General features: G+C 64.8%; 41 protein-coding genes (2 of these 41 only partly in view). 16 read left to right on the top strand and 25 right to left on the bottom strand.

Features of this window, described 5'->3' with window-relative positions; all coding sequences use genetic code 11:
* On the top strand, window positions 1-539 hold the 3' end of the coding sequence (gene gltA / locus V3314_RS21745; protein WP_016711651.1) for a citrate synthase. It extends 751 nt beyond the left edge of the window; the window shows 539 of its 1,290 coding nt (coding positions 752-1,290); its start codon lies beyond the left edge, outside the window; it ends in the stop codon at window positions 537-539.
* A 65-nt stretch (window positions 540-604) separates the two neighbouring features.
* Here gltA and V3314_RS21750 read toward each other — a convergent pair whose 3' ends face one another.
* The 9 genes from V3314_RS21750 to V3314_RS21790 form a co-directional block, all read right to left on the bottom strand.
* The gene (locus tag V3314_RS21750) at window positions 605-1,210 is read right to left on the bottom strand and encodes an START domain-containing protein (RefSeq protein WP_046615098.1); all 606 of its coding nucleotides are present in this window, start codon (window positions 1,208-1,210) and stop codon (window positions 605-607) included.
* Window positions 1,211-1,243: 33 nt separating this feature from the next.
* On the bottom strand, window positions 1,244-1,498 hold the full coding sequence (locus tag V3314_RS21755) for a YkgJ family cysteine cluster protein (RefSeq protein ID WP_046615097.1): 255 nt from the start codon (window positions 1,496-1,498) through the stop codon (window positions 1,244-1,246).
* A gap of 130 nt (window positions 1,499-1,628) precedes the next feature.
* Complete coding sequence (locus tag V3314_RS21760; RefSeq protein WP_046615096.1) at window positions 1,629-2,120, bottom strand: hypothetical protein; 492 nt, start codon at window positions 2,118-2,120, stop codon at window positions 1,629-1,631.
* Between the two features lie 63 nt (window positions 2,121-2,183).
* Complete coding sequence (locus V3314_RS21765; protein ID WP_046615095.1) at window positions 2,184-3,623, bottom strand: PLP-dependent aminotransferase family protein; 1,440 nt, start codon at window positions 3,621-3,623, stop codon at window positions 2,184-2,186.
* Window positions 3,624-3,918: 295 nt separating this feature from the next.
* A complete protein-coding gene (locus tag V3314_RS21770; RefSeq protein WP_046615094.1) occupies window positions 3,919-4,731 on the bottom strand; it encodes an OmpA family protein in 813 nt (270 codons plus the stop codon).
* Window positions 4,728-5,081 carry a DUF4398 domain-containing protein gene (locus V3314_RS21775; RefSeq protein ID WP_046615093.1) on the bottom strand — a complete coding sequence of 118 codons (354 nt, stop codon included), beginning with the start codon at window positions 5,079-5,081 and terminating at the stop codon, window positions 4,728-4,730. The genes V3314_RS21770 and V3314_RS21775 overlap by 4 nt, the downstream gene beginning before the upstream one ends.
* 9 nt (window positions 5,082-5,090) lie before the next feature.
* Window positions 5,091-5,912, bottom strand: a complete 822-nt coding sequence (locus tag V3314_RS21780; protein WP_046615092.1) for a transporter substrate-binding domain-containing protein — start codon at window positions 5,910-5,912, stop codon at window positions 5,091-5,093.
* Between the two features lie 187 nt (window positions 5,913-6,099).
* Window positions 6,100-7,029, bottom strand: a complete 930-nt coding sequence (locus V3314_RS21785; RefSeq protein ID WP_046615091.1) for an FAD-binding protein — start codon at window positions 7,027-7,029, stop codon at window positions 6,100-6,102.
* The gene (locus tag V3314_RS21790; RefSeq protein ID WP_015271101.1) at window positions 7,030-7,779 is read right to left on the bottom strand and encodes an electron transfer flavoprotein subunit beta/FixA family protein; all 750 of its coding nucleotides are present in this window, start codon (window positions 7,777-7,779) and stop codon (window positions 7,030-7,032) included.
* 537 nt (window positions 7,780-8,316) lie between these two features.
* Here V3314_RS21790 and V3314_RS21795 point away from each other — a divergent pair.
* The gene (locus tag V3314_RS21795) at window positions 8,317-9,999 is read left to right on the top strand and encodes an electron transfer flavoprotein-ubiquinone oxidoreductase (protein ID WP_080958465.1); all 1,683 of its coding nucleotides are present in this window, start codon (window positions 8,317-8,319) and stop codon (window positions 9,997-9,999) included.
* 267 nt (window positions 10,000-10,266) lie between these two features.
* Here the strand turns inward: V3314_RS21795 and V3314_RS21800 are convergent, their stop codons facing one another.
* From V3314_RS21800 to V3314_RS21810, 3 genes are all read right to left on the bottom strand, one after another.
* The gene (locus tag V3314_RS21800) at window positions 10,267-11,592 is read right to left on the bottom strand and encodes an MFS transporter (RefSeq protein ID WP_046615088.1); all 1,326 of its coding nucleotides are present in this window, start codon (window positions 11,590-11,592) and stop codon (window positions 10,267-10,269) included.
* Window positions 11,593-11,664: 72 nt separating this feature from the next.
* Entirely contained in the window at window positions 11,665-12,144 is a 480-nt protein-coding gene (locus V3314_RS21805; protein WP_046615087.1) for a response regulator, read from the bottom strand.
* A gap of 168 nt (window positions 12,145-12,312) precedes the next feature.
* Complete coding sequence (locus tag V3314_RS21810) at window positions 12,313-12,789, bottom strand: sigma-70 family RNA polymerase sigma factor (protein ID WP_046615086.1); 477 nt, start codon at window positions 12,787-12,789, stop codon at window positions 12,313-12,315.
* A gap of 260 nt (window positions 12,790-13,049) precedes the next feature.
* Here V3314_RS21810 and V3314_RS21815 point away from each other — a divergent pair, with 260 nt between their 5' ends.
* Genes V3314_RS21815 through V3314_RS21825 form a run of 3 tightly spaced genes read left to right on the top strand, consistent with a single transcriptional unit; the run spans window position 13,050 to window position 17,609 of the window.
* Window positions 13,050-14,222, top strand: a complete 1,173-nt coding sequence (locus V3314_RS21815; RefSeq protein ID WP_046615085.1) for an efflux RND transporter periplasmic adaptor subunit — start codon at window positions 13,050-13,052, stop codon at window positions 14,220-14,222.
* Window positions 14,223-16,187, top strand: coding sequence for a MacB family efflux pump subunit (locus tag V3314_RS21820; RefSeq protein ID WP_322492573.1), 1,965 nt, complete (start codon window positions 14,223-14,225; stop codon window positions 16,185-16,187).
* 3 nt (window positions 16,188-16,190) lie between these two features.
* Window positions 16,191-17,609: an efflux transporter outer membrane subunit gene (locus tag V3314_RS21825; RefSeq protein ID WP_338459628.1), complete on the top strand. Its 1,419-nt coding sequence runs from the start codon at window positions 16,191-16,193 to the stop codon at window positions 17,607-17,609.
* Window positions 17,610-17,745: 136 nt separating this feature from the next.
* Here V3314_RS21825 and V3314_RS21830 read toward each other — a convergent pair whose 3' ends face one another.
* Window positions 17,746-19,365, bottom strand: coding sequence for a PvdJ/PvdD/PvdP-like protein (locus V3314_RS21830; RefSeq protein WP_338459629.1), 1,620 nt, complete (start codon window positions 19,363-19,365; stop codon window positions 17,746-17,748).
* Between the two features lie 345 nt (window positions 19,366-19,710).
* On the opposite strand from V3314_RS21830, the gene pvdM reads away from it, so the two are divergent.
* The gene (gene pvdM, locus V3314_RS21835; protein ID WP_338459630.1) at window positions 19,711-21,057 is read left to right on the top strand and encodes a pyoverdine-tailoring dipeptidase-like protein PvdM; all 1,347 of its coding nucleotides are present in this window, start codon (window positions 19,711-19,713) and stop codon (window positions 21,055-21,057) included.
* 17 nt (window positions 21,058-21,074) lie between these two features.
* Window positions 21,075-22,361: an aminotransferase class V-fold PLP-dependent enzyme gene (locus V3314_RS21840; protein WP_196188750.1), complete on the top strand. Its 1,287-nt coding sequence runs from the start codon at window positions 21,075-21,077 to the stop codon at window positions 22,359-22,361.
* A gap of 128 nt (window positions 22,362-22,489) precedes the next feature.
* Here V3314_RS21840 and V3314_RS21845 read toward each other — a convergent pair whose 3' ends face one another.
* A complete protein-coding gene (locus tag V3314_RS21845) occupies window positions 22,490-23,458 on the bottom strand; it encodes an alpha/beta hydrolase (RefSeq protein WP_338459631.1) in 969 nt (322 codons plus the stop codon).
* Window positions 23,459-23,600: 142 nt separating this feature from the next.
* Between V3314_RS21845 and V3314_RS21850 the strand changes: the two genes are divergently transcribed.
* The gene (locus V3314_RS21850; RefSeq protein ID WP_338459632.1) at window positions 23,601-24,722 is read left to right on the top strand and encodes a cupin-like domain-containing protein; all 1,122 of its coding nucleotides are present in this window, start codon (window positions 23,601-23,603) and stop codon (window positions 24,720-24,722) included.
* 141 nt (window positions 24,723-24,863) lie between these two features.
* On the opposite strand, the gene V3314_RS21855 is transcribed toward V3314_RS21850, so the two are convergent.
* The 8 genes from V3314_RS21855 to V3314_RS21890 form a co-directional block, all read right to left on the bottom strand.
* Window positions 24,864-26,255, bottom strand: coding sequence for an aspartate aminotransferase family protein (locus V3314_RS21855; RefSeq protein WP_135002645.1), 1,392 nt, complete (start codon window positions 26,253-26,255; stop codon window positions 24,864-24,866).
* A gap of 218 nt (window positions 26,256-26,473) precedes the next feature.
* Window positions 26,474-27,796, bottom strand: coding sequence for an ATP-binding protein (locus V3314_RS21860; RefSeq protein ID WP_046615076.1), 1,323 nt, complete (start codon window positions 27,794-27,796; stop codon window positions 26,474-26,476).
* Window positions 27,793-28,476 (bottom strand): response regulator transcription factor, encoded by a 684-nt coding sequence (locus V3314_RS21865; RefSeq protein ID WP_046615075.1) that lies wholly within the window; start codon window positions 28,474-28,476, stop codon window positions 27,793-27,795. Before V3314_RS21865 ends, V3314_RS21860 begins: the two co-directional genes overlap by 4 nt.
* 181 nt (window positions 28,477-28,657) lie before the next feature.
* A complete protein-coding gene (locus V3314_RS21870) occupies window positions 28,658-29,221 on the bottom strand; it encodes a nucleotidyltransferase family protein (protein WP_338459633.1) in 564 nt (187 codons plus the stop codon).
* Window positions 29,218-30,189: an XdhC family protein gene (locus V3314_RS21875; RefSeq protein WP_338459634.1), complete on the bottom strand. Its 972-nt coding sequence runs from the start codon at window positions 30,187-30,189 to the stop codon at window positions 29,218-29,220. The genes V3314_RS21870 and V3314_RS21875 overlap by 4 nt, the downstream gene beginning before the upstream one ends.
* A 3-nt stretch (window positions 30,190-30,192) precedes the next feature.
* Window positions 30,193-31,404, bottom strand: a complete 1,212-nt coding sequence (locus V3314_RS21880; protein ID WP_046615072.1) for a cytochrome c — start codon at window positions 31,402-31,404, stop codon at window positions 30,193-30,195.
* A gap of 2 nt (window positions 31,405-31,406) precedes the next feature.
* Complete coding sequence (locus V3314_RS21885) at window positions 31,407-31,943, bottom strand: (2Fe-2S)-binding protein (RefSeq protein ID WP_046615071.1); 537 nt, start codon at window positions 31,941-31,943, stop codon at window positions 31,407-31,409.
* Complete coding sequence (locus V3314_RS21890) at window positions 31,936-34,767, bottom strand: xanthine dehydrogenase family protein molybdopterin-binding subunit (protein WP_046615070.1); 2,832 nt, start codon at window positions 34,765-34,767, stop codon at window positions 31,936-31,938. Before V3314_RS21890 ends, V3314_RS21885 begins: the two co-directional genes overlap by 8 nt.
* Window positions 34,768-35,090: 323 nt before the next feature.
* On the opposite strand from V3314_RS21890, the gene dsbD reads away from it, so the two are divergent.
* The 5 genes from dsbD to V3314_RS21915 all read left to right on the top strand — a co-directional run bounded on the left by dsbD (window position 35,091) and on the right by V3314_RS21915 (window position 40,599).
* Window positions 35,091-36,806: a protein-disulfide reductase DsbD gene (gene dsbD, locus V3314_RS21895; protein WP_046615069.1), complete on the top strand. Its 1,716-nt coding sequence runs from the start codon at window positions 35,091-35,093 to the stop codon at window positions 36,804-36,806.
* Window positions 36,806-37,642 (top strand): TlpA disulfide reductase family protein, encoded by an 837-nt coding sequence (locus V3314_RS21900; protein WP_338459635.1) that lies wholly within the window; start codon window positions 36,806-36,808, stop codon window positions 37,640-37,642. Before dsbD ends, V3314_RS21900 begins: the two co-directional genes overlap by 1 nt.
* Before the next feature lies 1 nt (window position 37,643).
* Complete coding sequence (dsbG, locus tag V3314_RS21905) at window positions 37,644-38,402, top strand: thiol:disulfide interchange protein DsbG (RefSeq protein WP_338459636.1); 759 nt, start codon at window positions 37,644-37,646, stop codon at window positions 38,400-38,402.
* A 714-nt stretch (window positions 38,403-39,116) separates the two neighbouring features.
* Window positions 39,117-39,869, top strand: coding sequence for a hypothetical protein (locus V3314_RS21910; protein WP_338459637.1), 753 nt, complete (start codon window positions 39,117-39,119; stop codon window positions 39,867-39,869).
* A 1-nt stretch (window position 39,870) separates the two neighbouring features.
* Window positions 39,871-40,599 carry an ATP-binding cassette domain-containing protein gene (locus tag V3314_RS21915; protein WP_338459638.1) on the top strand — a complete coding sequence of 243 codons (729 nt, stop codon included), beginning with the start codon at window positions 39,871-39,873 and terminating at the stop codon, window positions 40,597-40,599.
* Between the two features lie 209 nt (window positions 40,600-40,808).
* Here V3314_RS21915 and V3314_RS21920 read toward each other — a convergent pair whose 3' ends face one another.
* Entirely contained in the window at window positions 40,809-53,762 is a 12,954-nt protein-coding gene (locus V3314_RS21920; protein WP_338459639.1) for a non-ribosomal peptide synthetase, read from the bottom strand.
* A gap of 399 nt (window positions 53,763-54,161) precedes the next feature.
* On the opposite strand from V3314_RS21920, the gene V3314_RS21925 reads away from it, so the two are divergent.
* Window positions 54,162-54,692, top strand: a complete 531-nt coding sequence (locus V3314_RS21925) for an RNA polymerase factor sigma-70 (RefSeq protein WP_046615064.1) — start codon at window positions 54,162-54,164, stop codon at window positions 54,690-54,692.
* A gap of 53 nt (window positions 54,693-54,745) precedes the next feature.
* On the opposite strand, the gene V3314_RS21930 is transcribed toward V3314_RS21925, so the two are convergent.
* Together V3314_RS21930 and V3314_RS21935 are read right to left on the bottom strand one after the other, a co-directional pair.
* Window positions 54,746-55,759: a GNAT family N-acetyltransferase gene (locus V3314_RS21930; RefSeq protein WP_108479804.1), complete on the bottom strand. Its 1,014-nt coding sequence runs from the start codon at window positions 55,757-55,759 to the stop codon at window positions 54,746-54,748.
* Window positions 55,760-55,822: 63 nt separating this feature from the next.
* Complete coding sequence (locus tag V3314_RS21935; protein WP_046615062.1) at window positions 55,823-56,623, bottom strand: transporter substrate-binding domain-containing protein; 801 nt, start codon at window positions 56,621-56,623, stop codon at window positions 55,823-55,825.
* Window positions 56,624-56,795: 172 nt separating this feature from the next.
* On the opposite strand from V3314_RS21935, the gene V3314_RS21940 reads away from it, so the two are divergent.
* Window positions 56,796-57,347 carry an exonuclease domain-containing protein gene (locus V3314_RS21940; RefSeq protein WP_046615061.1) on the top strand — a complete coding sequence of 184 codons (552 nt, stop codon included), beginning with the start codon at window positions 56,796-56,798 and terminating at the stop codon, window positions 57,345-57,347.
* A 74-nt stretch (window positions 57,348-57,421) separates the two neighbouring features.
* Window positions 57,422-57,671, top strand: the 5' portion of a protein-coding gene (locus tag V3314_RS21945; RefSeq protein ID WP_043203870.1) for a pyrimidine/purine nucleoside phosphorylase. 35 nt of this gene lie beyond the right edge of the window; 250 of the gene's 285 nt are visible here — the first part of the coding sequence; the start codon lies at window positions 57,422-57,424; its stop codon lies beyond the right edge, outside the window.

Consider the following 57,671-nt stretch of genomic DNA (forward strand, 5'->3'; position numbering starts at 1 on the left):
CCTGTATCGCCGCCGGTATCGCCGCACTGTGGGGCCCGGCCCACGGCGGTGCGAACGAAGCAGTACTGACCATGCTCGATGAAATCGGCGATGTTTCAAACATCGACAAGTTCATCGCCAAGGCCAAGGACAAGAACGACCCGTTCAAGCTCATGGGCTTCGGTCACCGCGTGTACAAGAACCGCGACCCGCGCGCCACCGTGATGAAGCAGACCTGCGACGAAGTCCTGCGCGAGCTGGGCATCAAGAACGACCCACAGCTGGAACTGGCCATGCGCCTGGAAGAGATCGCCCTGACCGATCCGTACTTCATCGAGCGCTCGCTGTACCCGAACGTCGACTTCTACTCGGGGATCATCCTCAAGGCGATCGGCATTCCAACCAGCATGTTCACCGTGATCTTCGCCCTGGCACGTACCGTGGGCTGGATCTCGCACTGGAAAGAAATGCTCTCCAGCCCGTACAAGATCGGCCGCCCGCGCCAGCTGTACACCGGCGAGCAGAAGCGCGACATCGTTGCGCTGCAGGACCGCAAGTAAGCCTCCATAGCCGAACGCAAAAAGGCTGCCTTCGGGCAGCCTTTTTTATTCATCCTGTGCCGGCCTCAGTTTTTCTCAGCCCGCTCCCGCAACCCTTTCAGGGTATTGAACGGTGCATCCACCACGAACTTGTTGGCCACCATCGCCGGCACGCTACCACCCGGCTCGGTGTGCACCTGATAAGTCACTTCCGTGCTGTCACCCTTGGGCACCAGCTTCCAGAAGCCTTCGACCTTCGCCACCCGTACAAAGCCCTTCTCTTCCGGGATGTAGGTCGGCTCTTCCTTCAGGTTGCGTACCAGGCTGCCATCAGCCTGCTTCATCGTGGTCACATGCAACACCGAGTCCCGCGGCGTCACCGGCCATGGCGTATTGAACTGGGTGTAGGTCCAGCTCTGGTCACCCTCGTGCTTGAGCAGCTTCTGCGACTTGCATTCGTGAATCCATGCACAAGCCCCGACCACGTCCTCCTGCAACGCCTGCACCTTGGCCAGCGGCGCCTTGATCACGGTGACGCCTTGATAGGCCTTGTACTTGGAACCGGCCACTTCACTGAGGGAAACCTTGATCCCCTCCTCGTCCTTTGCCACCTGCCAGTTTTCGGCCCAGGCCGCAGGCGACAGCAGAACACCCATGCCACACAGCAGAGCAATACGCTTGAACGATCTCATCATGTTTATCCTTGTTGTCGAAGATCCAGCCTGTCACGCCGCCGTCATCTGCTCCCACCAACCAAGAATCCTGATGGCCTCGTCACGGTCATTGCCGCACACCTCGACATCCGCCTTGAAACCGCCACACACTGCCGGCCGCTCGGGTTTACCGAACAGGTCGCAGAGGTTGTCGACAGTCAGGTGCAAGCAACGCTCGCCAGCCGGCTTGCCATTGGGCATGCGCGGCATCGCAGAGGTGATGGACGGGGCGATGCAGCAGGCACCACAACCCTCACGGCAATTCATGGCTATTCACCAAAATCAGGACTCCCTGGAACAAAACGGGACGAACGTCCCTGGATAGTAACCGCTCAAACAGGCGTTTGAAATTGCTGGCATGATGAAATCTGCCGTGACCCGGCAGTCAGTTCACCTGCTACTGGCGGTACTCGAAATCGATGGCCGCCCCTTCCACGTCGCGACGGCTGTCGTTACGCAGCTGCAGCTGCATTTCGTTGCTGATCAACCGGCCATTGAGCTGGAACGGGCTGTCGCTAGCCTCCGGCTTTTCAGTGAACATGGGAGGCAGCAAAGGTTTGCGTCGCTGTATCGGCGAGGGGCTGCCCACATTCGGCTCAAGGTTATCGACCATATCGGCCGGCAGGCTGAGGTCGAGCCTTGCCTTGGGTAGCGGCCGGGCAACCTCCTTGCTCACCGGCTTGCGTGCGGGCCTGGCGTTTCTCTTAACGGCTTTTTTTGCCGCCTGTTTGTGCGCAGGCCTGGCTGCAGCCTTCTGCACCGGCTTGGCTTTCTGCACCGGTTTGGCCGCCTGCGCCTGGCCTGCCGGTTGCGCAGCCTGGGCGACACCGGCCAGGCTGCAGAGCGATACAAGGCACAAGATCAAGGCAAAACGGCGCAAAGCATTCATGGCAAATGGACAGACTGGCAGGAAAAGTACCTATGCTCCCTGTTCCACGGGCGCGTGGCAAGCCTACAGAAGCGCCGCTGGCTCTCGACACAATTGCTGGGCCAGCAACCCGAGAGTGATCACCGCGCGCTCCGCTTCCTTGTTCCAGGGTATACCGCAATTGAGGCGTATGCAGTGGTTGAACTGCTCGGTGTTACTGAAGATCAGCCCCGGCGCAATACTTATGCCCTGCTCCAGCGCGCGGACATGCAGCTCCTGGGTATTGACCCGCCCCGGCAGGCTCACCCACAGGATGAAACCGCCCGTCGGCCGGGTCATCTGGGTACCCTCGGGGAAGTGCTGCTGCACCGCCAGCTGGTAGGCACTGAGGTTCTTGCGGTACTCCTGGCGGATGTAACGCAGGTGCCGGTCGTAGCCGCCATTCTCCAGGTAGGCTGCCACACCCATCTGCGTCACGCTGCAGGCCGAGTGAGTGGTGAAGGTTTGCAGGCGCTGGATTTCGTCCTGATAGCGCCCGGCGATCATCCAGCCAACGCGCACGCCGGGGGACAGGGTTTTAGAAAAGCTCGAACAATAGATCACCCGGTCCAGCCGGTCGAATGCCTTTAGCGCCTTGGTCTTGCCCTGCTCGAACATCAGCTCGCCATAGATGTCATCCTCGACGATCTGGATATCGAAATCCGACGCCAGGCGCAGCAACTGCTTCTGCCGCTCTTCCGGGACAGTGCCACCCAGCGGGTTGCTGAGGCGAGCGGTCAGGACCAGGGCCTTGATCGACCACTGGTTGGCCGCCAATTGCAGCGCCTCGAGGCTGATGCCGGTGGACGGGTCGCTGGGAATCTCGATCACCTTCAGGCCCAGCAGGTCGGCCAGTTGCAGCAACCCATAATAGGTGGGCGATTCGGCGGCGATCAGGTCGCCGGGGCGAGTCAGCACGCGCAGCGACATCTGCAGCGCATCGACACAACCATGGGTCACGATCACTTCACGCGGGTCGACCAGAACACCGGCATCACGCATGCGGATGGCGATCTGCCGGCGCAGCGGCTCGAAACCGGGGCTGAACATGTAGCTGAAGGCACGCGGGCTGTGGAAGCGCGTGACCTTCGCAATCTGCTGGTGCAATGCACGGACCGGCAGGTAGTCGACATGCGGCACAGCAGCGCCGAACGGGAACACGCCATCACGGCGAGCCTCGGTCAGTACCTGCTGGATGATACTGGCGCGGGTGACCAGCCCGGGGCGCTCCACCCGGGCGATGTCCGGGGTCTGCGCGGTCAGGGCCGGGGTCTGGTGCACATAGTAGCCGGACTGCGGCCGCGCACGGATCAGCCCCTGGTCCTCGAGATTGGCATAGGCTTGCAGCACCGTGGCGTGGCTGACATTGAGCTGGGCACTCATCTTGCGCACGGAGGGCACCCGCTCGCCTGGCTGGTAGACACCACGACGGATGTCATCGGCCAGTTGCTGGGCGATACGCTGGTACAACAGCAGGTTGGTCATGGCTGGCTCTCGACGCGCGTACGGGCTCGTTGTTCTTGTGTGGCTCACTGACGGTAGAGGATACCGTAACAGTTGCAAAGTGTACTGGGACAGATCGCAGGATAGTCAACAATACAGTTGCGTGACAGCCATAGAAACGATCAAGCCCGGGTAGCCCGACGAAAAGCGGGGCCGCTTTGCGGCCCATCGCAGGCAAGCCAGCTCCCACAGGTGATGCACAGGGCTTGAGGTCAATGCGTCAAGGTGGGGGCTGGCTTGCCGGCGATGGGCTGCGAAGCAGCCCCTTTCACATGATTCAGCGTGCTGGCGCCAGCTTGCCCTTGTCATCGGAGAACACGATTTCGACGCGGCGGTTCTGCGCCCTGCCCCGCTCCGAGGCGTTGGCCTCGATCGGGTACTGGTCGCCATAACCCTCGACCTGCAGGCGCTTCTCGTCGATGCCCAGGTCTACCAGCATGTCGGCTACGGCCTGCGCGCGATCACGAGACAGCTTCAAGTTGTCCTCGGCCGGGCCTGTGCTGTCGGTATAGCCTTCGATCCGCACCACCCGGCGCGGGTTGAGCTGGAGGAACTGCACCAGCTTGAGCACGGTACGGCTCGCCGAGTTCTTCAGGTCGGCGCGACCGGTGTCGAACAGCACGTCACCCAAGGTCATCACCAGACCACGGTCGGCCTGCTCCGAGGCCAGCGCGGCGATCTGCGACTCGACCCACTTGCCCTGCTGCTGAACACTGGCCAGTTTGGCCTCGCGCAATGCCAGCTGCAGGCGCTGGCGCTCCAGGTCGAGCTTGGCCTGACGCTCCTGATTCAGCGCCAGCTTGGCATGCTCGCTGGCAATTTCGCTGTAACGCTGGCTCAGGTAGGCGTAATGGCGAACGTCGGCACCCGTGCCGATGTAGCTGGACAGGCGCTCGGCGCGGGCCAGCGACTCGCCTGCGCGAATCACGTCACGCGGTGCGCTGCGCAACACATTGGAATCATCCTTGACCTTCTGGAAGGCTGCGGTGGCTTCATCCAGCGCTGCGCTGCTGCGCTGGCTGGCGCAACCTTGCAGACCTGCCGCCAGCGCCAGCACTGCCAGCGCGGCCAACGGCATGCGACGGATCATGGCTGCACCTCCAGCTGCTTGCGCAGGCGCTTGACCCGCGACTGCAGCAGCTGCAATTGCTCTTCGCTCTTCTGGTTCAGCACCTGGGCCTCGGCCAGGCGCGCATCCAGCTCGGCCTGCTCGGCACGCATACGAGCATCGCGGTAGTCTTCGGTGAGCATGTTGGTCTTGGCCCGGGCCAGCTTGTCTTCAGCCAGCTTGAGCGCATCGACCTGCTCGGTGGCACCGACGGCCCTGGCCTGCTCCAGTGCCTGTTCGGAAATGCGCATCTGCTCGTTAGGGGCCGGATCGTTGGCGCAGCCAGCCAGGCCGAGCACGGCCAGGGCAAGGATTAGTGGTTGGGTTCTCACGCAATCTTCCTAGTGTTTGGGGGCGTCCGTCGGCACCTGCAGCTGCGCTTTCCAGCGCTCGACATTACGTTGCAGCACGGCCTCGGACGCACCGGAGATCGGCAATTCTGTCAGTTTTTTCGCCAATTGCCCACGCAACCAGCTGTCATTGCAAGCCGAATTGTGCGACACGGCCAGGTACAGGCCCGGCCGATCCACCGGCAGGCCTCGGGCGATCAGGTCATTGCTCATGCCCAGGCTCTGCGCCATGGCCATGCCCGAATAGCGGCCTGCGAGCACATAATCCACCTGGCCGAGCACCAGCTTCTGGAACGCCTGGGTCAGGTTCTGTGCCGGCACCAGTTTCAGCTGTGCCTTGGCGAAGGCGGTAAAGGCCGGGGTCAGCCGCGCGCGCTCGGACAAACTGCCCTGGTACTGGGCCAGGTCAGCCGGGCCCTCGAAGGCCAGTGTCGCGTCGTGGCGCGTCCACACCAGGTATTCATTGAGCTGCAGGGGTGGGTGGATGTAGTCCAGAGCGGTCAGTTGCTCCACCTGCATGGGGGTATCGAGCAGCAGGTCCATCCGCCCGCTACGTACTTCTTCCAGCGCCTGGTCACGACGGCCGGCGCTCAGCACCTCCACCTTCACACCCAGCTCGCCAGCCACCTGGCGAAGCAGGTCGACATTGGCGCCGATCAGGTGTTTCGGGTCGTTCGGATCCTGCCACGAATAGGGCGGCGCATCAGGGCTACCGGTCGCCACCAGGCGTTCGCACTTGCCTGCCGCCAAGGCCAGCGGCGAAACCAGCACCGCCATGCATGCCAGCACCCTGCCTGCTTTGCGCAGCACCATTACTCACTCCTTGTATTGCTTTGCCCGGCCCAATCGCCGGCAAGCCAGCTCCCACAGGTACAGCACCGCCCTTGAGAACTGCGCTGTACCTGTGGGAGCTGGCTTGCCGGCGATTGGGCGGAAACTGACCAAAAAAAACCCGGCCCCCTGTACGAGGGCCGGGTTCTTTATAAGTGAAGCAGGCGGATCAGACCAGCTTTTCCAGCTCCGGAACCGCTTCGAACAGGTCAGCGACCAGGCCGTAGTCGGCTACCTGGAAGATCGGCGCTTCTTCGTCCTTGTTGATCGCCACGATCACCTTGGAGTCCTTCATGCCGGCCAGGTGCTGGATCGCGCCGGAGATACCGACGGCGATGTACAGCTGTGGCGCAACGATCTTGCCGGTCTGGCCGACCTGCATGTCGTTCGGCACGAAGCCGGCGTCGACCGCGGCGCGCGAGGCACCGACGGCAGCACCGAGCTTGTCGGCCAGGCTGTACAGGTGCTTGAAGTTGTCACCGTTGCCCATGCCACGGCCGCCGGAAACGACGATCTTGGCAGCGGTCAGCTCTGGGCGGTCGGACTTGGCCAGCTCTTCGCCAACGAAGGCCGAAATGCCAGCGTCGTGCGCAGCGCCGACGGCTTCGATGGCAGCCGAACCACCTTCGGCGGCCACGGCGTCGAAGCCGGTGGTACGCACGGTGATGACCTTGATGGCAGCGCTCGATTGCACGGTGGCAATGGCGTTACCGGCATAGATCGGGCGTTTGAAGGTGTCGGCGGACTCGACCGAGATGATCTCGGAAATCTGGTCCACGTCCAGCAGCGCGGCAACGCGCGGCAGGATGTTCTTGCCGTTGGTGGTGGCCGGGGCCAGCACGTGGCTGTAGCCCTTGGCCAGCTCGACGATCAGCGGCGCGACGTTTTCCGGCAGCACGTGGGCGTAGGCAGCGTTATCGGCAACCAGCACTTTGGCCACGCCAGCGATCTTGGCTGCGGACTCGGCAATGCCGCCCACGTTCTGGCCAGCGACCAGCACGTGCACATCACCACCGATCTTGGCGGCAGCAGCAACAGTATTCAGGGTGGCCGGGGCTACGGCACCGTTTTCGTATTCAGCGACAACCAGGATAGTCATTTAGATTACCTTCGCTTCGTTCTTCAGCTTCTCGACCAGTTCGGCCACCGATTTGACCTTGATGCCAGCGCTGCGAGCAGCCGGGGCTTCAACCTTCAGGGTCTTGTTGGTGGAGGCGAGGGAAACGCCAAGCGCGTCTGGAGTAACGGTCTCCAGCGGCTTCTTCTTGGCCTTCATGATGTTCGGCAGCGATGCGTAGCGTGGCTCGTTAAGGCGCAGGTCGGTGGTGACGATAGCCGGCAGGTTCAGTGCAACGGTCTGCAGGCCGCCGTCGATTTCACGGGTGACGTTCAGCTTGTCGCCAGCCACTTCCACCTTGGAGGCGAAGGTGCCCTGGGCGAAGCCGGTCAGCGCAGCCAGCATCTGGCCGGTCTGGTTGTTGTCGCTGTCGATGGCCTGCTTGCCGAGGATGACCAGCTGCGGCTGCTCTTTGTCGACAACGGCTTTCAGCGCCTTGGCCACGGCCAGGGAATTCAGTTCGTCAGCGGCTTCGACCAGGATGGCTCGGTCGGCACCCAGGGCCAGGGCGGTACGCAGTTGCTCCTGGGCAGTGGCCGGGCCGACGGAAACGACGACGATCTCGGACGCGACGCCCTTTTCCTTCAGGCGTACGGCTTCTTCCACGGCGATTTCGCAGAAGGGGTTCATGGACATCTTGACGTTAGCAAGGTCGACGCCGGAGTTGTCCGCCTTGACGCGAACCTTGACGTTGTAGTCGACCACTCGTTTGACAGCTACAAGAACCTTCATGGATTCCTCGTTACTCTCCGGTGAATAGATAGTCGCCAGGGGCAGAGCCCTGCGATGCGCGTGGGTACAAGGGCACCTCTAAAAACGTACCGGGAGGCGGTAACTTCACAGTGACCGAACAGTCTTGTCCGGACTCTTGCGACAAATACTCACGGGTCATTTCCTGTCGTGGCGTGTAAACTCCACTACAAACCGGCCCAAGGCCGCAAAACCCTGCTCCACACCTGGTCTTTAGAGGTGTACCTGCGCCCGGCTGCAAGCCTACGGCGAACGTAAAACCGCTCGTATCTTGACCGTAACACCCAATCCGGTCAATACGGCAAATCGGTCACCCTCCAGCCGCGTTCCTGTGATTTTACTGGCCTGCGGCAAATTCAAACAAACGTTTGTATTGGACCCGCCAAGTGGTGTAGATATAATGCGCGGCCAAGACAAAACGGTGTAGTCCGTCATTTGCCCAGCTACAGTTCCGCCGTTGCGTAGAACCGCCGCGAATGCCCCGCGCACCCATAAGACAAAGCAACAGCACGAGCCTTGATGAGTAGGAGAGAACCAGTGGAACGCGAATACATGGAATTCGACGTGGTCATCGTCGGCGCCGGCCCGGCGGGCCTGTCCGCCGCCTGCCGCCTGAAGCAGAAGGCCGCCGAAACCGGTAGCGAAATCAGCGTCTGCGTGGTGGAAAAAGGCTCTGAAGTCGGCGCCCACATCCTCTCCGGCGCGGTGTTCGAACCCCGCGCCCTGAACGAGCTGTTCCCAGACTGGAAAGAGCTCGGTGCGCCGCTGAACACCGAAGTGAAGCGTGACGACATCTACGTACTCAAGGATGCCGCCAGTTCGACCAAGGTGCCTGACCTGTTCGTGCCCAAGACCATGCACAACCAGGGCAACTACATCATCTCGCTGGGCAACCTGTGCCGCTGGCTGGCCCAGCAGGCCGAGAACCTGGGCGTGGAAATCTACCCAGGCTTCGCCGCACAGGAAGCATTGTTCGACGAAAACGGCGTGGTCCGTGGCATCGTCACCGGCGACATGGGCGTCGACCGCGAAGGCAACCCGAAAGACGGCATGTACACCCCTGGCATGGAACTGCGTGCCAAGTACACCCTGTTCGCCGAAGGCTGCCGCGGCCATATCGGCAAACAGCTGATCAAGCGCTTCAACCTCGACAGCGAAGCCGACGTCCAGCATTACGGCATCGGCCTGAAGGAAATCTGGGAAATCGACCCGGCCAAGCACGAGCAGGGCCTGGTGGTGCATACCGCCGGCTGGCCGCTGGACGTGATGGCCAAGGACAACACCGGTGGTTCGTTCCTCTACCACCTGGAAAACAACCAGGTGGTGGTCGGTCTGATCGTCGACCTGTCCTACGCCAACCCGTACCTGTCGCCGTTCGACGAGTTCCAGCGTCTCAAGCACCACCCGGTAATGAGCCAGTACCTCGAAGGCGGCAAGCGCATCAGCTACGGTGCCCGTGCCATCTGCAAGGGCGGCTTCAACTCGCTGCCGAAGATGGTGTTCAACGGCGGCGCGCTGATCGGCTGCGACCTGGGCACCCTGAACTTCGCCAAGATCAAGGGCAGCCACACCGCGATGAAGTCCGGCATGCTGGCCGCCGAAGCGGTGGCTGACGCACTGAGCGCCGGCAGCGAAGGCGGTGACCAACTCAACGGCTACGTCAGCGCCTTCAAGGCCAGCTGGCTGTACGAAGAGCTGTTCGCCAGCCGCAACTTCGGCCCGGCCATGCACAAGTTCGGCCCGCTGCTGGGCGCGGCGTTCAACTATGTGGACCAGAACTGGTTCGGTGGCAAGCTGCCGTTCACCCTGCACGACACCAAGCCGGACTACGCCTGCCTGAAGCTGGCGGCAGAGTCGCAGAAGATCGATTACCCGAAACCCGACGGCAAGCTCAGCTTCGACAAGCTCAGCTCGGTATTCCTCTCCAGCACCAACCACGAAGAGGAACAACCCTGCCACCTGAAGCTGACCGACCCGAACGTGCCGATCGCCAGCAACCTGCCGCTTTACGACGAGCCGGCACAGCGTTACTGCCCGGCAGGCGTGTACGAAGTGGTCACCCAGGAAGACGGCAGCAAGCGCTTCCAGATCAACGCGCAGAACTGCGTGCACTGCAAGACCTGCGACATCAAGGACCCGGCCCAGAACATCACCTGGGTCACCCCTGAAGGCGCTGGCGGGCCGAACTACCCGAACATGTAAGGCCCCTGCCCTGCGCTAACGAAAAGCCCCCGGTTCTCACGAGCCGAGGGCTTTTTGTTTTACCTGTTCTGGCTGTACTGGCCCGTATAGGAGCGGCCTTGTGTCGCGATGGGCTGCGCAGCAGCCCCGATGGTTTGCGCTGGAGCATAGGTCCTGGGGCTGCTGCGCAGCCCATCGCGACACAAGGCCGCTCCTACAAAGTCCGCTGCCATCCCACTGTGGTGCCGGCTCAGGAAGTCTGTCTCAGCCCCCAAGACCATTACACGCTCATTTGTCACCACACATGATGGGCATCGGCTCCGCGGCAAACGCCAATGGCTCCCGACGCCCGAAATACAAGGCCGTCAGCAACCCCACTGTGCCCATGACCAGACAAAAGCCGACACACACCCACGGGCTCCAGGGCATCAGCGCAATCAGCGCCAGCGGTGTGGTGCTGGCCCAAAGCGCGTAGGCCACGTTGTAGGTAAAGGAGATGCCCGACACGCGAATCTCGGCCGGGAACAACCCGACCATTACTGACGGCACCACGCCCACCACGCCGCAGGACAGCCCCGCCAGCGCATAGGCCAGCCAGGTCATGCCCCACTGCCCCACCAGGCTGGCATACAACGCGCCGATGCCCACCGGCAGCAGCAGGCTGTAGAGCATCAGCGCGCGCCAGGCGCCTACGCGGTCGACCAGCAGCCCGGCCAGCACGCAACCGATGTTGAGGAAGACGATACCCACGCTGCTGAGGGCAAAGGTGTGCCCGGCACTCATGCCGAAGCGCTGCTGCATCACTGTCGGGGTAATCACCACCAGCACCACGACGGCGGAAGTCAGCACGCAGGTCAGCAGCGCCGCCGGGATCAACGCCCGACGGTGTTCACCCAGCACCCGCCGCAGCGGGAAGCTCACCGGCTGCTCCTGGCGCGCGCGCAGGGCAAGGAACACCGGTGTTTCGCTGAGCCAACGACGCAACCACACGCCGATCACGCCGAATACCCCGCCGAGCAGGAACGGGTAGCGCCAGGCGTAGTCGAGGATTTCCTGCGGGGTGAACAACTGCGCCAGCAAGGTCGCGGTCAGTGCCCCCAGCAGATAGCCAAAGGTCAGGCCGGCCTGCAGGAAGCCCAGGGCATAACCGCGCCGCCCGGCTGGCGCGTGCTCGGCGACGAAGGTCCAGGCGCTCGGCACCTCGCCACCCACCGCCGCGCCCTGCAGGATACGCAGTGCCAGCAGGATCAGCGGCGCGGCATAGCCGATGTCGGCGTAGGTCGGCATCACCCCGATCAACAGGCACGGCAGGGCCATCATCAGGATGCTCAGGCTGAAGACCCGTTTGCGTCCCAGGTGGTCGGCGAAGTGCGCCATCAGGATGCCGCCTAGCGGCCGCGCCAGGTAGCCGGTGACGAAGATTCCGAAGCTTTGCAGCAGGCGCAACCATTCGGGCATCTCGGGTGGGAAGAACAGCTGGCTGAGGGTAAGCGCAAAGAATACGAAGATGATGAAGTCGTAGATTTCCAGCGCGCCGCCCAACGCCGCCAGGCCCAGGGTCCGGTGGTCGCCGCGGCTGAACCGGGGCGGGCGAGCGGTATCGATGGCAGTCATGGCAGGGTCCGCAAATCGGCAAAGGGCAAGAGGATAGCAAATAGCGGCCCCCGTGCCCCGTACGTCGCCGCTTTAGCGGTTGAACATGGTGTTGACGAAATTGGCCCGTGGCCGCGGCCGAGCCGTGGCAACCGGCATGGTGCCCGGCAGTGGCAGCTTGCCGACCAGCAGTGGCGTATCAATGATCGCCATGAACGCCTCCAGTGCCTCGTTGTCGGGCACCTGGGGCAGGCTCAGGCTGACGGCCTGGCGCTCGGTCTGCGGCACCAGGGGCACTTGCAACTGGTTGGAGTGATAAAGGAGGGCGTGCTGGATCTGCGTGCTGACGCGACAGAAGCGCGCCAGGTCGACCCCGACATGGCTGGCCAGCTCGATATTGCCCAACAGCAAGTGGAAAGGCTGCAAGGCACTCAGGACCAGGCGCTGCAGCTCCTCGAAGCTGTCCACTGGCGCTATCCGGTAGTAGCCCAGGCCGTTGAGCAGCCGCTCCAGTTGCAGGCGCTGACACGGGTGTGCGTCGGCGATGAGGATGCGCAGGGTCTTGTTGGCCATGGTGGGACCTGGGCAGTTGGGTGATGGGTAGGCTCCATGACCATACTGCGCCAGTAACGGCTGCTGCCAAGGCTACGCCTGGCAGGGGTCTTCTTTGATAGAAGTCGGGAAAACCGTGGAAATCAAGTGATCGACTGACGGAATTTTCATCTGCATTCAACCCGGCGATCAGGATTCCCACTCGCGCATGCGCACCCGGCAGTGCTTCATGGCATTGACGATGTGCTTCTCCACCAGGCTGCGGGAAATACCCAGGTGCTCGGCAATCTGCTGGTGCGACAGGCCTTCGAGCTTGCGCAGCAGGAAGCAGTCGCGGCAGACCTTGCTCAGCTCTTCCAGCGCGCGCTGCATCAGCGCAAGGCGCTGGTCGAGCTGCATGTCGTGGGTCGGCGCCGGGGTGTGCCAGCGCTCGTCGTTGTCCAGTACCTCCAGCGGCTCGGCCTGACGTACCTGATGCCGCCGGTGGCGGTCGACCACCAGATTGAGCGCGGTGCGGTAAAGGAAGGCACGCGGGTGCTCGATGCGCTCGGCGTCGGTGCGTTCCAGCACCCGCAGGTAGGCATCGTGCGCCACATCTTCGGCGGCCTGACGATTGCCCAGGCGCGCGGAAAGGAAGCCCACCAGTTCGCGATAGTAATGTTCCACGACGTTACCTGAGATCGTCCTGCCAGCCTATGCCAGAAAGCCCTTTCAGGCAGCGACGCGGGACCGAGTGATGTCAGCGTGCGATCTTACAAATTATAATTATTCTCAGCAACAAGAGGGGAATGGCTGGAGGGCTTCAGCGCCTGGGAGACCTAGCGCCACACCCCTCCCGCCATACACCTGCCAGCCCCAATCCGATATCCGCTAAATCCCCCCCTGCCGCGTTCGTCTATCTGGCACCCCCTCGGCTGGATGTCTGCATGAGACCTTTAACCAACACCCGTCGCCGGCTGCTGCTCAGCGGCCTGTGCCTGCTCGGCCTGGGTTGCCTGCTTGCCTGGAAAGCCCTGCCCTACGGCGCACAGCCGCTCAGCACGGTTGCCGTGACCCGCGCCGACATCGAAAGCAGCGTCACTGCACTGGGCACCCTGCAACCAAGGCGCTACGTGGACGTCGGTGCCCAGGCGTCGGGGCAGATCCACACCCTGCATGTGGAGGTCGGCGACACGGTGCGCAAAGGCCAGCTGCTGGTCGAGATCGACCCTTCGACCCAGCAGGCCCGGCTGGATGCCGGCCGCTACTCGATCGACAACCTCAAGGCCCAGCTGGCCGAACAACGCGCGCAGTTCCAACTGGCCCGACAGCAGCTCGAACGCCAACGGGACCTGGCCGCCGCCGGCGCCACCCGCGACGAGGACGTGCAAACGGCCGCCGCACAGCTGAAGGTCACCCAGGCGCGCATCGACATGTTCCAGGCGCAGATCCGCCAGGCCCAGGCCAGCCTGCGCAGCGACGAGGCCGAGCTGGGCTACACGCGCATCTATGCGCCGATGGACGGCACGGTAGTGGCGGTGGATGCACGTGAAGGGCAAACCCTCAATGCCCAACAGCAAACCCCGTTGATCCTGCGCATCGCCAAGCTCTCGCCGATGACCGTGTGGGCCCAGGTGTCGGAGGCCGACATCGGCAAGGTCACCCCGGGCATGACCGCCTACTTCACCACCCTGGCCGGCGGCAAGCGCCGCTGGACCAGCACCGTGCGGCAAGTGCTGCCGATCCCGCCCAAGCCCCTGGAGCAGGCCAGCCAGGGCGGCGGCAGCCCGGCCAGCGTCAGCAATGGCAGTGCTGGCAGCCAGGTGGTGCAGTACAGCGTGCTGCTGGATGTCGACAACCCGGACGGCGCGCTGATGGCCGAGATGACCACGCAGGTGTTCTTTGTCGCAGGCAAAGCCAGCCAGGTGCTGACCGTACCCCTGGCTGCGCTGGACGACGGCGATGGCCTGCGCCTGGCGCATGTGCTGACCCGCGATGGCAAGGTGGAACAGCGCCAGGTGCGCACCGGCCTCAGCGACCGCCTGCGGGTGCAGGTGCTGGAAGGCCTCAACGAAGGCGAACGCCTGGTGATCGGCGCCTCTGGCGTCAGCGGAGGTTGAATGAGCACACCCCTGATCGAGCTGGTCGACATCCGTAAATCCTACGGCGGGGTCGAAACGCCCAAGGTCGATATCCTGCATGGCATCAGCCTGCGCATCCATCCCGGCGAGTTCGTCGCCATCGTCGGCGCCTCCGGCTCCGGCAAGTCGACCTTGATGAATATTCTCGGCTGCCTCGACCGCCCCACTTCCGGCAGCTACCGCTTCGCCGGCAAGGATGTGGCCGAACTGGGCAGCGACGAACTGGCCTGGCTGCGCCGCGAAGCGTTCGGCTTCGTGTTCCAGGGCTACCACCTGATCCCCTCGGGTTCGGCCCAGGAAAACGTCGAAATGCCGGCCATCTATGCCGGCATCGCCGCCAACGAACGCCACGCCCGTGCCAGCGCCCTGCTCGGCCGCCTGGGCCTGGCCAGCCGCACCGGCAACCGCCCTCACCAGTTGTCTGGCGGCCAGCAGCAACGGGTGTCGATTGCCCGGGCGTTGATGAATGGCGGCCATATCATTCTCGCCGACGAACCCACCGGCGCCCTCGACAGCCACAGCGGCACCGAAGTGATGGCGTTGCTCGACGAGCTGGCCAGCCAGGGCCACGTGATCATCCTGATCACCCATGACCGCAACGTCGCGGCGCGGGCGCAGCGCGTGATCGAAATTCGCGACGGCCTGATCATCAGCGACTCGGCCGCCGACAAGCCCACGGTCGACGACGGTCGTGGGCTGCAGGCCGACCAGTTGCGCCAGCGCCTGGACCGTGGCGCGACCTTGCACGGGGCGTGGAAAGGCGAATTGCTCGAAGCCCTGCAAGCGGCCTGGCGGGTGATGTGGGTCAACCGCTTCCGCACCGCCCTGACCCTGCTGGGCATCGTCATCGGCGTGGCCTCGGTGGTGGTGATGCTGGCAGTGGGCGAAGGTAGCAAGCGCCAGGTCATGGCGCAGATGGCAGCCTTCGGGTCGAACATCCTCTACCTCAACGGCAAGCCGGCGAGCCTGGGCGAGCAGGCCGGCACCATCACCCTCGACGATGTCGCCGCCATCGGCCAACTGCCGCAGGTCAAGCACGTGATGCCGGTGATCGGCGAAAAGATGATGGTGCGCCACGGCAACAACAGCCAGCGGTTCTATGTGGGTGGCAACAACACCGGCTTCCCCGAGATTTTCAACTGGCCGGCGGTGCAAGGCAGCTTCTACACCGATGCCGATGAAGCCAACGCTGCCGCGGTGGCGGTGATCGGCCAGAAAGTGCGGGAAAAGATGCTCGACCCTGGGCGCGACCCGCTGGGGCAGTACCTGTTGATTGGCAATGTGCCGTTTCAGGTGGTCGGTATCCTGGCCGGCAAGGGCGCCAGCTCTGGCGACCAGGACAGCGACGGGCGCATCGTGGTGCCCTACTCCGCCGCAGCCATCCGCCTGTTCGGCCAGCGCGACCCGGACTACATCGCCGTTGCCGCCCTCGACTCCACGCGGGTCGACGAGGCCGAAGCGGCCATCGACAAGCTGCTGCGCCAGCGTCACAACGGCCGCCGGGACTTCGAGCTGACCAATGACGCGGCGTTGATCCAGGCCGAAGCGCGCACGCAGAACAGCCTGTCGCTGATGCTGGGGGCGATCGCCGCGATCTCGCTGCTGGTGGGCGGCATCGGCGTGATGAACATCATGTTGATGACCGTACGCGAGCGCACCCGTGAAATCGGCATCCGCATGGCCACCGGTGCGCGCCAGCGCGACATCCTGCGGCAATTTCTCAGCGAGGCGGTAATGCTGTCGATGGTCGGCGGCCTGGCCGGCATCGTCCTGGCCCTGGCCATCGGTGGCGGCCTGATGCTGGCCGAAGTGGCGGTGGCCTTTGCCCTGCCCGCGATGCTCGGCGCCTTCGCCTGCGCCGTCGTCACCGGCATCGTGTTCGGCTTCATGCCAGCGCGCAAGGCCGCCCGCCTAGACCCGGTCAAAGCCCTTACCAGCGAATAACCCATGACTCTGCCTAGCCGCATCAGCCTGTTGACCTTATGCGTATGCCTCGCCGCCTGCAGCACGCCGCCACCCCCCACCAGCGGCATCGCCACGCCATCCGCCTGGCAAGGCGAGGCCGCATCACCCTCGGCCCAGCTGCCAACGACACAGTGGTGGCAAGCCTTCGCCAGCCGCGAACTCGACCGCCTGGTACAGCACGCCCTGCACAATGCCCACGACCTGGCTGCCGCCACGGCGCGGGTACGCCAGGCCCAGGCACGCGCAGTCATCGCCGGCGCGCCGCTGCTGCCGGAGCTGAAGCTGGGCCTGGACGGCAGCCGCCAACGCCTGCTGCACGGTGACGGCTATGACCAGCTGGATGTCAGCCGCAGCGAACCTACCAGCACCTCGTTCGACATGCAGCTCAGCGCCAGCTATGAAATCGACTTCTGGGGCGGCCTGCGCGCGACCCGTGACAGCGCCCTGCGCAGCCTGGATGCCAGCCGCTTCGACCGTCAGACCGTGGAGCTGACCCTGGTCAGCGCGGTAGCCGACAGTTACCTGCAGGGCCTGGCCCTGCGGGAACAGTTGCGCATTGCCCGCCTCAACCTGCGCAATGCCCAGAACGTGCTGGGCCTGGTCGAGGCACGCCAGCGCAGCGGCTCCGCCACGCGCCTGGAACTGGCCCAGCAACGCAGCCTGGTGGCCGCACAGCAACGCCAGCTACCGTTACTGGAACAGAAGTGGCAAGACAGCCGCGTTACCTTGGCGACCCTGCTCGGCGACCCGGTGCAGTCGCTACCCACCAGCCAGGACGCGATCGACACCCTGCAATGGCCCGCCATTGGCAGCGGCGTGCCCAGCGAGCTGCTCACCCGCCGTCCAGACATTGCCGCAGCAGAAGCGCGGCTTGCCGCCGCCAGCGCCAACGTGCAGGTCGCCCGCGCCGCCATGCTGCCCAAGCTCACCCTCGGGGCCAATCTGGGAGCTGGCGCCAATACCTTTGCCCATTTGTTCGACAGCTCCTACTACACACTCACCAGCGGCCTGGTTGCGCCAATCTTCAACAACGGCCGGCTGCGTGCCGCGCGTGAACTGGCCGAGGCGCAACAGATGGAGTTGCTGGAGACCTACCGCAGCAGCATCCTGGCCGGTTTTGCCGATGTCGAGAAAGCGCTCAATGCGATCCAGGGCGTTGACCGCCAGCGGCAGTGGCAGGATGAAGAGGTGGAGCAGGCGCGCCTGGCGTTCAACCTGGCGCAGCAGCGTTATGGCGCGGGAGCAGAGACGCTGTTGAGCGTGCTGGAGACCCAGCGCACCTTGTATGTGGCGCAGGACCAGCAGGCGCAACTGCGCCTGGCCCGGTTGCAGGGTAGCGTGGCGTTGTACAAGGCATTGGGGGGTGGGTGGCAACTAGAACACCTGCGCGCCCCGTTGTAGGAGCGGCCTTGTGTCGCGATGGGCCGCAAAGCGGCCCCGGCATTATCCGCATCAACGCTGAAATCCGGGGGCTGCTGCGCAGCCCATCGCGACACAAGGCCGCTCCTACAAAAAGGCGGCGCAAGCCTCGGGGGCTTCAACGCAAGCGCTGCGCCACCTTCAGGTTGCGCGCATACCACGGCCGCTGCGGTATCTTGGGCCGCAGCTTGTCGAGCAGGTCGTCATCGCTGTAGATGATGCGCAACGCCAGCTTCATGGTCTCCGGGTCCATCTCTACACTGCGCCCGGGCCGCAAACCCGGCACCGTCGAGCAGCCATGGGTATCCGGCCCCAACCACGGGTCGGCCACCTCCACCCAGCGCCCTGGCGCAAACCATGGCACGCCATTGACTTCCAGGCGCCGCACCTCGCCCGGATGCAGCCGCTCATGCGCGTGGAACCAGTCCTCGATGCGGTCGTCGATCCAACCATGAAAGTGCCAGAACACCGGGTTCACATGGGATGAAAACGGGTCGCCGAGAAAATCGTTCTGCTCGGCGAACCAGCGTTCGGCAAAATCATCCGGGGTGCGCGCCGTCGGCACCGGCATGCCGTTGGAGGGGTCGCGCGGCACCGATGCCCAGCGCATGTGCAGCCAGTCGTGCAGGCCCAGCTCCACTTCCGAACCGAACTGGCCCAGGGTCAAGGTGCTCAGGTACTCCGGGTCGGTGTAGCGTGACTCCCAGACCTGGAAGTTGCCATGGAAGGTATCCGGCGTCTTGATGTCGCGCACCCACTGGGTGTATTCCGCATCACCGCTGGCAAGCCAGGTGGGCGGCAGGGCATTGCCGTCATGGTTGTCGAAGTAGCGGGCGAATCCGGCCCGGTCGCGCTCCAGCTCCGGCTGCGGCAGCGGGAAGCGCGTCCATGACGGCAGGTCCTGCAAGGCACGGGCGTTACCAAGCATGTGCCGGTGCATGAAGAAAAAGTCCTCGCCCGAACCGTTGCGGTCCTTGTGCCGGCCCCGCGCATCACGCTCGCGGTCACGCGGCCCGGGCTGCCAGCCCAGACCACGCAGGGCGTCCTGCTTGTCCTTGCCCAGCTTGTGCCATTTGTCCCGCGACGAGTGCCACAGCTGGTGGAACAGACGATGCTCCGGGGCGGTCAGCCAGGCCAGCAGTTGCGGTTTCAGCGGGGTACGCTCGCGCGCCTCGGGGAAGGTACGCTTCAGGGCCAGGAACTGGTTGTCCTCCACGGGCAATGTCAGCGCGCGGTCCAGGCGTGCAATGCGCCCGTTGAGAGTCGCCGGCCCGGCGTTGCCGAACCGGCCCCAGACCTCGTCGAGCACGATATGGCATTCATAGCGGGCCTGGGCCGAAAACAGGCGCCAGCGCAGGGTACCCGGCTTGTCCGCCAACAGGTCGCCTATCACGCGGTAGCGTGGCTCCTCCCGCCCACGCAGGCGCTCGGGGGTATCCAGATAGCCGCGCAGGGCGCGCCCGTTGGTTGCCACATCCAGGAACAGCTCCAGTTCACCTGTTGGCAGGCTATCCAGCCCCGCATCCTTGCCCTGCAGGGTCCAGCGCCAGATGCCGCGCAGGGTATCGCCCAACTGCTGCAGGCGGGTATCGGCCAACTCGACGACGGCCTCGCCAGGGGTTTCCGGGAATTCCTCGGCGGCACGCTGGCGCTGCACATACAGCGCCCCCAGCGCACCGGGCACCACCACACCCGTCAATGCCACACTGGCGATGAAACCGCGTCGGGAAATCGTCATTGCATACCTGTGCATTCATTGCGGCCATGGAGCACGGCCCGTCCAAGGCTAGAACGTTGCACGGCAGGCGAAATTTAGCGGCTTGCCACCCCCGCCCTGAGGGCAACTCGGTCAATGTAGGAGCGGCCTTGTGTCGCGAAAGGGCCGCAAGGCGGCCCCGGCAATTTTGCAGGGGTGCGAAGATCCTGGGGGCGCTGCGCACCCCTATCGCGACACAAGGCCGCTCCTACAGGGCCCTGCGCCAGCGACCAGACAGCAGCTAAATTTGCCGGGTGCGAGCTCGTTCACTGCAAGTAGCGGCGGCCTCTGTGCCCATCCCTCGACGGTGAACCTACTGAGACAAAGATGACGACTCCACGCTGGAAGAAAGCCCTGTTTATCAGCCTGGCCGCGGCGGTTGCCGCTGGCGCCGGGTTTGCCGCCTGGCACTACTTCGCCACACCCGCCGGCTATTCCAGGGAGGTGACCCGCCAGGCCAACGACCTGCAGGAACGCATTCTCTCGTTCGACAGCCATGTCACCCTGCCGCTGACCTTCGGCACCGAAGGCAGCGAGGCCGACAAGGATGGCGGTGGCCGCTTCGACCTGGCCAAGGCCGCACGCGGGCGGTTATCTGGCGCGGCCCTGACCATCTTCGCCTGGCCAGAGTCCTGGACCGGTGACGGTGGACCGCACCGCCCTACCCCAGGCTTCGTCGAAGCGGCCCGCCACACCCAGGAGGTACGCTACAACGCCATCACCGCCATGGTCCGCGACTTCCCGCAGCAGGTGGGCATTGCCTATACCCCGCAAGACATGCGGCGCCTGCACGGCGAAGGCAAGTTCGCGGTGTTCCTCAGCATGCTCAACGCCTATGCGCTGGGCGATGACATCGACCAGCTCGACCGCTGGGCCGCGCGCGGGGTGCGCATGTTCGGCTTCAGCTACGTGGGCAACAACAGCTGGGCCGACTCTTCGCGCCCGCTGCCGTTCTTCAATGACACCGCCGATGCCCTGGACGGCCTGTCGCCGCTCGGCAAGCGCGCCGTGCAGCGGCTGAACGACCTGGGCGTGATCATCGATGTGTCGCAAATGTCCAGCAAGGCGCTGGCCCAGGCCGTTGCCCTCAGCCGCGCGCCGGTGGTGGCCTCGCACTCGGCGCCGCGGGCGATGGTCGACATCAGGCGCAACCTCTCCGACAAGGAGCTGCAGCTGATCAAGGACAGCGGCGGCGTGGTCCAGCTGGTGGCCTTCTCCACCTACCTCAAGCCCTTGAGCAGCAAGACCCAGGACAAACTCAACGCCCTGCGCGCCCACTACGACCTGCCGCCACTGGCAAACCTCGACTACGCACTGATGCCAGGTGACCCGGTGATCGCCGGCTGGCCCGAGCAGAAGGTCGGCCAGTACGCCAACGCGCTGTACGGCATTCTCGAGGAAGAGCCGCCAGCCACGCTCAAGGACTATGGCGACGCCATCGACTACACCGTGCGCAAGGTCGGCATCGACCATGTCGGCCTGAGTTCGGACTTCAACGAAGGCGGCGGCATCGACGGTTGGCAGAACGCCAGTGAAGCACGCAACGTCACCGCCGAACTGATCAGCCGCGGCTACTCCGAAGCGGATATCGCCAAGCTCTGGGGCGGCAATTTTCTGCGGGTGTGGGAGCAGGTGCAGCGCGCCGCGCAACCTGTGGCCACCCCATCCCCCTGACCGTTGCGAGCCATTTGATGAACGATCGTCGCACCTTTCTCAAGCAGGTCGGCCTGCTTGCGGCCGCCCTGCCCCTCACCGGCCCACTGCCGCCTGCCGCCCAAGCGGCGGCTGCGCAGCCAGCCACCGCCAGCGACTGGGCCGCGTTTCGCAACCTGTTCGAGCTGGACCCGGCGTACGCGCACTTTGCCAACTTCCTGATCACCTCGCACCCACGGCCCGTGCGAGAAGCCATCGAGGCGCTGCGTGCCCGCTTCGACCGCCACCCGGCCCGCATGGTCGACTGGGACAGCCAGTCGGAGTGGAAGCACGAAGCCGCCGTGCGTGAATGGGCGGCCCGCTACCTCGAAGTGACGCCCCGGCAAATCGCCCTGACCGGCAGCACCACCGAAGGCCTGGGGCTGATCTATGGCGGGCTGAAGATTGCCCCGGGGCAGGAAATTCTCACCACCGTGCACGAGCATTCGGCCGCCCGCCATACCATGGGCTTTCGCACCACGCGCGATGGCACACCGGTGCACCGGTTGCGCCTGTTCGAAGACCCCTCCAAGGTCAACAGCGACCAGGTACTGGCCACCATCGCGGCGGCCATCGGGCCGAAAACCCGGGTGCTGGGCATGACCTGGGTGCACTCGGGCAGTGGCGTGAAACTGCCCGTGGGCGAGATCGGCGCGCTGGTGCGCGAGGTCAATCGCCAGCGTGACGAGCAGGACCAGATCATCTATGTGATCGACGGTGTGCATGGCTTCGGCGTCGAAGACATGCGCTTTGCCGATCTCAACTGTGATTACTTCATCGCCGGCACGCACAAGTGGATGTTCGGGCCGCGGGGTACCGGGATCATCTGTGCGGCGTCCCCCGAGCTGAAGCAGCTGAACCCGACCATTGCCACGTTTTCCGAGAACGAGGACTTCGCCACGGTGATGACGCCCGGGGGCTACCACGCGTTCGAGCATCGCTGGGCATTGGGCAAGGCGTTCGAGCTGCACCTGCAGCTGGGCAAGGCGGCAGTGCAGGCGCGGATTCATGGGCTCAATGGCTATCTCAGGCAGCGGCTCGAGGCATTGCCAGGGATAGCGTTGGTGACACCGCGCAGTGCGCAATATTCGGCGGGGTTCACCTTCTTCCGGGTCACGGGGCAGGATGCTGACGAGGTGGCCCGATATCTCAATAGCCAGCGCATCGTGGTCGATGCGGTATCACGGGATGTCGGGCCGGTGGTGCGGACGGCGCCTGGGCTGTTGAATACCGAGGCGGAGATCGAGCGATTGGTCGATGTGTTGAAGAAGCACCTTCGCGGGTGAGGCCCTGGGGCCGCTGTGCGGCCCATCGCGACACAAGGCCGCTCCCACATGGTTCGGTGGGCGCAGTGCTTTTGTGGGAGCGGCCTTGTGTCGCGAAAGGGGCGCAACGCGCCCCCGGCGAGCTCAAGTCAGGACTGGCCGCCGACCCGCTTCAACCACTCCCCGACATCCCGGTAAATCCCCTCCACCTGCCCCACGATCCCCGACATGCGCAAGAAGTCATGGGTCAACCCCTCCACCCGCTCAAAGGTCACCGCCGTCCCGCCCGCCACCAGCCAGTCACGATAGGCCATGCCCTCATCATGCAACGGGTCATACTCGGCCACGGACAGGTAAGCCGGTGGCAAAGGCTGGCGCAGCGTCGACAGCAACGGCGACACCCGCCAGTCCAGGCGCTGCTCGCGCTGCGGTGCATAGTGCTGGTAGAACCACTCCAGCGTGGGCGTCTCCAGCAGGTAACCCTCGGCATGCTCGCGATGGGACTCACGCTGGCAGGAGATGTCGGTCACCGGGTAGAACAGCAACTGTGCCAGCGGCTTGAACGCCAGCGCCTCGGGCTGCTGCACCGACGTAATGGCCAGCACCGCCGCCAGGCTGGCGCCCACACTGTCCCCTGCCAGCACCACCCGGCGGTTGTCCAGGCCCAGCGACGCCGCCTGCTCAGCCAGCCAGTTGGCGGCGTCCAGCACATCGTGCAGGGCCTTCGGGAACTGCTGCTCCGGTGCCAGCCGGTAGTCCGCCGCCAGCACCGCAAACTCACCCAGGGCCGCCAGGCGACGGCACACCGAGTCATGCGAATCGAGGCTGCCGACCACATAGCCGCCACCATGCAGGTACAGGATCACCGGCTGCAAGGCAGCACCAGCATCGCCCTGACGGTACAGGCGAGCAGCCAGGCGAGCACCATCGCGCGCGGTTATCTGCAGCTCGCTGGCCGTGACGTTGCCGGGCGGGCTCGGGTCGAGTACCTGCGAGCTGCCTTCGAACTCGGCACGGGCCTGGGCCACGTCCATTGCGTGCATGGGCAGGCTCCTGCCCGTCAGCCGGCCAAATTCGACCAGTTCCAGAAATGCCGCCAGATCAGGATGCAGTGCCATGTGGGTTCCTTGGGTGAACAATGTGACTCGAGCCTCCCTACGGGACGTAGCAGCACGCCAAAAAATTAGCCGCCCACACGGCTAAATCGTTGGTGCAGGCACTCGTTATCCCTGCACAACGAAAGACCGCCAGAGGCATACCGTGGACCTTCAGAGCATCCTCAGCAAACTGTTCGCCAACGCCCATGCCGTCGGCATCGAAGGCGTTTTCCAGTTCGTTTTCAGCCAGGACCGGGCCTTCTGGTCGGAGGTGCGCGACAGCAGCCGCACCGGTGCCGGCCGGCACAGCGCTCCGGACGTCACCATCGAGGTGGCCGAGCGTGACTTCATGGGCATCATGGGCGGCACTGCCAACGTAGAAGAGCTGTTCGCCAGCGCCCGCCTGAAGATCAGTGGCAACATGGGCCTGGCCACCCTGCTACCACAGATCATCAGCAACGCCCGGCGCGGCGCACCGGCGACCAAGGTATCGATGAACCAACGTTACCCGACACCGGCACGCCTCAGCGAACGGGTATCGGCCGCACAACCGGTACAGCGCGAGGTAACACGCATTGCCCGCGCCGACATGCCGCTGGCGCGCTTCCAGGGCGAATACCTGGAGCACGGGACACCGGTGGTCATCAGCGATGCCCTGCAGGACTGGCCGCTGTTCAGCATGGGCCGCGAAGCCTCGCTGGAGCATTTTGCCGAACTGCAGGGCATCACCCGGCACGGCGACTACGTGAAGAAGACCTTTTCCACCGACCGCGACTTCCGTTCCACCTCCATGGCAGACTTCATCGCCTCGCTCGATGCCCCTGCCAAACCCGGCGAAACCCCGGCCTACATGGGCAACAACATCGTGCCGGAAAAGCTGCTGAAGCTGATTCGCTACCCGCAGTACTTCGCTCGCGAGAAGTTCATTGCGCCGCGTATCTGGATCGGCCCCAAGGGCACACTGACGCCGCTGCACCGCGACGACACCGATAACCTGTTCGCACAGGTATGGGGGCAGAAGTCGTTCATCCTTGCCGCACCGCACCATCGCCCGGCTCTGGGCACCTGGTCGACCAGCCCCAAGGGCGGCCTGGACGGCTGCGACTTCAACCCTGACGCCCCGGACTACCAGCGTTTCCCGACGGCGCGCGAAGTGCCTTTCCTGCGCGTGTTGCTGCAGGCAGGTGACCTGCTATTCCTGCCCGAAGGGTGGTTCCACCAGGTGGAGTCTGTGACCACGTCGCTGTCGGTGAACTTCTGGGTGAATTCCGGGCGCGGCTGGTAGCCGGGATTATCACGGGGCGCTTTGCGCCCCAATCGCCGGCAAGCCGGCTCCCACAGGTACAGTGCAAGCCTTCCGGTTGGCGCAGTCCCTGTGGGAGCCGGCTTGCCGGCGATTGAGCCGCGCAGCGGCCTCGGCAATCGATCAGACCGCCGCGATCAACGCCTCGGCAAAGCGCTGCGCGACCTCATCGATCTGCTCGCCACTGATGATCAACGGCGGCAGGAAGCGCACCACCGCCCCATGCCGCCCACCGAGTTCCAGAATCAGCCCGCGCTTGAGGCACTCGCGCTGCACCTTCGCCGCCAACTCTCGGTTGGCCGCCGGATGACCGAGCGCATCCCGCTGGCCTTGCGGGTCCACCAGCTCCACCCCGAGCATCAGCCCACGCCCGCGAACATCACCCAACTGCGGGTAATCCCGCTGCAACTGCTGCAGATGTTGGCGCAGGCACTGCCCCATGGCCTCGGCATGCTCGGCCAGGCGATGCTCGACCAGGTAGTCGATCACCGCCGAGCCCGCCGCCATGGCCATCTGGTTACCACGGAAAGTGCCGGCGTGGGCGCCCGGTTTCCAGGTGTCCAGCCAGTCGCGGTACACCACCACTGCCAGCGGCAGGCTGCCGCCAATGGCCTTGGACAGGGTGACCACGTCCGGGACGATGCCGGCATGTTCGAAGGCGAACATTCGCCCGGTGCGGGCGAACCCGCTCTGGATCTCATCGACGATCAACGCCACGCCGGCCTGCTCGGTGATACGGCGTACCCCCTTGAGCCACTCGATATCGGCCGGGATCACGCCGCCCTCGCCCTGCACCACCTCGAGGATCACCGCCGCCGGCAGCGGCACGCCGCTTTCCGGGTCGAGCAGCAGGGCTTCCAGGTAATGCAGGTTGGCCCTGACCCCGGCTTCACCGCCCAAGCCGAACGGGCAACGGTAGTCGTAGGGGTACGGCATGAACTGCACACCGTTGCCGAGCAAGGCCCCCAGCGGCTGCTTCGGCCCATGGCTGCCCATCAGGCTCAGCGCACCCTGGCTCATGCCATGGTAGGCGCCATGGAAGGCCAGCACGGTGCTGCGGCCGGTGGCGGTGCGTACAAGTTTCAGCGCTGCTTCCACCGCATCGGTGCCTGTCGGGCCGCAGAACTGGACCTTGGCTTCACGGCGCAACGCCTCGGGCAGCACGCCGAACAGGTCCTGGACGAAGCGGTCCTTGACTGGCGTGGTCAGGTCCAGGGTGTGCAACGGCAGCTCATCGGCCAGTACCCGCTGGATCGCCTCGACCACCACCGGGTGGTTGTGGCCCAGCGCCAGGGTGCCGGCGCCGGCCAGGCAGTCGATGAACTGGCGCCCTTCAACATCCTCCACATGGATGCCACGGGCGCGCTTGAGTGCCAGCGGGATGCGCCGCGGGTAGCTGCGGGCGTTGGACTCCTGTTGTTGCTGGCGTTGCAGCAAGGGTGAATCGGTGAACTCGTACAAGGCACGCGGCGCGCTGGCCGGCGGGACCTGGGCAAGGCAGGAAGCGGTGGACATGGGTGAATCCTCGCAAGCAAGCGAAAGTGCGGGTGTTCGTCGCTTGGAAAACGCTTGAGTGCGGGGAGGATTTAGCGGTTGTTACTCTATTTTACTCTGCCTGTGCCGGCACTTTCGCGGGCTTGCCCGCTCCCACAGGGATCGCATGCATCTCAGACCCTGTGCAGTACCTGTGGGAGCGGGCAAGCCCGCGAAAGGGCCGGCACAGACAGTGAAGATCAGCTGGCCGAGCGCGCCGGCACTTGCAACAACACCCGCAACCCATCACTGCGACTGTCGAACTTCAGGCTACCGGCACAACGCTGCACGATCGCCTGCACGATCGCCAGCCCCAACCCGCATCCACCACTCTGCCCGTTACGCCAGAAGCGCTCGGTCAGGTGCTCCAGGTCCGCCTCGGCAATCCCCGGCCCATGGTCCCGCACCATGAAGCCCACCTGGCCGTCAGCCATCTGCACCTCAAGCTCCACCGCCTCGTCGCCGCCATGGCGCAAGGCGTTGTCCAGCAGGTTGCGCAGCGCCGCAACCGCCAAGGGGGCCGGCATGCCCAGGTAGACCTGCGTAGCTGCTTCAGGCAAGCGCAGCACGATGCGCCGGTTGTCACCGCCGCCGGCATCCTGCACTGCCTGCCGGGCCACCTGCTCGGCGCTGCACTGCACGCCATCCTCGAACGACAGGCTGCCTTCCACCCGCGCCAGCATCAACAACTGCTCCAGTGTGCGGTGCATGCGGTCGGCCCCCTGCTCTGCATGTTCCAGCGCCTGCTCGCGCACGGTGCCATCGGTCATCCGCGCTACCTGCAAGTGGGTCTTGATCGCCGTCAGCGGACTGCGCAGTTCATGCGCGGCATCGTCGGTCAGGCGCCGCTCACGCTCGATGGTCTGGGCAATACGCAGGAACAGCTGGTTCTGGGTTTCCAGCAACGGTTGCAGTTCGCTGGGCATGCCCGCCACCTGCAGCGGCTCGACGCTGTCCGCGCGCCGGCGGCGCAGGGCATCGCGCATGCGGTTGAGAGGCTCCAGCCCCTTGCCCAGGCCGATCCACAACAACCCCAGGCTGCCAAGCAGGGCCATCAGCACCGGCGCCGAGGCCGCCAGCAGGATCGACTGGTTCAGCGCCTCGCGCTCCATGTGCCGGTCAGCGGTGGTGATACGCACATCGCCATGGTTGTAGGTGAAGGTGCGCCACAGTGCGTCGTCGATGGTCTGGTCACGGAAACCGCTGCGTTCATCGTCCATGACGCCATCGTGCTTGTGGTTGCTGGCGAGAATCTCGCCACGCAGCGAGCTGACCTGGCAGGCCATGCCGTCCGGCACGCTGAACTGGTCGGCGGAAAAGTGCGCTTCCCCGCCCTTGGCGGTCAGCGGCTGCGGCAACTGGTCGATCAGCCCGGCGACCATGCGTGCCGAAGCCACCAGCCGCTGGTCGAGGGAAAACATCATCTGCTGGCGCAGGTCGCGCAGCATCCACGCGGCGGCCAGCGCCCAGATGATCACGAAGGCGCTGCCCAGGATCAGGCTCAGGCGTACCCGCAGGCTCATGACGCCGCCTCCTCCGGCGCTTGCGCCGGGCCCAGCCGGTAGCCCAGGCCGCGCACGGTCTCGACGATGCCGTTGCCCAGCTTGCGCCGAAGGTGGTGAATATGCACGTTCAGGGCATTGCTTTCGACTTCGTCGCTGAAGCCGTACACGCAATCTTTGAGCTGCTCGCTGGACAGCACCCGCCCGGGGTTCTGCAGCAACGCCTGGAGCAACGCCTGTTCACGCCGGGACAGGTCGACCGGCTGGCCGGCCAGGGTTGCCTCGCAGCTGCTCGGGTCATAGCGCAGCGGGCCATGTTCGATCACATTCACCGCCCGCCCGGCCACCCGCCGCAGCAGGGTGTGCAGGCGAGCAGCCAGCTCGCGCAGGTCGAACGGCTTGAGCAGGTAATCGTCGGCACCGGCCTGCAGGCCATCGACCCGGTCGGTGACCGCATCACGGGCGGTGAGCACCAGCACTGGCAGCGTCTCGCCTTTCTCGCGCAGGCGACGCAACAGCTTCAGTCCGTCTTCGTCTGGCAGGCCAAGGTCGAGGATCATCACGTCGAACTGCGCGGCCTGCAGCATCGCCCGTGCATCGGCGGCGTTGCTCACACGGTCCACGGTCAGGCCCTGGGCGGTAAGGCCGGCGCAAATGCCGGCGGCGATCAGGTCGTCGTCCTCGCAGAGCAGAACGTGCATGGTGGGGCTCCCGGAATGGTGTGGCTGGCATTGCACCTTGGGCAGATTAAGGGGGGATTATGGACCTTTTGTTGGGTGGAGGGTTGTTCACCTTGCACCTTGCAGCGCCCGCGAAATGGAGCGCCGCCCGCGCGGCGCTCGATCTGATAGGCGCTGAAGATGTTCTGGCGAACACCAGTGCCTAAATCAATCCCTGCGGCGTATCTACATCCAGCAACACCCCAGCATCCTCCACGTCAACCACCACGCAACGATCCCGATGCGCTTGCACCACCGACCGAGCTCCTTCATCCCCGGCAAGCTGCCCCAGCGCCGGCCAGAAGTCGCGCCCGAAAATCACCGGGTGCCCCTGCTGCCCCGCATGGTGCGGCAACACGATGGTCGAGGCACTGGCCGCCTCGGCCAACCGACGCAAGGTTGCCGATTCGATCCAAGGCATATCACCCAGCAAGATCGCCACCGCCTGCGCCTGGCTGTTACCCAACGACCTGGCCCCGGCAGCCAGGCTATGCCCCATCCCCGACGCCGCATCCGGGCTGGCGACAATCGGGCAATCGGCAGGCAAGGCAAAATCCTCGCTCCGTTCGCCCGCGCGCACCACCACCCGCACATCATCGAACACCGCTTGGGCCCGTTCCACGCTATGTACCAGCAGGCTGCGACCATCAGCCAAGGTCGCCCGGCGCTTGTCTGAACCAAAACGCATGCCGCGGCCTGCCGCCAATACCAGCGCAACCACGCTCACAGCGCCCCCCGCTCGATGCCGTTGCGCACCCGCAGGATGTCGGCCAGCACCGCCAAAGCGATCTCGGCCGGGGTCTTGCTGCCCAGGTTGAGGCCGATCGGGGCGTGGATGCGACTCAGTTCGACCTCGCCCAGGCCACCGATCCGCCGCAGGCGTTCACGGCGCTTGTCGGAGGTCGCCCGGGAGCCCATCACACCGATATAGAACGCCTCGGTGCGCACCGCTTCGAGCATCGCCAGGTCATCGATCTTCGGGTCGTGGGTCAGCGCCACCACCGCAGTGTCGGCATGGCAACCACCATGGGCGATGAACTCCGATGGCAGCTCGCGGCGCACCTCGATGCCATCCAGCCGCACGCCGTCGAGCACTTCGTCACGCGGCTCGCAGAGGATGACTTCGAAGCCCATGCCCTTGCCGAACTCGGCACAGAAATGCGCGACGCTGGAGTACCCGGCCAGCAGCAGACGCTGGGCGGCCCCCACTCGCAAGCGTACACGGGCACTTTCACGCTCCACACGCGGCCCCTGGCTGTGGTCATCGGCAAGCAGGCGCCTGCCCTCGGGCAGGCTCACTTCACGCAGCACGCGGCGCTGGCCCTGCAATGCGCTTTCCAGCTCACGCAGGTGCGCCTGCACCTCGCATTCGGCCGACAGGTTCTCCACCAGCACCTCCAGCACGCCGCCACAGGGCAGGCGGATGCTCGAACGTGAGTCGCTGCCATCGCCATAACGCACGATGGCCACTGGCTCGGGAAACTCCCCCCGGCCCACGCGCTCGAGAAAGTCGTCTTCGACGCAGCCACCGGACAGTGAACCCAGCCACTGCCCGCTGGCGTTCACCGCCAGCAGCGAGCCCGGCGCACGGGGCGCCGAGCCATAGGTGGCAAGCACCGTGCACAACCACACCCGCTGGCCGCCGCACGACCACTGCAACGCCTGGCGGACCACCTGTAGATCGAGATGCTGCACCCTTTACTCCGCCTTCAGCTCTGCGAGCTGCTGTACGCTCAGGTCACCGGGCAATCCACCCCAGGCCTGGCGCAGGTAGTTGACCATATCCGTCACCTGCTGGTCATCGAGCTTGTCTGCAAAGCCCGGCATCGGCTGCATGCGCTCGAAGCCGGTGAACTGCTGTTCACGGATGCCTTCGAGGATCACCTTGACCAGGTTGCGCGAGTCGGCCTGGCGCAGCACCGTGTTGCCGCGCATGGCCACGGCGATGTGCGGCTTGCCCTCGCCGTCCACTCCATGGCAGCCGGCGCAGACATTCAGGTACTGCTGGCGGCCACGCCTGGCGCTGTCACTCATCTGCTCCAGCGCCACCGCCTGGATGGCCTTGGCCGGCGGTGGCTGGTCGCCCAGCAGGTAGGTGGCCATGGCCGCCAGGTCGGCATCTTCCAGATGTTGGGTGCTGTGGTGCACCACCGGGAACATTTCGTTGAACATGCTGCCCTGGGCGCTGATGCCGTGCTTGAGGAAGGTGGTCAGGTCCGGCTGGGTCCAGCCGCGATCGGCCAGGTCCTGGGCCAGCAGGCTCGGGGCCAGGTAGCCCCCCAGCAGGCCACCGCTCAGACGCTGGTCCTGCTGCAACGCACCGATCGGGTTGCGCGGGGTATGGCACTCGCCGCAATGGCCCATGACTTCGACCATGTACTGCCCACGCTGCCAGGCCGTGCTTTTGCCTTCGGTCGGTTGCAACTGCACGCTCTTGCCGTAGAGCATGTTCCAGCCGCTAAGTCCCTGGCGCACGTTGAAAGGAAAGCGCAACGCAGTCTGCGGTGCCGGGCGGTTGATTGGCGGCACGGTCATCAGGTAAGCGAGGATCGCGTCCGAATCTTCACGCTTGATCAGGTGGTACGAGGTGTACGGCATCGCCGGGTAGAGGTTGGCACCGTCCTTGCGCTTGCCCTCGGTTACCGCGGCGAAGAATTCGTCGGCGCTGTAGTTGCCGATGCCGTACTGCTTGTCCGGGGTGATGTTGCTGCCGTAAATGGTGCCGAACGGCGAATGGATCGGCAGGCCGCCGGCGTACGGCGCGCCGCCTTCGGCGGTGTGGCAGGCCATGCAGTCGGCCGCACGGGCCAGGTATTCACCGCGCTTGACCTGCGCCTGGTCGGCCGCCTGGGCAAGCGAGGTAAAGGCAAGGCCGAGAGCCAGCGCCAGTGCGCTACGAACAAGACCCATGCTCAACCCTCCTTGACCAGGCCGAGGTCGTTGAGCACCGTGCGGGTGGCGTCGTAGTAACGCACGTAGCCGGTGCAACGGCAGATGTGGTGGCCCAGGCTCGCCTCGATGCGGTCTTCCACCTCGCTCTTCTTCAGCGGCTGGCGCTGGGCGGTTTCCACCAGCACCGTGGCGGCATTGACGAAGCCCGGCGCGCAGTAGCTGCACTGGAAGGCGAACAGGTCGACGAACTTCTGCTGGATCGGGTTCAGCGTGAGGTTGCCGGCCTCGTCCTGTTTGGCATGGCCCTCGATGGTGCGGACCTTCTTGCCCTCGAAGTAATGCGCGCCGGTAATGCAGGTACGCACCTCCTCGCAGGTGCCGTCGGGGTTGTCGACGATCACCACGCAGGCGTGGCAGATGCCCTGGCCGCAGCCCAGGCGCGAGCCGGTGAGGTTCTGGTGTTCGTGCAGGTAGTCGATCATCGCCAGGTCGTCAGGGACCTCGACCGGGCCGACCGGTTGACCGTTGAGGGTCAGTTGCAGTGGACGGTTAGCCATTGAGGGCCTCCTTGATACGGGCTGGGGTGATGGGGAGATCGCGAACGCGCTTGCCGATGGCATGCGCGACGGCATTGCCGATGGCACCGACGACCGGGATCATCACCACCTCGGCAATACCCTTGGACGGGTCGGTCGGTGACAGCGGCGGGAGTATTTCGCTGGTCTGCTGCCACACCGCCACGTCGCGTGCATGCGGCAGGCGGTAGCGGTTGAAGTTCCAGTCGCCCTCCCCTGGCCCGCCCTCGTACAACGGCATTTCTTCGGTCAAGGCATGGCCGATGCCCATGGCGATACCGCCCTCGAGCTGGCCCTTGACCAGTTCCGGCACCAGCACCCGGCCGCACTCGACCCAGCTGTGGTGGTTGAGTACCTGCACTTCGTGAGTGCCCTTGTTCACCTTGACTTCGACAATGGTCGCCACCGGGCTGTAGTAGGTGACCATGGCGTTGTTCAGCTGGGTGTCGGGGTAGGCGGCGTTCTGCCGGTCGAGCAGGTGGTAGCCGTGGCTGCTCATCTGCGCCTTCTTGGCATTCACCGCGCCATCGCCGTACTTCACTGCCACCGCGTCGAGCGGGAAGCGTTCGCGCACGCCGTCGATCACGAAGTCGGCTTCGGCCCAGCTCCAGCGGTTGAAACCGTGCACGCTGACGCCGGTTACCAGCCCCATTTCGTGGGCCTTCTGGGCCAGCTGGGCGAACGGGATCGGTGACAGGCCGTTGCCGGTCAGCTCGCCGTTGACCCATACCGCATTCTCGCGGCGCACCACCAGCGGGTTGGCCTGGCCGCCGTACGGGCCCTGGCTCCAGATGGCCATGGCCGCCGGCCACAGACCGTGATTGAACAGCACGCGCGCCGCTTCGCGGGTGGCATGGCTGAAGTAGAAGGCCGAGTTGGTCGCCGACGACGGCGAAGCGAGCTTGCCGACCCAACGCGGGTTGCGCAGCGCGGCGTCCTGCTCGGGCTGGCTGATCAGGTACGGGTTGCCGCTGGTGGTCAGCTGCAGCTCCGGCCATTCGGTGACCGCGGTCTTGACCTCGTCGGCCGAGCGGCCGAGGAAATCGCTGACCACCAAGGCTTGGGAGGTGGACATGCCAGTCCCCAGTTCGGTGCCGATGTGGCGCAGGCTGATTCGCCCGTCGCGGCTGAACTCGATGCTGGCCATGGGTGCTTCGGAGCCGGTGCCGAAGTCTTTCTGGCAGATGGCAAAGCCCACGCCATACCAGTGGTCCGGGTCCTTGGCATCCATCTGCTGCTTGCGCGCGTCGCGGTTGCGCCACCAGTCGTGCACGGCGGCCTTGTCGAGAATCTCGTAAAGGCGCAGGGCGCCGGCCGGGACCGCGCCCTGGGTGTTCTTCATGCCCGACTTCAGCGCGTTGGCGCGGCGCAGGTCGATGGCATCGACGCCCAGGCGACCGGCGATCTCATCCACCATCATTTCGGTGGCGGCCATGGTCTGCAGGGTGCCGTAGCCGCGCATGGAGCCGGCCTCGACGCCACGGGAGTGATAGGCAGTGACCGACAGGTCGTTCTGCGGCATGTAGTAGATCGACTGCGCCGCCGTGGCGCCGACCGCCGCCACCGAGGGGCTGTAGTTGATACGCCCGCCGCCGTCGCAAGTCATGTCGGCGCGGAAGATCTTGAAGCTGTTGTCCTTCTTGTCCACCGCCAACTGGTAGCGGATATCGAATGCGTGGCGCTTGATGCCACTCTGGAATTGCTCGTAGCGGTCGTTGGCCAGGCGGATCGGCACACCAGCGCCATACAACGCGGCCACGGCGGCGTAGAAGACGAAGATGTTGTTGTCTTTCGAGCCGTAGCCCACGGTATAGCCCGGATGCATGTTCAGGGTGTTCAGGGCGAAGCGCGACGGCTTGATCATGTGCACGCATTCCTGCGCCACTTCGAACGGACACTGGGTCGCGACCACGAAGTGCAGCGTGCCGCTAGCCGGGTCGTACCAGCCGTTGCCGTTGTCCGGCTCCAGTGCGGCCGGCTCGATGGACGGCGTCTTGTAGCGCTCGTCGAACACCAGCCAGTCCTCGGGTGGATTGTCCAGCTGCTCGGCCATGCGCCTGGCATGGAAAAGGCCCTGCTCGGTCAGGTCGCCATGCTGGTTGGGCTGCTTCGACCACACCGGCTTGCGGTTGAGGATGGTGGGGAACAGCATGGAATTCTTCAGGCTGGAAAATTCATCGTCGTCGAACGGCGTGGCACCGCCCACGCGCACGAAGCGGAAGCTCCCGTAAGGGTCGCGCTGGTACAGCGGCGCCTGGGCGCCATAGCGGATCGCCTGGTCGTTGAACTGCAGCTTGCGCTTGGCCTGGCGGAAACGCTCGAAGTCGTGCCAGATCAGGATCGCCACCGGGTGGCCGATGAACATCGGCACCTTGCCGGGCGGCAGCAGCGGGTCGGGCGAGTGGGCCTCGGGCCAGGCGATGCCGTCCTTTTCCAGGTCGGCAGCGGTGACGATGCGGTCCGGCTGCAGGTCGGCGCCTAGCAGGCTTAGGTCATGACCGGCATAGATACGGTCGGCCTTGGTCGCCTTGAGCAGCAGCGCATGGCCCTGCTGCGCGGGCCAGCCAGGCATGTCCTTGGCACGGATGTCGCGGGCGAACACCTTGTCGCCACAGACCTTGGACAGGGCGTCGTTACGGAAACGTGCCTTGCCATCATGGTTCATCCACTTCTGCGGCGAGGTGGTGACGCGTTCTTCCATCAGCGCGGCGAACGCCTGGCTGCCGAGCGGCGCCATGGTCACGCCGACACCAGCGATCAGGCCGCCTTGCAAGAAGGCGCGCCGGGAAATATCACGGTTGGACATGCTTGATCCTCTGGACAGCTGGGGGTCTGCCCTTTTTTTGATTCTGGTACCAGCCTGAAAAGCTGACCCGCACGTCAACTTTACAGCAATTGTGTTGGCGCAGGCAAAGTCAAGTCGACAATATGTCGCGACATGTCTGGGATCTGGGGGGGAATTTGCTCTGGGGCTGGTAGGTGGTTGTCTTGGGATCTCCAAGGCGCAAACAATCCCACGGCATGCACCTCCAAGCCCTGATGCGCCCCCTGACCAAAAACCAGAGTTAACCTTGGGTTAATCGACCCAAGCCAGCATGACCCCTTTCAACGTACTGCCAAGGCAAAGACATGCGCGTCCTCCTGCTCTTACTGACTCTGCTGCTGGCCGGCCCGTTGCAGGCCAACCCGTTCGATGTCAAACCGGACTTCCTGCCGGTCAACCAGGCCTTCGTGCTTACCCACGACCGCCAGGCCGACGGCCAAATGCGCCTGTTCTTCCAGATCCAGCCTGGCTACTACCTGTATCAGAAGCGCCTGAAGTTCGACGGCCTGCCTGCCGAGCAGCACCCGCAACTGCCAGCCGCCCTCAACCATCACGACGAGTTCTTCGGCGACAGCGCGGTGTACCGCGACCAGCTCGAACTGCTGCTCCCGGCCGGTGCCCAGGGTCAGTTGCGCCTGGGCTGGCAGGGCTGTGCCGATGCGGGCCTGTGCTACCCGCCGCAAACCACGCTGATCGACCTGGGCGGCAGTGGGGCCCCGGCGGCCGAACAAGCCAGTGACCAGGCCCTGGCCAGCGACCTGCAACAAGGCCACCTGGCCTGGAGCCTGCTGGCGTTCTTCGGCCTGGGCCTGTTGCTGGCCTTTACCCCCTGCTCCCTGCCGATGCTGCCGATCCTCGCCGGGCTGGTACTGGGCAATGGCGCCAGCGCCAGGCGCGGCTGGATCCTGGCCGGGGTCTATGTACTGAGCATGGCCTTGGTGTATGCCGCCCTGGGGGTGGTCGCCGCGCTGCTGGGTGCCAGCCTGCAGGCCTGGCTGCAACAACCCTGGCTGCTAGGCAGCCTGGCGGGGCTGTTCGTGCTGCTGGCCCTGCCGATGTTCGGCGCCTTCGAACTGCAACTGCCCGCCGCCGTGCGTGACCGCCTCGACCGCGCCGGGCAAGGTACCCGTGGCGGCAACCTGTATGGCGCGGCGCTACTTGGCGCGCTGTCCGGCCTGCTGATGGGCCCATGCATGACCGCACCGTTGGCCGGCGCGCTGCTGTACATCGCCCAGAGCGGCGATGTGCTGCAAGGGGCGCTGGTGCTGTTCAGCCTCGGCCTGGGCATGGGCGTGCCGCTGCTGTTGCTGGTTACCCTCGGCAACCGCTACCTGCCCCGCCCGGGCGCCTGGATGAACCGGGTCAAGGGCGTGTTCGGTTTCGTGTTCCTGGGCATGGCGCTTTACACCTTGCGCAGCCTGCTGCCCGCAGCATTGCTGCTGGCCCTGAGCGGCGCCTTGCTGATCGCCCTGGCCTGGGCTGCCTGGCCGGCCCTGCAGCGGTTGCCGGCACTGCGAGCCTTGCCGCTGCTGGGTGCCCTGTGGGGCGGCCTGCTGCTGGTGGGAGCGGCGGCCGGTGGCGACGACCTCTGGCAGCCACTGCGCCCGTTCGCCGGTGGCGGCGCCACGCAGGCCAGCGGCCAGCACACCGAGGACGCCTTCGTCACCGTCAGCCGCCCCGAAGACCTGCAACGCGAACTGGATGCGGCCAAGGCCCGTGGCCAGTGGGTGATGCTCGACTACTATGCCGACTGGTGCGTGTCGTGCAAGGTCATGGAAAAACAGGTGTTCGCCCGCAGCGACGTGCAGGCCGGCCTGGCCGGTGTGCACCTGCTGCGCCTGGACGTTACCGCCGACACCCCGGCCAGCCAGGCCCTGCTCCAGCGCTACCAGGTACCCGGCCCGCCCAGCATCATCTGGGTCGGCCCGGAAGGCGACGAACGCCGCGCGCGGCGCATCACCGGTGAGGTAGATGCAGCCGCCTTCCTGCAACACTGGACCCAGACCAGGAGCCAAGGCTGATGCTGACCGTAACCCTCGGGCCACTGACCATGGCCCTCAACCACCTGCTGATGCTCACTGCCCTGGTGATCGCCAGCATGGTCGGCTGGTGGGTCGCCCGGCGTGGCGGCGAGAGCCCGGAATCGGCACTGTTCAACCTGTTCCTGATCGGTTTGCTGTGCGCACGCGCCGGCTTCGTGCTGGCCTACTGGCCGATGTACCAGGACGACCCGCTGCAGACCATCGATATCCGGGATGGCGGCTTCCTGTTCTGGTCGGGCCTCGCCGGCATCGTGCTCGGCGCCCTGTGGCAGGGCTGGCGCCATCCGGGCCTGCGCCGCCCGCTGGGCTGGGCGCTGTTCAGCGGCGCGCTGTTCTGGGGCCTGGCCAGCCTCGGTGGCCACCTGTACAGCAAGGGCACCGAACTGCCCGAGCTGAGCCTGCGCAAGGCCAACGGCCAATCCGTAGCGTTGCACAGCTACCGCGGCAAACCGCTGGTCATCAACATCTGGGCCACCTGGTGCCCACCCTGCCGACGCGAAATGCCGGTGCTGCAACAGGCGCAAAGCGCTTACCCGCACGTGACCTTCCTGTTCGTCAACCAGGGCGAGACCCCGGAAAATGTCAGCACCTTTCTCGCCACCACCGGCTTGAGCCTGACCCACGTGCTGTTCGATGGCACCGGTCTGCTGGCCCAGCGCGTCGGCTCCATGGCCCTGCCCACCACTTTGTTCTTCGACGCCGACGGGCGCCTGGTCGGCAGCCATCTGGGCGAGCTTTCCCGGGCCAGCCTGCGCCACGCCCTGGAGCCTTTCGACCGGGCCACCGCGCCCGCCCCTGCCGCACAAGGAAACTGACATGCGACTGACTGCACTGCTGCCCCTGTCCCTGGCCCTGCTGGCTGCCCCCACCCTGCAAGCCGAAGAGCTGCCCAAGGCGATTGCGCAACTGCAAGCCAAGGGCGCCGTGATCAAAGGCAGCTTCGACGCCCCCAACGGCCTGCGCGGGTATGCCGCCGAGTACCAGAATAACGGCCTGGCCCTGTACCTCACCCCTGACGGCAAGCATGTACTGGTAGGCAGCCTGTTCGACGAACAGGGCAACGACCTCAGTGCCGAGCCGCTGAAAAAGCTGGTGTATGCGCCGATGAGCAAGGAAATATGGGCGAAGATGGAAAAAACCTCCTGGATCGCCGACGGCAAGGACGATGCGCCGCGCAAGGTGTACCTGTTCAGCGACCCCAACTGCCCGTACTGCAACATGTTCTGGAAGCAGGCGCGGCCGTGGGTCGAGTCGGGCAAGGTGCAGTTGCGCCATATCATGGTCGGTATCATCCGCGAGGACAGCCCGGGCAAGTCGGCGGCGCTGCTGGCGGCGAAAGACCCGGCCAAGGCACTGCACGAGCATGAAAAAGCGGGCAAGGCCAGCAAGTTGAAAGCACTGGAGCAGGTACCGGAGGCGGTGCAGCAAAAGCTGGCGGCGAACATGGCGCTGATGGAAGAAATGGGCTTGCAGGCGACCCCGGCGATCTTCTATCAGGATGACCAGGGCAACCTGCAGAGCCAGCAAGGCGCGCCGCGGCCGGAGTTGCTTGGGAAGATTCTCGGCAAGCGCTGATGTGAAATCGCCGGGGCTGCCTTGCAGCCCATTCGCAGCACAAGGCTGTGGCGGCCCTGTGGGAGCGGGCAAGCCCGCGAAGAACTCAATGCGGTTTATGGCACCGGCTGCGCCGGTGTTCGCGGGCATGCCCGCTCCCACAGGTACAGCGCCAAACCTAGAGAACAACGCCGTAGCTGTAGGAGCGGCCTTGTGTCGCGAAAGGGCCGCATAGCGGCCCCCAAATTGCTGCATAAAAGCTGAAATTGCTGGGGCTGCTGTGCAGCCCTTTCGCGACACAAGGCCGCCCCTACAAGGGGCGATGCAGAACTCACTTGCTCTGGTCACAATCCCTCCAGCTCGTCCTTGAGCACATCGACCCAGATGCCAGCTAATGGCCAACTTTACATTTGGCAACACTAAGTTATACCACCCAAGGCGACAAACACTTTTCCGAACCGATCATCGGGAAACAACGGCCGACAATAAAACATATAACAATCCCACAACAACTTCAGATCCGCCCTACAAAAGACAGAAGTCTTCTTCACTCCCATGATCAGTGAACAGATTGCGATCAGACATACCCCTCAGATAGATCCCACAATACCAACTGCAATTCAAACAACTAGATTACACCCCCTCCAATACATCGCCCCATCAAACTTGACGTACATGCAGCGTGAATATAAAACCTTACCCCCTGCATTCGCGAAGACACTAAAGGCGAGAAAAATGAACAAAAAGCCACACCCCAAAACGCGAACAAAACAGCTCCTCATGATCACCAAGGTGTTGATCTTGGAACACCTGCGAGAACCCACTGCATTGCTGTGGACCGCGGCGGCGCCTTGCTTGATGTTCATACTACTGAGGCAAAGCCGTTCCCTTGCAGCGCCACCAGACTCTCTCTATATATCATCTGCTGCGTGGTTCTACGCCTACATCGCTGCAAACGTTGCCTTCTTCGGCCTCGGCTTTTATCTAATCGGACGACGAGAAAGTGGCTTCGTCCGATCATTCATTTACCAACGCGAGGCAATTGCACTTTTCCTCACATCGCATGCCGTCAGCTACACGTTGGTCAGCGTCGTGTACTCTAGCTTTTTCTACTTCATCTCCAAGCCTCTATACGGATCCTACTCGCTGTCAGAACTCCTGTACCTTACAGCCGCGTTTTATACGAGTTACCTGATATTTGCCTGCATCGGCTTGGCAATCGCAGCGATGCCCATCAAGTTCAGCACAGCCGGGACGCTATTTTCGCTACTTTCATTCCTGATGTTACTTTCTGGTTATTTGGGTACCACACAAGACGAACTGACCCACTGGTCAACGTTGATCAACCCCTTGCACCTGAGTACAAGAATAATTACCGGAGAGTTACCACTTGCCATTAGTTTTCTGACAGCTTTTGCCATTTCAACAGCGGGACTCTATGCAACAGGAAAGCTGTTCAGAATCCACCCCATATGGAGCCGCTATTAAAATGTACCTTCTCACCATCAAAAACCTGGACTTCTCATACAACATCAGCCCTCTACTACAGAACATCACGCTACAGTTGAAAAAAGGAGAAGCCGTAGGCGTACTGGGTAGTAACGGAGCAGGAAAAACCACACTTTTCGACCTGATCTGCAACATCAGAAAACCAAGCAACGGCACAATCATAAATTCATCCAGACAGCAGGCTTATCTGACTCAAGTGCTGACACCACCGCCCTTGCTCAGGATGAGCGAAGTCTACCAACTGATTACACATTTAAACTCCAGATCAGCACCGGATCACTGCGAGGTGCTTTCACGCCTCTCTGAATGGTCACCTTCCCTGTCGAAACGGTATGCTGAAATCTACAAGAAAAAGGCATCTACCTGCAGCTATGGCGAAGTCCGGAGCTTTGTCACACTGACGCTACTGCTCATGGGCAGCGACCTGATCATCCTCGACGAGCCTACTGCGGGGGTAGACCCAGAATTCAGGCACCACATTTGGCTAGGTATAAAGAACGCCTGCAAAAACGGGGCTAGTGTTTTGATTTCATCTCACTATACCGAGGAAATTGCCACAAACTGCCATCGTTTCTACATGCTCGCTCATCAATACCTCGAGCCATTTGAAAATGCTCATGAGTTTCTCGCTCGCTACCATGCAAACTCTTATGATGAAGCATTCATCAATGCGTCGATGTCGCAGGAAAAAATCGGGGCCGCATCATGATGACGAAGAACCATGGGAAAGGGGCGATATGGCACCGGCTGTGCCGCTATTCGCGGGCATGCCCGCTCCCACAGGTACTGCGCCAAACCTCGAGAACAACGCCGTAGCTGTAGGAGCGGCCTTGTGTCGCGAAAGGGCCGCATAGCGGCCCCAGCAATTTCAACTTTTGTGCACCAATCCAGGGGCGGTGCTGGCCTCACCTGCTCAGGTCACAAGCCCTCCAGCTCAGCCATCAGGTCGCTGAGCCGGTCGACCTTGTCGTCATCCAGCACACTGCCCTGCAACCCCTGCACATACACCGCCAGTTCCTCCACCGTGCTGCACTCGAACATCGCCCGCAGCGGCACGTTCAACTGCAACTGCTTCTGCACCCGCGAGGCGATTTGCGTGGCCAGCAGCGAATGCCCGCCCAGCTCGAAGAAGTTGTCGTGCACCCCGACCCGCTCGGCCTTGAGCACATCGGCCCAGATACCGGCCAGTACCTCTTCCAGCTCATTGCGCGGCGCCTGGTAAGCCTGGCTGTGCTGGCCACCGATGTCGATGGCCGGCAGGGCCTTGCGGTCGAGCTTGCCGTTGGCGTTGTGCGGCAGGCTGTCGAACCAGCCCCAGTGCAGTGGGACCATATACTCCGGCAACTCGGCACGCAGGCGCTGCTTTAGCTGTTCCAGCAACGCAGCGTCGGCAGCAACGCCCTGATGCGCCACCAGGTAACCCACCAGGTGCTTGCCATTGGTGCCCTCCTGCACGCCAACGGCAGCGTCGCGGATCTCCGGCTGTTCGTGCAGGCGGGCTTCGATTTCGCCCAGTTCGATGCGGTAACCGCGAATCTTCACCTGATGGTCGATGCGACCGACATACTCAAGCACCCCGTCCTGGCGCTGCCGCGCCAGGTCGCCCGTGCGATACAGGCGTTCGCCCGGTGCACCATGAGGATGGGGAATGAACGCCAGCGCCGTGCGCACCGGGTCGCCGACATAGCCACGGCCCACCCCGGTGCCAGCCACGCACAACTCACCCGTCGCCCCTAGCGGTACCAGCGTCTGGTCCTCGCCGTACAGATAGAGGCGGTTGTTGTCGGTTGGCGTGCCGATCGGCAGGTAGCTGCCACGGGTCGAGGCGGCATCGACGCGGAAGAACGCCACGTCATCGGAGCACTCCGCCGGGCCGTAGGCGTTGACCAGGCCGATCTGCGGGTAGCGCTGCAACCACTGCGCCGCCAGCTCCGGAGGCATGGCCTCGCCGGTCGGCAGCATCCAGCGCAGGCCATCGAGGGCCTGGTGATCGTTGGCCAGCATGCCCTGGATCAGCGACGGCACGCTCTCCAGCACGCTGATGCCGGTGGCCTGCACATGCGCCAGCAGGCCGTGCGGGTCATGGGCGATGGCGTTCGGCACGATCTCCACCCTGGCGCCGAACAGCGGCGCGGCAAGGAACTGCCAAACCGAAATGTCGAAGCTCTGCGAAGCCGTCTGGGCAATCACGTCGTGCTCGCCAAGCGCCAGGTACGGCACCTTGCTCAGCTGGTTGTTGAGCATGCCGCGCTGCTCGACCATTACACCCTTCGGCAGGCCAGTGGAGCCTGAGGTGTAGATCACATAGGCGAGGTTATCCGGCCCGCTGTGAATGCCGGGGTTGTGGCTGGCCACCGGGCTGGCCTGGATGTCTTCCCAGATCAGCAGCTGCGGCCGCACCGCTGCCTCCAGCTCGCCCAGCAACTGCCGCCCTTGCCCGGCACAGGCCGCGCTGCACACCAGCACGGGTGTACGGCTTAGCTGGATGATGCTTTGCAGGCGCGCCGCCGGCAGGCCCGGGTCCAGTGGCAGGTAGCCGGCGCCGGCCTTGAAGCTGCCGACGATCATGCCCAGCAGCGGTAGCCCACGCTCGGCCAGCAGTGCCACCGGCTGGTCCACATTCACACCCGCCGCGATCAAGGCATGGCCCAGGCGGTTGGCCGCCAGATTCAAGCCGGCGTAGTCGTAGGACGCGTCCAGGCAGCGGGCCACGGTACGTTGCGGATGCGCGGCCACCTGTGCCTCGAACTGCGCGATGTAGCTCTGTTCCAACGGGTAGGCGCGCGCAGTGTGGTTGCAGTCTTTGAGCAGGAAGCGCTGCTCCTCTGCGCTCAGCAATGGCAATGCGCTCATCTCCCCTTCGAAGCCTTGCACCAGCGCCAGCAGCAGGCGCTTGAACTCGGCCAGCAGGCGCTCGACGGTCGGGTAGTCGAAGTAGCGCTGGTCGAACGACAGATGCAGGCCAAGGTCATCGCCCGGGTAGCACACCGCTGTCAGCGGGAAGTTGGTGTGGGTACGGCCCGAGTCGGAACTGGCATTCAGGTGCTGGGCGTGGTCGAGCACGGCAGTTTCCACCGGCGCGTTCTCGAACACGAACAGGCTGTCGAACAGCGGCTGGCCCTTGGGCAGTTCGCTGCATTCCTGGATCGCCACCAGCGGCAGGTATTCGTACTCACGCAGCTCCATGTTGCGCTCCAGCAGGCCTTGCAACCACTGGCGCACACTGCAGCGCTCACCCGCCATCGGCAACTGCACGCGCAAGGCGATGCTGTTGATGAAAAGGCCGACGGTACGCTGCATCTGCGGCATGCTCACCGGGCGCCCGGCCACGGTCACGCCAAAGATCACGTCGCGGTCGCCGCTGTAGCGCGCCAGCACCAGGGCCCAGGCCGCCTGGGCGAAGGTGTTGACGGTGAGCTGGTGGGCCTGGGCCAGTTCACGCAGGCGCACGCCGTCGCTCACCGCCAGGCGGGTGTAACAGTCGCCGACGATCATGCCGCTACCGGCATGGTCGTGGCGCAGCGGGCGGTCGCTGGGGATGGTGGTGGCGCGTTCGAAGCCGGCCAGGTTCGCCTGCCACCAGGCTCGCGCGTCGTCCAGGCCCTGGCGTTGCAGCCAACCAATGTAGTCGCGGTAACGCGGTGGCACCGGCAAGCGGGCCTGGCGCCCCTCGCCGAGGGCCTGGTAGATCTCGAAGAAATCGTTCATCAACAGCGAACGGCACCAGGCATCGATGAGGATGTGGTGGTTGCTCATCATGAACCAGTAGCGCTCGTCGGCCACACGCACCAGGCGCAGGTGGAACGGCGCCTCGCTGAGCAGGGCGAAACCTGCCTCGCGCTCCTGCTTGTGCAGCGCCTGCAGGCGCTGATCCTGGGCGTCGTCGTCGAGGCCACGCCAGTCCTGGTAGTCCACCGGCGTGTTGCCCGGCTTGTGGATGATCTGCAGCATCGCCTCGCCGGTGTTCCAGCTGAACGATGCGCGTAGCGCTTCGTGGCGCGCCACCACCGCCTGCCACGCCTGGGCGAAGCGTTCGGGGTCGAGCGCGCTGTTGATGCGGTAGCGGTCCTGCATGTAGTAGAGGCCAGTGCCCGGCTCCAGCAGGGTGTGCAGCAGCATGCCCTCCTGCATAGGCGTCAGCGGGTAGACGTCCTCGATCTGTGCTGCCGGTACCGGCAGCGCGTCGATCTGCGCCTGGGTCAGGTGCGCCAGCGGGAAGTCCGAGGGGGTGAAACTGCCGTTGCCATCAGCCAGGCAATGCTCGACCAGCGCCAGCAGCTCCTGGCGGTAGGCTTCGGCCAGGCCGGCGATGGTCCGCTCGTCATAGCGCTCGGTGCTGAAGGTCCAGCGCAGCTGCAGGGCGCCGCCATACACCTGGCCATCGACACTCAACCAGTTGGGCAGCGGCGCATCCAGGTCATGTGCCAGGCCGGCTGGGGCGTCCAGCGGCTGGAGCAGGGCTGTGCTGTCGAACTGCTGGTCGAACTGGCCCAGGTAGTTGAAGGTGATGCGTGCCTGCGGCAGGGCCGCCATCTGCTCGCGCCCTGCCGTATCGGCCAGGTAGCGCAGCACGCCGTAACCCAGGCCTTTGTGCGGTACCTGGCGCAGCTGCTCCTTGATGCGCTTGATCGAACCGGCCCGCGCCGCGTCGTCCTCGCCAGGCAGCGGGCGCAGGCTCAGCGGGTAGGCGTTGGTGAACCAGCCGACGCTGCGGGTCAGGTCCATGTCTTCGAACAGCCCGTCACGGCCATGGCCTTCAAGCTGTACCAGCACTTCTTCATCGCCGCTCCAGCGGCACAAGGCACGCGCCAGCGCGGTCAGCAGCAGATCGTTGACCTGGGTGTGGTAGGCCGCCGGGGCCTGTTGCAGCAACTGCCGGGTCTGCGCCACATCCAGGCCGATGGCCAGGGTACGGGCGTGGCGGTGCAGGTTGCCGCCCTGCGGGTGATCGCATGGCAGTTCGCGGCGCACGCCACCCAACTGGTCCTGCCACCAGCCCAGCTCGTCGCGCAGCGAATCGCTGCCGGCATAGCTGGCCAGGCGTGCGGCCCAGTCGCCCATGGCGTGGGTCTTGGCCGGCAGCGGCTGGCCGCGGTACAGCGCCTGCAGGTCTTCCAGCAGCACGCGCCACGACACGCCATCGACCACCAGGTGATGGATCGCCAGCAACAGGCGCTGGCCGCCCTGCCCGTCATTTACCAGCAAGGCACGCAACAGTGGGCCCTGCTCCAGGTCGAGGCTGCGTTGCAGGTCGGTGTACAGCGGCTGGCAATCGGCGAAATCGGCGACGGTGGCTGTCCACAGCAACTGCCCGGAGGCAGGCGAAGCATATTCGGCCTGCCAGCGGCCCTGGGCCCGGCTGAAGCGCAGGCGCAGGCTGTCGTGGTGCTGGACCAGGGCGGCCAAGGCGCGCTCCAGTACCCCCTCATCCAGCGGCTTGCGCGCCTCCAGCAGAACAGCCTGGTTCCAGTGTTGCGGCTGTGGCACTTCACTGTCGAACAACCAGTGCTGGATCGGCGTGAGGCCGGCCTGCCCCTGGCGCGGGCCCTGTTCGATGCTGCTGGCGGCTTCGCTGCGCTGAACGATGGCGGCCAGGGTCTGGATGGTCTGATGCTGGAACAGGTCGCGCGGGGTGAACTGCAAGCCGGCCTGACGAGCCCGGCTGACCACCTGGATCGACAGGATCGAGTCGCCGCCCAGTTCGAAGAAGTTGTCCTGCACGCCGACCTGGGCAACGTTGAGCACGTCGCGCCAGATCTGCGCCAGTTGCGCTTCCACCTCGCTGCCAGGCGCCTGGTACTGCTGGCGTGCCTGTTCCAGGTCCGGCAGCGGCAGCGCACGGCGGTCGAGCTTGCCGTTGCCCATCAGTGGCAGGCTGTCGAGCAGCACCAGGTGCGCCGGCACCATGTAGTCCGGCAGGTGCTGGCGGGCTTCGGCTTTCACCGCGTCGCGCAGCAGGCCCTGGGCCTCGCTGTCGGCAGCGGCCTGCCTGCACACCAGGTAACCCACCAGTTGCTTGCCGCCCGGCAGGTCGAGGGCCAGTACCACAGCCTCGTCGACATCGGCATGCGCCTGCAGGCGGCTTTCGATTTCGCCCAGTTCGATCCGGAAACCGCGGATTTTCACCTGCTGATCGGCGCGGCCGACGTACTCGACCAGGCCATCGCTGCCCAGGCGCACCAGGTCACCGGTGCGATACAGGCGTCCGCCTTCGCTGCCGAACGGGTCGGCGACGAAGCGCTCGGCGCTGAGGCCCGGGCGGTCGTGGTAGCCCTGGGCCAGGCCGGCACCGCCGACATACAGCTCGCCAATACCGCCTTGCGGCAACAGGGCAAGGTCTTCGTCGAGAATGTAGGCCGTGCGCTTACCGATGACGCGGCCGATCGGCACGCTGCCCAACTCCGCCGGCAGTGTCTGTGGTGCCAGGCAGGCCAGCGGCATGACCACGGTTTCGGTCGGCCCGTAGGCGTTGAAGAACTGCTGCGGCGCGAAGGCCTGGCGGATGCGCTGCAGGTGTTCACCGGTCAGCGCTTCACCACCGGTAATGACCAGGCGCACTGGCAACTGCTCGCCCTGCCCGGCCAGGTACTGCGCCAACTGGCTGCCGTAGCTGGGCGTGAAGCCGAGGATGCTCACCTGCTGCTCGCGCACCAGCTGGCAGATGTCTTCGGCGCCCCACTGCCCCTGGGCGCGCAGCACCACGCGGGCGCCGCACAGCAGCGGCACCCACAGGCGTTCGCTGGCAGCGTCGAAATTGATCGAATAGAAGTGCAGCTCGCAGTCCTCGCTGCGCATGCCGAACGCGTCGATCACTGCCTGGCAATGCATGGCGAACTCGCCGTGGCTGACTACCACGCCCTTGGGCTTGCCGGTGGAGCCAGAGGTGTAGATCAGGTAAGCCTGGTGCTGCGGCAGGTTGAGGTTGTCCAGCGGCGCATCGCTGTAGGCCGACAGGCTGGCGCTGTCGTCCTCCAGGCTCCAACGCGCCACGCCTTCAGGCAACTGCCCCAAGGTTTGCAGTAGCGCGCGCTGGCTGAGCAGCAGGCCGATGCAGCTGTCTTCGATCATGTAGCGCAGGCGGTCGAGTGGGTACTCGGGGTCGAGCGGCACGTAGGCGCCACCGGCCTTGAGGATGGCCAGCAGGCCGACGACCATTTCCAGCGAACGCTCCAGCGCCAGGCCCACGCGCACCTGTGGGCCGACGCCACGCTCGCGCAGGGCGCGGGCCAGGCGGTTGGCCTGCTGGTCGAGTTCGGCATAGGTCATGTGCCGGCCGGCAAAGGTCAACGCGCCAGCGTGGGGCGTGCGCGCAGCCTGCGCGGCGAACAGGCCATGCACGGTCTGGTCGAGAGCGAAATCCAGCTCGCCCTGCAACTGGCCCGCCAGCGCCTGCTGCTCGGCGCCGCTCAGCATCGGCAGCTCGCACAGGCGCTGGTGCGGGTTGTCGAGCATGCCGGCCAGCAGTTGCTGCCAGTGCTCGGCCATGCGTGCGATACGTGGTTCGTCGAACAGGTCGCGGCTGTAGGTCAGGCAGCAACCCAGGCGGCCGTCGAGGTCGGTCACCTCCAGGTACAGGTCGAACTTGGTGGCGCTGGCGTCGTTGACCAGGTAATCCACCTGCATGCCGGCAAGTTGACGGCTTTGCTGGAAGGCCCAGCGCTGCACGTTGCACATCACCTGGAACAGCGGGTTATAGGCGCTGCTGCGCGGTGGCTGCAGGGCTTCCACCAACTGGTCGAACGGCAGGTCCTGGTGCGACTGGCCTTCGATGGCAGCCTGCCGTACCTGCTCCAGCAACAGTGCGGCGGTCATCTGGCCGTCCAGCTCGCAACGCAGCACCTGGGTGTTGAGGAACGCGCCAATCAGCCCTTCGCTTTCCGGGCGGATGCGGTTGGCCACCGGCGCGCCAATGCGCAAGTCACGCTGGCCGCTGTAGCGGTGCAGCATGGCGGCCAGGGTGGCAGTCATGGTCATGAACAACGTCAGGCCGCGCTGGCTGTTGAAGGCATGTACGCGGGCAACCAGCGCCGGGTCGAGCTCGAAGCGGTACAGCCCGCCACGGTAGCTCTGCACTGCCGGGCGCGGGCGGTCGGCAGGCAGCGCCAGTACCGGATGCTCATCGCCCAGGCGGGCCTGCCAGTAGGCCAGCTGTCGTGCACCCTCGCCGCTTTCCAGCCATTGCCGTTGCCACACGCTGTAGTCCAGGTACTGCACCGGCAGCGGCGCCAGCGGCGATTCGCGGTCATCGACGAAGGCCTCGTACAGCTCGCCCAGTTCGCGGGCGAAGATGTCCATGGCCCAGCCTTCGGTGACGATATGGTGCAGAGTCAGCACGAAGAAATGCTCGCGCTCCTGGGCTTTGACCAGACAGGCACGCAGCAACGGACCGCGCTCCAGGTCGAACGGCTGGTGCGCCTGGTCGTCGGCCAGTTGTTGCAGGCGTTGCTGGCGGGCATCGGCGGGCAAGGCGCTGAAGTCCTGCCAATCGAGGTGCAGGCTGCTGTCTTCGGCTACGCACTGATACGGCACACCATCGATGCTTGGGAAGGTGGTGCGCAGGGTTTCATGCCGTACCACCAGCGCCTGCAGCGCACGCTCGAAGGCATCCACATGCAGGGTGCCGCGCAGGCGCGCCATGCCGCCGACGTTGTACGCCGGGCTACCTGGCTCCATTTGCCAGAGGAACCACATGCGCTGCTGCGAGTACGACAGCGGCACCGCCTGGCGGCGGTCGACGCGGGCGATTGCACCTTGCAGGTTGCGCTCACCGGCAGCGCGGATACGCGCGATCTCGGCACAGAAGGCGCCCAGCTCGCTGGCTTCGAACAAGGCCTTGAGCGGCAGCTCGACATCGCAGGCCTGGCGTGTGCGCGAAACAATTTGAGTGGCCAGCAGCGAATGGCCACCGAGGGCGAAGAAGTCGTCCTGCAGGCCAACGCGCGGCAGGTTCAGCACCTCACGCCAGATGGCAGCGACCTGCTGCTGCAACCCGGTTTGCGGCTCGACGTGCTCCCGCTGCTGCCACACCGGGGCCGGCAACGCCTTGCGATCGACCTTGCCGCTGGGGCCCAGTGGCATCTGCGTCAACGGGATAAGTTGTGCCGGCACCATGTAGGCCGGTAGTTGTTCAGCCAGCACCGTCAGCAATGCATCAGGCTGGGCGCTGCCACTGTAGTAGCCGACCAGTTGCGCGCCGATGGCATCCCTGTGAATCAGCACCAGTGCCTGTTCGACCCCAGCTTGCGCCAGCAGGCAGGCCTGGACTTCCTCGGGTTCGACACGGAAGCCACGCACCTTGACCTGCTGGTCGAGGCGGCCAAGGTACTCCAGCGCCTCGGTCTGTACCTGCCAGCGGGCGCGGTCGCCACTGCGGTACAGGCGCTCGCCATTGCCGTCGGCGCGGGGCACGAAACGTTCGGCGGTGAGCCCCGGACGCCCCAGATAGCCACGGGCCAGGCCGGCACCGCCGAGGTACAACTCGCCCGGTACACCGGGGGCGGTCAGCTCCAGTTCGTCGTCCAGCACTCGGCACAGCACATTGCCCAGCGGGCGGCCGATCGGCGAGCGTTCGCCATCGGTGGCCTGACAGTGCCAGTGGGTGACGTTGATGGCGGTTTCGGTCGGGCCATAGCGGTTGTGCAGTTGCACCTGTGGCAGCACCTGCAGCACGCGGTCACGCAGCGCAGCGGACAGCGCTTCGCCACCGGAGAACAGCCGACGCAGGCTGCTGCAGGCACCCGCCTGCGGCTCCTGGACGAACACCTGCAACAGCGGCGGCACGAAGTGCAGCGTGGTCACGCCATGGGCCTGCACCAACGCGGCGATGCGCTGCGGGTCGCGGTGCTCGCCAGGGCCGGCGAGCACCAGCTTGCAACCAGTCACCAGTGGCCAGAAGCATTCCCACACCGAAACGTCGAAGCTGATCGGCGCCTTCTGCATCAGCACGTCGCTGTCCTCCAGCGCATAGCTGGCCTGCATCCATTGCAGGCGCTCGGCCAGTGCCGCATGAGTATTGCCCACGCCCTTGGGCTGGCCGGTGGAACCGGAGGTGTAGATCACATAGGCCAGGTTGTCGCCATGCAGGTGCAGGCCAGGGGCATGGCTTGGCCAGCTGTCCAGGTGCAGCTGGTCGAGGGCGATGGCGCTGACGCCGTCAACCTGTGGCAGCTTGCCCAGCAGGGTGCTGTGGCTCAGCAGCAGGCCTGCGTTGCAGTCGGCGAGCATGTAGGCCAGGCGCTCGGCCGGGTAATCGACGTCCAGCGGCACATAGGCACCACCGGCCTTGAGAATGGCCAGCAGGCCCACCAGCAGTTGCGGCGAACGCTCGACGGCGATGGCCACGCAAGTGTCGGGGCCCACGCCTTTGTCACGCAGGTAGTGGGCCAGACGGTTGGCTTGCTGGTGCAACTCGGCGTAATCCAGGCTGCCACCGTCCCACACCAGGGCGGTACGCTGCGGGGTCAGGCATGCCTGGTCATTGAGCTGCTCGACCAGCAGGCGCTGGGGCGCCGCAGCGGGTGCCTCGCCCCAGCTCAGCAATTGCGCGCGGCCAGGCTCGTCGAGCAATTGCACCTCGCCCAACGCCCGCTGCGGCCTGGCGCACACCTGCTCGAGCAGGGCCAGCAGGTGTTGGGCCAGGCGCTTGATGGTGCTGGTATCGAACAGTTCGGCGGCATAGTCGAAGGCCAGGCTCAGGCGGCCCTGGTGGTCTTCTTCACTGTGCAACTGCAAGTCGAACTTGGCTTCACGGCTGTGCCAAGGCAGCTCTTCGGCGAGCAGGCCCGGCAAGCGACGCAGGGCGGACAGGTCACGTTGCTGGTGGTTGAACATGACCTGGAACAGACCTTGCTCGCGAGCCTCGGGCAAGGCTTCGAGCAGTTGCTCGAACGGCAGATCCTGGTTGGCCTGGGCATCCAGGGTGGCCTGGCGCACCTGGGCCAGCAACTGGTCGAACGGCAGGCGGCCATCGAGTTGCGCACGCAGCACCTGGGTGTTGATGAAGAAGCCAACCATGCCTTGGGTTTCAAGGCGCGGGCGGTTGGCGTTGGGCACGCCGACACGGATATCTGCCTGCCCACTGTAGCGATGCAGCAGCGCCTGCCAGCCGGCCAGCAGCACCATGAACAGGCTGGCCTGCTGTTCGCGGGCCAGGCCCTTGAGTGCTTCGGTTAGCCTGGCCGGTACCTTGAGGTTGAAGCGGACGGCGCGGTGGTCGCGCTGGCTGGTGCGCGGGTGGTCGGTGCACAGGTCGAGCACCGGCAGTTCATCCCCCAGACGCTCCTTCCAGTGCTGCAGTTGGCGCTCGGCTTCGCCTGCGGCCAGCCACTGTCGCTGCCAGGTACCGTAGTCGGCATAACCCAGGGTCAGCGGTGCCAGGTTGGCCTCGATGCCCTGGCAATGGGCGGCGTACAGTTTGGCGAATTCGTCGAGCAGGATGTTCAGCGACCAGCCGTCGGCGACGATATGGTGCAGGGTCACCCACAGTTGATGGTGTTCATCGTCCAGACGCGCCAGCGTCACGCGCAGCAACGGCCCCCGGGTCAGGTCGAACGGCTGGCGAGCTTCGGTTTCACGTTGGGCGGCGACCTGTTCGGCGGCCTGGCCTTCGAGGTCCAGGCGGCGAAGGTCGAACGGCTGCTGCGCCTGGATGCGCTGCAGGGCCTGGCCGTTCTCTTCGGCAAACAGGGTACGCAGCGATTCATGGCGCGCCACCAGCGCCTGGAAGGCCGCTTCCAGTGCGTTTTCGTCCAGCTCGCCGCGCAACTGCAGGCCAGCCGGAATGTTGTAGGCCGCCGACTGCGGGTCCAATTGCCATAGCAGCCACAGGCGGTTTTGCGCCAGCGACTGGGGCAGCGCCTGGGTGCGCTCCAGAGTAGCGATGGCGCCGACCCGGCCACCGCCTTCGGCGATGATCGCGGCCACGGCCTTGGCGTAGTCAGCCAGTATCGGCGCCTCGAACAGGGTGCGCAGGCCCAGCTCGATGCCCAGTTCATCGGCCAGGCGTGCAGTGGCGTGGGTGGCGGCGATGGAGTTGCCGCCCAGCAGCAGGAAGTGGTCGTCTGCCGCCACCGCCTCGACCTTGAGGATGTCGCGCCACACCCCGGCGATGCGCACCTGCAGCTCACCGCCGGCGGCATCCGCGGCAACGGGCTCGCCCACCTCAGGGAAGCGGGCGTAGCAGTCCAGGCTGCCATCGTCCATGCGCAGGCGGCAGGCCGAACGCTGCAGCTTGCCGCTGGAGGTCTTGGGCAGCGCCCCCGGGTTCAGCAGCAGGACAACGGCCGGGGCCTGGCGGCAGGCGTCGGCGATCACCTGGCGCAGGGTCCTGATCAGTTCCCGGGGCTTGATCGCCTTCTGCACGTTGCGGCTGACTTCCACCGCCACGCCAATGCCCTCCTCGCCTTGCTGCTCGACGGCGAACACTGCCACGCGGCCTTTGCGCAGCACATCCACTTCGCGCTCGAGGGTCTTTTCCAGGTCCTGCGGGTACAGGTTCTGCCCACGCACGATCAGCATGTCCTTCAGGCGCCCGGTGACGAACACTTCGCCTTGGCGCATGAAGCCCAGGTCGCCGGTACGCAGCCAGGTCTGGCCGTCCATCTCGACGAAGGTGCGGGCGCTGGCCTCGGGGTTGCGCCAGTAGCCCTGCGCGATGCTCGGGCCACCGGCCCAGATCTCGCCCACCTGGTTGTCGCCCAGCACCTGCAGGCTTTGTGGTTCGACAATGCGCACGGCATGCCCGGGCTGCGGGTAGCCACAGCTCATCAGCACACTGCCCTTGCCAGGTTCGGCACGGTTGGCGGCGAAGGCTTCGGCGTCCAGCTCCAGCGCGGCGATACCCTGGCCACGGCGGCTGCCGCTGACGAACAGGGTCGCCTCGGCCAGGCCGTAACTGGCGAAGAAGCTCTGCGGGTCGAAGCCGCAGGCCTGAAACTTGTGGGCAAAGGCCGCCAGGCTGTCCTGGCGGATCGGCTCGGAGCCCGAATAGGCCACCCGCCAGCGGCTTAGGTCGAGCCCGGCCAGGGAGGCCTCGCTGACCCGCTCGCTGCACAGCCGGTAGGCGAAGTCGGGGCCGCCGCTGATGGTGCCGCCGTATTCGCTGATGGCCTGCAACCAGCGCAGCGGCCGGGCCAGGAAGTAGCCCGGCGACATCAGTACGCAGGGCACACCGCTGAAGATCGGCTGCAACAGGCCGCCGATCAGGCCCATGTCGTGGTACAGCGGTAGCCAGCTGACGATCACGTCGTCGGGGTTGAGGTCGATGCCAAAGCCTTGGCGGATCAGTTGTTCGTTGGCCACCAGGTTGCCATGGCTGACCTGCACGCCCTTGGGCAGCGCGGTGGAGCCAGAGGTGTACTGCAGGAAGGCGATGTCATCACCCTTGAGCGCGGGCTCGCGCCAGTTTGCAGCCAGTGCCGGGTCCAGACCATCCACCGCCAGCAGTTCAGGGGCGTTGGCCGCCGTCAGGGCCTCCAGGCCCTGCAGGCTGTCGTGCAGGGCCGCGACGGTCAGCAGCAGGCGCGGCTCGGCGTCGTCGATGATCGACAGCAAGCGCTGCTGGTGGTGCGGGCGCGCGGACTCCGGTGGGTAGGCCGGCACCGCAATCACGCCGGCGTACAGGCAGCCGAAGAATGCCGCCACATAGTCAGGCCCGCTGGGGAACAACAGCACCGCGCGGTCGCCGAAGCCAGCACGGGTTTGCAAGGCAGCAGCGATGGTGCGCGCACGCTGATCGAGGTCCCGGTAGCTGAGCACGGCCTGCTCGCCGGGAGCGTCGGCCAGAAAGCGCAAGGCGACTTTGTCCGGGGTCTGCACGGCGCGTTGCGCCAGGGCCTGGACCAGCGAGAGCGGGAGTTCGAAGGCGTCCGTCATGGGGTGTTCCTGCCAGTGTCTGGTTGGGTCGGGCCGGCTGCTGCACGAACGTGGGCGCAGCGGCATGTGGCGGCCTGAGGTGTACACAGGGGAACGGATGGGCGGGGGGAGAAATTAGCGGCGGTGAGGCTTTGGGGGCGCGTGAGGGTTGCCAGGTGTTTGCCATGAGAGATGTTGCGCCTGGGAGACCGAGCGCCGCCCGGGCAGCGCTCGATCTCCCAGGCGATGAAAACGCCCTGACATGCACCCAGCCACCCTCACGCCTTAGAACTGAAATCACATGAAACCAATTACATTTCGCATTTGACAATCATTATCATTCTGAATAGCTTGTCGCCCGTCGTAGGAAGCTTCCCAAATTTGGGTGCGTCCTTTCCCCTCTGTGACAAGGTGATTTCCATGGCGGAACAACTATCCACAAGTAAGTGCGATTCACCATTACTGCAGGCCTTCGTCGACAACCGCAGCATCCTGGTCAAGATCGCTGCCCGCATCACCGGCTGCCGGTCGCGCGCCGAAGATGTGGTGCAGGACGCCTTTTTCCGGCTCAGCGCCGCCCCGCAGATCACCTCGTCGTTCAAGGCGCAGCTGAGCTATCTGTTCCAGATCGTGCGCAACCTGGCCATCGACCACTATCGCAAGCAGGCGATGGAGTTGAAGTACTCCGGCAGCGAGGAGGAAGGCCTGAACGTGGTTGTGCAAAACGCCTCCCCCGAAGCCACCCACATCAACCTTGCCGCGCTGGATGACATTGCCAAGGCGCTGAACGAACTGCCCCAGCGCACCCGCTATGCCTTCGAGATGTACCGCCTGCATGGCGTGCCGCAGAAGGACATTGCCAAGGAGCTGGGAGTGTCGCCGACACTGGTCAACTTCATGATCCGCGATGCGCTGGTGCATTGCCGCAAGACGGCCAGTCGGCAGGCCTGATCAGGCAGAGTCTGCTTCTTCGCGGGCGCGCCCGCGAAGAAGCCACCTCGATATCAAGCCAGTTTGCAGCGATCGAAAAACCGCTCCCGCCCCAGAATCATCAACGCCGCACGCTTGTGCGGGAAGTCGAACTCCTTGTCGCAATGGAAGCACTGGTCGTGCATGTAGCCGATCATCTTGCCGTTGTCGGCACGCGGTTCGGCCACCACCCGCTGGGTGCGCGGGTCATCCAGGAACAGGTAGTGCACCAGCGCCGATAACCAGCTGGCCACCTTGTGCGGCCCGCGGTGGCTCTCTTCCCCTACCAGCATGTGGATGCCACGGTCGTAGTCATTGGCCGGGTAGAACGGCGCAATGCGGTCTTCCTTGGCCCAATACGCTTCAAAGTAGGCAAACGGCTGGTCATCGAAGCAGCCGATCAGCGTCAGGGCATGCGGGTCGGCCTCGAGCTTGCCCAGGTATTCGCGGTGCTGCGCCAGGGTGCCAGCCTCCTGCCAGAACGCCTCCACCCGTGGGTTGTTCTGCCAACGGTTGAAGCGCTCCAGGTCATGCTCGATTTCCAAGGTACGCAGCGATACCCAGCTGCCCAGGCGCGTATCGAAGCGCCGGTACACCTCGCCACGAGGCTTGGGCGCGCGGCGTGGGTGGCGCTTGCCGTTGCTGATCTGCATCTGCTGCGGGTAAGCCACGCTGGCTGATTCACCCAGCCATGGCTGCGGCAACTGCCAGAACAGCGCCCGCTCGCACAGGTATTGGCCAGGCTGCTCGCCGGCCAGCAGCAAGCCACTGGTCAATGCCTGGGGCAACGCCTCGGGCAGGTACCAGGCCAGGCGCTGGCAGGCGGTGTCGCGGGCCAGCAGCCAATAACAGGCTGCCCACAAGGCCTGATAGGGGCGCTCGGGGCACAGCCGCTCCAGGTGAACATGCAGGGAAGCGCCCACCTCCAGGCGCAACTGGATCAGCGGGCGGCCTTCGAGGGAAAGGCTCAGCCAGCTGTCGCCCTCCTCGGCACTGAGGCTGCGCCAGCGTGGCGCTGACCGGGGCTGCAAAGCGTTATCGAACGGCATGGGCTTTACTCACGGCAATGAAGAAAAGGCTCACTGCTGTGAACGTTGCCGCACCACGGGAATTTACTCGCGTGGGGCCGCCACCGTGATGCGGTAGGGCTCGAAGATGCGCGCCAGCTCGCCACTGTCGCGCAGGGCCCGCAGCAGCGCCGCGAACGACTGCTCGCCGATGGGCGCCCCCGGGCGCAACAAGGCGTAGTGATGGTAGACCTGGTCAATGCGTTGCGAGGGCACCAACCGCTCCCGGCTGGCCGGGTTGCGTGCCAGGAAATCGCTGAGGTAGGAACGCGTGACCAGGGCGATGTCGGCGCGGCCTGCCTGCACCATCAGCAGGTTGCTGTCGTGGGAGTAGGTCAGGGTCGCGTTGTAGGCGGTGCGCAGGTATTCAGGGTCGGAGTTGAAGCCGGCGAACGCATAGTGATAGCCATTGAACAACGCCAGGCGCTTGCCGTTCAGGTCGTCGAAGTAATGCGGGTCACCGCCATTGGCTTGGCGAGCGACGAACACCTCGGCATCTTCCAGGCCCATGTCCACGGTCTTGTGGGGAATCTGCTGCCAGCCCCATTGCGGGTTCTCGAAAATGGCCATGTCGGTACGGCCTTGCTGGAAGTCGCCGAAACGCCGCTGAATGGACGTGGGTACCAGAACGAAACGGTAGTGCTGCTGCGCGCGGTTGAGCGCGTCGACCAACTGCGGCAGAAGACCGGTGTCGGCACCCTGCTCCGGGCGCACGGTGTAGGGCGGAAAATGCGCCGCGCCAATCTTCACTTCAACAGTACTTGCCGCCCATGCCGGCACCGCCAGCCAGAACACGGCCAGCAGCATCAGGGAAGACAAGGCCTTGAGGCCGGGCGCTGGAGTCAAGACGGACACTCATCACGGTTCATGCCTGGGTTCGCCTAAGCTAGGCGTTTTCGGGGCCGGGCACAACTGCCGGTTAATGGCCCTTTGCGCCAAAGCTGCGGGCAAATTGCCAGGGGGTGCCGGATGCCCTGAGTTTGGCTACGCTCTAGCAGGATCTGCAAGGGAGCCTGATATGGGCCACTGGTTGGTGATCGACCTGGAAGCCACCACCGACGATGGTGGGTGGCCGGTCACAGAGATGGAAGTCATTGAAATCGGCGCAAGCCTGGTTACCCGCGACGGCCGCGAGGTCGACCACTTCCAGCGCTTCGTGAAGCCCCGGCGGCGGCCGCAGCTGACCCCATTCTGCCGTGAACTGACCCACATCAGCCAGGCCAGCGTGGACAGTGCCGCGCCGTTCCGCGAGGTGTGGGCAAGCTTCGAGCACTGGCTCGGGCACCACCGCGGGCAGCTTCAGGCCTGGGTCAGCTGGGGCGACTACGACCGCCAGCAGTTGCACCAGGAGTGGCAGCAGCATGGGCTGGACAGCATGCTGCGGACCCTGCCGCACATCAACCTCAAGCAACGCTTCGCCAAGGCCCGCCACCTGCAGCGCCCTGCCGGGCTCAATGGTGCACTGCAGCTGGCCGGCATGCACTTTTGCGGGCAGCAGCACCGGGCCCTGGAGGATGCGCGCAATACTGCGCGGCTGCTGCCGTTGAGCCTGCCGGTGGACGCTACCTGAAAGCAGATGACGGGGCCCGTGGCCTTGGGCATACTGGCCAGCCCTTTTTCCTCCCCCCTTTTCAGGAGTCGCCCATGTTCCAGGTCAACGAGTACTTCAACGGCACCGTCAAGTCGATCGCATTCGCGGGCGAAGAAGGCCCGGCCACTGTCGGCGTGATGGCCCCGGGCGAATACGAGTTCGGCACTGCCAAGCGCGAGATCATGCACGTGGTTTCGGGTGCGCTGACCGTGAAGCTGCCAGGTAGCGACAACTGGGAAACCTTCAAGGCCGGTGACAAGTTCAATGTGGCCGCCGACAGCAAGTTCCAGCTGAAGGTGGCGG

Origin of the sequence: Pseudomonas sp. TE3-3-F2023 (assembly GCF_036784815.1) — a bacterium.
GTDB classification, from domain to species: Bacteria; Pseudomonadota; Gammaproteobacteria; order Pseudomonadales; family Pseudomonadaceae; genus Aquipseudomonas; species Aquipseudomonas pudica.

Bases quoted from the DNA above. Each gene is read 5' to 3' on its own strand.
- V3314_RS21750 (WP_046615098.1), bottom strand. From the start codon at position 1,210: ATGAGATCGTTCAAGCGTATTGCTCTGCTGTGTGGCATGGGTGTTCTG.
- V3314_RS21755 (WP_046615097.1), bottom strand. From the start codon at position 1,498: ATGAATTGCCGTGAGGGTTGTGGTGCCTGCTGCATCGCCCCGTCCATC.
- V3314_RS21760 (WP_046615096.1), bottom strand. From the start codon at position 2,120: ATGAATGCTTTGCGCCGTTTTGCCTTGATCTTGTGCCTTGTATCGCTC.
- V3314_RS21765 (WP_046615095.1), bottom strand. From the start codon at position 3,623: ATGACCAACCTGCTGTTGTACCAGCGTATCGCCCAGCAACTGGCCGAT.
- V3314_RS21770 (WP_046615094.1), bottom strand. From the start codon at position 4,731: ATGATCCGTCGCATGCCGTTGGCCGCGCTGGCAGTGCTGGCGCTGGCG.
- V3314_RS21780 (WP_046615092.1), bottom strand. From the start codon at position 5,912: ATGGTGCTGCGCAAAGCAGGCAGGGTGCTGGCATGCATGGCGGTGCTG.
- V3314_RS21785 (WP_046615091.1), bottom strand. From the start codon at position 7,029: ATGACTATCCTGGTTGTCGCTGAATACGAAAACGGTGCCGTAGCCCCG.
- V3314_RS21790 (WP_015271101.1), bottom strand. From the start codon at position 7,779: ATGAAGGTTCTTGTAGCTGTCAAACGAGTGGTCGACTACAACGTCAAG.
- V3314_RS21795 (WP_080958465.1), top strand. From the start codon at position 8,317: ATGAGTAGGAGAGAACCAGTGGAACGCGAATACATGGAATTCGACGTG.
- V3314_RS21800 (WP_046615088.1), bottom strand. From the start codon at position 11,592: ATGACTGCCATCGATACCGCTCGCCCGCCCCGGTTCAGCCGCGGCGAC.
- V3314_RS21805 (WP_046615087.1), bottom strand. From the start codon at position 12,144: ATGGCCAACAAGACCCTGCGCATCCTCATCGCCGACGCACACCCGTGT.
- V3314_RS21815 (WP_046615085.1), top strand. From the start codon at position 13,050: ATGAGACCTTTAACCAACACCCGTCGCCGGCTGCTGCTCAGCGGCCTG.
- V3314_RS21820 (WP_322492573.1), top strand. From the start codon at position 14,223: ATGAGCACACCCCTGATCGAGCTGGTCGACATCCGTAAATCCTACGGC.
- V3314_RS21825 (WP_338459628.1), top strand. From the start codon at position 16,191: ATGACTCTGCCTAGCCGCATCAGCCTGTTGACCTTATGCGTATGCCTC.
- V3314_RS21830 (WP_338459629.1), bottom strand. From the start codon at position 19,365: ATGACGATTTCCCGACGCGGTTTCATCGCCAGTGTGGCATTGACGGGT.
- pvdM (WP_338459630.1), top strand. From the start codon at position 19,711: ATGACGACTCCACGCTGGAAGAAAGCCCTGTTTATCAGCCTGGCCGCG.
- V3314_RS21840 (WP_196188750.1), top strand. From the start codon at position 21,075: ATGAACGATCGTCGCACCTTTCTCAAGCAGGTCGGCCTGCTTGCGGCC.
- V3314_RS21845 (WP_338459631.1), bottom strand. From the start codon at position 23,458: ATGGCACTGCATCCTGATCTGGCGGCATTTCTGGAACTGGTCGAATTT.
- V3314_RS21855 (WP_135002645.1), bottom strand. From the start codon at position 26,255: ATGTCCACCGCTTCCTGCCTTGCCCAGGTCCCGCCGGCCAGCGCGCCG.
- V3314_RS21860 (WP_046615076.1), bottom strand. From the start codon at position 27,796: ATGAGCCTGCGGGTACGCCTGAGCCTGATCCTGGGCAGCGCCTTCGTG.
- V3314_RS21865 (WP_046615075.1), bottom strand. From the start codon at position 28,476: ATGCACGTTCTGCTCTGCGAGGACGACGACCTGATCGCCGCCGGCATT.
- V3314_RS21880 (WP_046615072.1), bottom strand. From the start codon at position 31,404: ATGGGTCTTGTTCGTAGCGCACTGGCGCTGGCTCTCGGCCTTGCCTTT.
- V3314_RS21885 (WP_046615071.1), bottom strand. From the start codon at position 31,943: ATGGCTAACCGTCCACTGCAACTGACCCTCAACGGTCAACCGGTCGGC.
- V3314_RS21890 (WP_046615070.1), bottom strand. From the start codon at position 34,767: ATGTCCAACCGTGATATTTCCCGGCGCGCCTTCTTGCAAGGCGGCCTG.
- dsbD (WP_046615069.1), top strand. From the start codon at position 35,091: ATGCGCGTCCTCCTGCTCTTACTGACTCTGCTGCTGGCCGGCCCGTTG.
- V3314_RS21900 (WP_338459635.1), top strand. From the start codon at position 36,806: ATGCTGACCGTAACCCTCGGGCCACTGACCATGGCCCTCAACCACCTG.
- dsbG (WP_338459636.1), top strand. From the start codon at position 37,644: ATGCGACTGACTGCACTGCTGCCCCTGTCCCTGGCCCTGCTGGCTGCC.
- V3314_RS21910 (WP_338459637.1), top strand. From the start codon at position 39,117: ATGAACAAAAAGCCACACCCCAAAACGCGAACAAAACAGCTCCTCATG.
- V3314_RS21915 (WP_338459638.1), top strand. From the start codon at position 39,871: ATGTACCTTCTCACCATCAAAAACCTGGACTTCTCATACAACATCAGC.
- V3314_RS21920 (WP_338459639.1), bottom strand. From the start codon at position 53,762: ATGACGGACGCCTTCGAACTCCCGCTCTCGCTGGTCCAGGCCCTGGCG.
- V3314_RS21925 (WP_046615064.1), top strand. From the start codon at position 54,162: ATGGCGGAACAACTATCCACAAGTAAGTGCGATTCACCATTACTGCAG.
- V3314_RS21930 (WP_108479804.1), bottom strand. From the start codon at position 55,759: ATGCCGTTCGATAACGCTTTGCAGCCCCGGTCAGCGCCACGCTGGCGC.
- V3314_RS21940 (WP_046615061.1), top strand. From the start codon at position 56,796: ATGGGCCACTGGTTGGTGATCGACCTGGAAGCCACCACCGACGATGGT.